This window comes from Pleomorphomonas sp. T1.2MG-36, assembly GCF_950100655.1.
In the GTDB taxonomy this organism is placed as follows: Bacteria; Pseudomonadota; Alphaproteobacteria; order Rhizobiales; family Pleomorphomonadaceae; genus Pleomorphomonas.
The window spans coordinates 1-56,553 of sequence record NZ_CATNLY010000045.1 but is presented as its reverse complement, the minus strand read 5'-3'; the positions used below and the strand labels follow the sequence as shown (position 1 = coordinate 56,553).

54 protein-coding genes and 1 tRNA gene (1 of these 55 only partly in view) are annotated in these 56,553 nt (G+C 64.8%); 30 read left to right on the top strand and 25 right to left on the bottom strand.

All coding sequences use genetic code 11. The features are described from left to right. The 6 genes from QQZ18_RS17855 to holA form a co-directional block, all read left to right on the top strand. A protein-coding gene (locus tag QQZ18_RS17855; RefSeq protein ID WP_446728676.1) for a DNA translocase FtsK 4TM domain-containing protein crosses the window boundary here: on the top strand, window positions 1–709 show its 3' end. Its footprint begins 2,129 nt before the window's first position; only the last 709 of its 2,838 coding nucleotides appear in the window; its start codon lies beyond the left edge, outside the window; the stop codon is at window positions 707–709. Window positions 710–789: 80 nt separating this feature from the next. Then, complete coding sequence (locus QQZ18_RS17850) at window positions 790–1,299, top strand: DUF523 domain-containing protein (RefSeq protein WP_284542306.1); 510 nt, start codon at window positions 790–792, stop codon at window positions 1,297–1,299. A 57-nt stretch (window positions 1,300–1,356) separates the two neighbouring features. Next, window positions 1,357–2,199 carry an NmrA family NAD(P)-binding protein gene (locus tag QQZ18_RS17845; RefSeq protein ID WP_284542305.1) on the top strand — a complete coding sequence of 281 codons (843 nt, stop codon included), beginning with the start codon at window positions 1,357–1,359 and terminating at the stop codon, window positions 2,197–2,199. A gap of 181 nt (window positions 2,200–2,380) precedes the next feature. Beyond that, entirely contained in the window at window positions 2,381–4,999 is a 2,619-nt protein-coding gene (leuS, locus tag QQZ18_RS17840) for a leucine--tRNA ligase (RefSeq protein ID WP_284542304.1), read from the top strand. Next, complete coding sequence (lptE, locus tag QQZ18_RS17835; RefSeq protein ID WP_284542303.1) at window positions 4,986–5,519, top strand: LPS assembly lipoprotein LptE; 534 nt, start codon at window positions 4,986–4,988, stop codon at window positions 5,517–5,519. Before leuS ends, lptE begins: the two co-directional genes overlap by 14 nt. A gap of 4 nt (window positions 5,520–5,523) precedes the next feature. Further along, window positions 5,524–6,570, top strand: coding sequence for a DNA polymerase III subunit delta (gene holA, locus QQZ18_RS17830; protein ID WP_284542302.1), 1,047 nt, complete (start codon window positions 5,524–5,526; stop codon window positions 6,568–6,570). Window positions 6,571–6,670: 100 nt separating this feature from the next. Here the strand turns inward: holA and QQZ18_RS17825 are convergent, their stop codons facing one another. The 15 genes from QQZ18_RS17825 to rplU all read right to left on the bottom strand — a co-directional run bounded on the left by QQZ18_RS17825 (window position 6,671) and on the right by rplU (window position 19,529). Further along, window positions 6,671–7,243: an RNA pyrophosphohydrolase gene (locus QQZ18_RS17825; protein WP_284542301.1), complete on the bottom strand. Its 573-nt coding sequence runs from the start codon at window positions 7,241–7,243 to the stop codon at window positions 6,671–6,673. Further along, window positions 7,240–7,746 (bottom strand): RNA pyrophosphohydrolase, encoded by a 507-nt coding sequence (locus QQZ18_RS17820; RefSeq protein ID WP_284542300.1) that lies wholly within the window; start codon window positions 7,744–7,746, stop codon window positions 7,240–7,242. The genes QQZ18_RS17825 and QQZ18_RS17820 overlap by 4 nt, the downstream gene beginning before the upstream one ends. 7 nt (window positions 7,747–7,753) lie before the next feature. Next, on the bottom strand, window positions 7,754–8,875 hold the full coding sequence (locus QQZ18_RS17815; RefSeq protein ID WP_284542299.1) for a divergent polysaccharide deacetylase family protein: 1,122 nt from the start codon (window positions 8,873–8,875) through the stop codon (window positions 7,754–7,756). Between the two features lie 139 nt (window positions 8,876–9,014). Next, window positions 9,015–10,346, bottom strand: a complete 1,332-nt coding sequence (locus tag QQZ18_RS17810; RefSeq protein ID WP_284542298.1) for a S41 family peptidase — start codon at window positions 10,344–10,346, stop codon at window positions 9,015–9,017. Further along, window positions 10,343–11,692: a murein hydrolase activator EnvC family protein gene (locus QQZ18_RS17805; protein WP_284542297.1), complete on the bottom strand. Its 1,350-nt coding sequence runs from the start codon at window positions 11,690–11,692 to the stop codon at window positions 10,343–10,345. The genes QQZ18_RS17810 and QQZ18_RS17805 overlap by 4 nt, the downstream gene beginning before the upstream one ends. A gap of 101 nt (window positions 11,693–11,793) precedes the next feature. After that, entirely contained in the window at window positions 11,794–12,276 is a 483-nt protein-coding gene (gene rlmH / locus QQZ18_RS17800; RefSeq protein ID WP_284542296.1) for a 23S rRNA (pseudouridine(1915)-N(3))-methyltransferase RlmH, read from the bottom strand. Between the two features lie 163 nt (window positions 12,277–12,439). Beyond that, window positions 12,440–12,859: a ribosome silencing factor gene (gene rsfS, locus QQZ18_RS17795; RefSeq protein ID WP_284542295.1), complete on the bottom strand. Its 420-nt coding sequence runs from the start codon at window positions 12,857–12,859 to the stop codon at window positions 12,440–12,442. A 117-nt stretch (window positions 12,860–12,976) separates the two neighbouring features. Continuing rightward, complete coding sequence (locus QQZ18_RS17790; RefSeq protein WP_284542294.1) at window positions 12,977–13,582, bottom strand: nicotinate-nucleotide adenylyltransferase; 606 nt, start codon at window positions 13,580–13,582, stop codon at window positions 12,977–12,979. Then, the gene (locus QQZ18_RS17785; protein WP_284542293.1) at window positions 13,579–14,856 is read right to left on the bottom strand and encodes a glutamate-5-semialdehyde dehydrogenase; all 1,278 of its coding nucleotides are present in this window, start codon (window positions 14,854–14,856) and stop codon (window positions 13,579–13,581) included. Before QQZ18_RS17785 ends, QQZ18_RS17790 begins: the two co-directional genes overlap by 4 nt. Window positions 14,857–14,858: 2 nt before the next feature. Further along, a complete protein-coding gene (proB, locus tag QQZ18_RS17780; RefSeq protein ID WP_284542292.1) occupies window positions 14,859–16,004 on the bottom strand; it encodes a glutamate 5-kinase in 1,146 nt (381 codons plus the stop codon). Beyond that, window positions 15,994–17,079, bottom strand: coding sequence for a GTPase ObgE (gene obgE, locus QQZ18_RS17775; protein WP_284542291.1), 1,086 nt, complete (start codon window positions 17,077–17,079; stop codon window positions 15,994–15,996). Before obgE ends, proB begins: the two co-directional genes overlap by 11 nt. A 166-nt stretch (window positions 17,080–17,245) precedes the next feature. Beyond that, the gene (locus tag QQZ18_RS17770; RefSeq protein WP_284542290.1) at window positions 17,246–17,848 is read right to left on the bottom strand and encodes a GNAT family N-acetyltransferase; all 603 of its coding nucleotides are present in this window, start codon (window positions 17,846–17,848) and stop codon (window positions 17,246–17,248) included. A gap of 151 nt (window positions 17,849–17,999) precedes the next feature. Next, the gene (locus QQZ18_RS17765) at window positions 18,000–18,698 is read right to left on the bottom strand and encodes a GNAT family N-acetyltransferase (RefSeq protein WP_284542289.1); all 699 of its coding nucleotides are present in this window, start codon (window positions 18,696–18,698) and stop codon (window positions 18,000–18,002) included. Window positions 18,699–18,827: 129 nt separating this feature from the next. Then, window positions 18,828–19,097 (bottom strand): 50S ribosomal protein L27, encoded by a 270-nt coding sequence (rpmA, locus tag QQZ18_RS17760; RefSeq protein WP_284542288.1) that lies wholly within the window; start codon window positions 19,095–19,097, stop codon window positions 18,828–18,830. Between the two features lie 111 nt (window positions 19,098–19,208). Beyond that, window positions 19,209–19,529 carry a 50S ribosomal protein L21 gene (gene rplU, locus QQZ18_RS17755; protein ID WP_244617172.1) on the bottom strand — a complete coding sequence of 107 codons (321 nt, stop codon included), beginning with the start codon at window positions 19,527–19,529 and terminating at the stop codon, window positions 19,209–19,211. Window positions 19,530–19,836: 307 nt separating this feature from the next. Between rplU and QQZ18_RS17750 the strand changes: the two genes are divergently transcribed. Further along, window positions 19,837–19,926 (top strand) — tRNA-Ser (locus tag QQZ18_RS17750). A 118-nt stretch (window positions 19,927–20,044) separates the two neighbouring features. Continuing rightward, window positions 20,045–21,016, top strand: a complete 972-nt coding sequence (locus QQZ18_RS17745) for a LysR family transcriptional regulator (RefSeq protein ID WP_284542287.1) — start codon at window positions 20,045–20,047, stop codon at window positions 21,014–21,016. A 7-nt stretch (window positions 21,017–21,023) separates the two neighbouring features. Here QQZ18_RS17745 and QQZ18_RS17740 read toward each other — a convergent pair whose 3' ends face one another. Continuing rightward, window positions 21,024–21,512: a nucleoside deaminase gene (locus tag QQZ18_RS17740; protein WP_284542286.1), complete on the bottom strand. Its 489-nt coding sequence runs from the start codon at window positions 21,510–21,512 to the stop codon at window positions 21,024–21,026. A gap of 191 nt (window positions 21,513–21,703) precedes the next feature. On the opposite strand from QQZ18_RS17740, the gene QQZ18_RS17735 reads away from it, so the two are divergent. From QQZ18_RS17735 to QQZ18_RS17720, 4 genes are all read left to right on the top strand, one after another. Beyond that, entirely contained in the window at window positions 21,704–22,786 is a 1,083-nt protein-coding gene (locus QQZ18_RS17735; RefSeq protein WP_284542285.1) for an ABC transporter substrate-binding protein, read from the top strand. 115 nt (window positions 22,787–22,901) lie between these two features. Beyond that, on the top strand, window positions 22,902–23,978 hold the full coding sequence (locus tag QQZ18_RS17730) for an ABC transporter ATP-binding protein (RefSeq protein ID WP_284542284.1): 1,077 nt from the start codon (window positions 22,902–22,904) through the stop codon (window positions 23,976–23,978). Beyond that, window positions 23,975–24,835 (top strand): ABC transporter permease, encoded by an 861-nt coding sequence (locus tag QQZ18_RS17725; protein ID WP_284542283.1) that lies wholly within the window; start codon window positions 23,975–23,977, stop codon window positions 24,833–24,835. Before QQZ18_RS17730 ends, QQZ18_RS17725 begins: the two co-directional genes overlap by 4 nt. After that, the gene (locus QQZ18_RS17720; protein ID WP_284542282.1) at window positions 24,832–25,620 is read left to right on the top strand and encodes an ABC transporter permease; all 789 of its coding nucleotides are present in this window, start codon (window positions 24,832–24,834) and stop codon (window positions 25,618–25,620) included. The genes QQZ18_RS17725 and QQZ18_RS17720 overlap by 4 nt, the downstream gene beginning before the upstream one ends. 4 nt (window positions 25,621–25,624) lie before the next feature. On the opposite strand, the gene QQZ18_RS17715 is transcribed toward QQZ18_RS17720, so the two are convergent. The 5 genes from QQZ18_RS17715 to QQZ18_RS17695 all read right to left on the bottom strand — a co-directional run bounded on the left by QQZ18_RS17715 (window position 25,625) and on the right by QQZ18_RS17695 (window position 31,388). Further along, window positions 25,625–26,434, bottom strand: coding sequence for a creatininase family protein (locus tag QQZ18_RS17715; protein WP_284542281.1), 810 nt, complete (start codon window positions 26,432–26,434; stop codon window positions 25,625–25,627). Window positions 26,435–26,442: 8 nt separating this feature from the next. Further along, window positions 26,443–27,960, bottom strand: coding sequence for a class I adenylate-forming enzyme family protein (locus QQZ18_RS17710; RefSeq protein WP_284542280.1), 1,518 nt, complete (start codon window positions 27,958–27,960; stop codon window positions 26,443–26,445). Between the two features lie 140 nt (window positions 27,961–28,100). Further along, entirely contained in the window at window positions 28,101–28,970 is an 870-nt protein-coding gene (locus QQZ18_RS17705) for a YjjW family glycine radical enzyme activase (RefSeq protein ID WP_284542279.1), read from the bottom strand. Beyond that, window positions 28,963–30,501 carry a YjjI family glycine radical enzyme gene (locus QQZ18_RS17700; protein ID WP_284542278.1) on the bottom strand — a complete coding sequence of 513 codons (1,539 nt, stop codon included), beginning with the start codon at window positions 30,499–30,501 and terminating at the stop codon, window positions 28,963–28,965. The genes QQZ18_RS17705 and QQZ18_RS17700 overlap by 8 nt, the downstream gene beginning before the upstream one ends. Window positions 30,502–30,644: 143 nt before the next feature. Continuing rightward, window positions 30,645–31,388, bottom strand: a complete 744-nt coding sequence (locus QQZ18_RS17695; RefSeq protein ID WP_446728683.1) for a potassium channel family protein — start codon at window positions 31,386–31,388, stop codon at window positions 30,645–30,647. Window positions 31,389–32,219: 831 nt separating this feature from the next. Between QQZ18_RS17695 and pdxA the strand changes: the two genes are divergently transcribed. From pdxA to QQZ18_RS17675, 4 genes are read left to right on the top strand one after another with little or no spacing between them, the layout of a single operon-like run. Then, complete coding sequence (gene pdxA, locus QQZ18_RS17690; protein ID WP_284542276.1) at window positions 32,220–33,266, top strand: 4-hydroxythreonine-4-phosphate dehydrogenase PdxA; 1,047 nt, start codon at window positions 32,220–32,222, stop codon at window positions 33,264–33,266. Window positions 33,267–33,274: 8 nt separating this feature from the next. Continuing rightward, complete coding sequence (locus tag QQZ18_RS17685; RefSeq protein WP_284542574.1) at window positions 33,275–34,405, top strand: iron-containing alcohol dehydrogenase; 1,131 nt, start codon at window positions 33,275–33,277, stop codon at window positions 34,403–34,405. A gap of 26 nt (window positions 34,406–34,431) precedes the next feature. Next, window positions 34,432–35,322: a dihydrodipicolinate synthase family protein gene (locus QQZ18_RS17680; protein WP_284542275.1), complete on the top strand. Its 891-nt coding sequence runs from the start codon at window positions 34,432–34,434 to the stop codon at window positions 35,320–35,322. Window positions 35,323–35,352: 30 nt separating this feature from the next. Beyond that, window positions 35,353–36,339, top strand: coding sequence for a hydroxyacid dehydrogenase (locus tag QQZ18_RS17675; protein WP_284542274.1), 987 nt, complete (start codon window positions 35,353–35,355; stop codon window positions 36,337–36,339). A 45-nt stretch (window positions 36,340–36,384) separates the two neighbouring features. On the opposite strand, the gene QQZ18_RS17670 is transcribed toward QQZ18_RS17675, so the two are convergent. Next, complete coding sequence (locus QQZ18_RS17670; RefSeq protein WP_284542273.1) at window positions 36,385–38,274, bottom strand: sigma 54-interacting transcriptional regulator; 1,890 nt, start codon at window positions 38,272–38,274, stop codon at window positions 36,385–36,387. Window positions 38,275–38,514: 240 nt separating this feature from the next. Between QQZ18_RS17670 and QQZ18_RS17665 the strand changes: the two genes are divergently transcribed. The 10 genes from QQZ18_RS17665 to QQZ18_RS17620 all read left to right on the top strand — a co-directional run bounded on the left by QQZ18_RS17665 (window position 38,515) and on the right by QQZ18_RS17620 (window position 48,841). Then, window positions 38,515–40,122, top strand: a complete 1,608-nt coding sequence (locus tag QQZ18_RS17665; protein WP_284542272.1) for an ABC transporter substrate-binding protein — start codon at window positions 38,515–38,517, stop codon at window positions 40,120–40,122. 198 nt (window positions 40,123–40,320) lie between these two features. Beyond that, the gene (locus QQZ18_RS17660; RefSeq protein WP_284542271.1) at window positions 40,321–41,277 is read left to right on the top strand and encodes an ABC transporter permease; all 957 of its coding nucleotides are present in this window, start codon (window positions 40,321–40,323) and stop codon (window positions 41,275–41,277) included. Next, window positions 41,274–42,230: an ABC transporter permease gene (locus tag QQZ18_RS17655; RefSeq protein ID WP_446728675.1), complete on the top strand. Its 957-nt coding sequence runs from the start codon at window positions 41,274–41,276 to the stop codon at window positions 42,228–42,230. Before QQZ18_RS17660 ends, QQZ18_RS17655 begins: the two co-directional genes overlap by 4 nt. A 32-nt stretch (window positions 42,231–42,262) precedes the next feature. After that, window positions 42,263–43,264, top strand: coding sequence for an ABC transporter ATP-binding protein (locus QQZ18_RS17650; protein ID WP_284542270.1), 1,002 nt, complete (start codon window positions 42,263–42,265; stop codon window positions 43,262–43,264). After that, window positions 43,261–44,271, top strand: a complete 1,011-nt coding sequence (locus tag QQZ18_RS17645) for an ABC transporter ATP-binding protein (RefSeq protein WP_284542269.1) — start codon at window positions 43,261–43,263, stop codon at window positions 44,269–44,271. Before QQZ18_RS17650 ends, QQZ18_RS17645 begins: the two co-directional genes overlap by 4 nt. 209 nt (window positions 44,272–44,480) lie before the next feature. After that, entirely contained in the window at window positions 44,481–45,515 is a 1,035-nt protein-coding gene (locus QQZ18_RS17640) for a sialidase family protein (protein ID WP_284542268.1), read from the top strand. Between the two features lie 44 nt (window positions 45,516–45,559). Then, window positions 45,560–46,816, top strand: a complete 1,257-nt coding sequence (locus QQZ18_RS17635) for a four-carbon acid sugar kinase family protein (RefSeq protein ID WP_342398930.1) — start codon at window positions 45,560–45,562, stop codon at window positions 46,814–46,816. Between the two features lie 83 nt (window positions 46,817–46,899). Beyond that, window positions 46,900–47,631, top strand: coding sequence for a FadR/GntR family transcriptional regulator (locus QQZ18_RS17630; protein WP_284542266.1), 732 nt, complete (start codon window positions 46,900–46,902; stop codon window positions 47,629–47,631). A gap of 140 nt (window positions 47,632–47,771) precedes the next feature. Further along, complete coding sequence (locus QQZ18_RS17625; protein ID WP_284542265.1) at window positions 47,772–48,542, top strand: 2-keto-4-pentenoate hydratase; 771 nt, start codon at window positions 47,772–47,774, stop codon at window positions 48,540–48,542. Window positions 48,543–48,697: 155 nt separating this feature from the next. After that, window positions 48,698–48,841 (top strand): hypothetical protein, encoded by a 144-nt coding sequence (locus QQZ18_RS17620; RefSeq protein WP_284542264.1) that lies wholly within the window; start codon window positions 48,698–48,700, stop codon window positions 48,839–48,841. Window positions 48,842–49,299: 458 nt separating this feature from the next. On the opposite strand, the gene QQZ18_RS17615 is transcribed toward QQZ18_RS17620, so the two are convergent. Then, complete coding sequence (locus tag QQZ18_RS17615; protein ID WP_284542263.1) at window positions 49,300–50,265, bottom strand: MurR/RpiR family transcriptional regulator; 966 nt, start codon at window positions 50,263–50,265, stop codon at window positions 49,300–49,302. 115 nt (window positions 50,266–50,380) lie between these two features. On the opposite strand from QQZ18_RS17615, the gene menC reads away from it, so the two are divergent. The 4 genes from menC (at window position 50,381) to QQZ18_RS17595 (ending at window position 55,218) form a co-directional block, all read left to right on the top strand. Next, a complete protein-coding gene (menC, locus tag QQZ18_RS17610; RefSeq protein WP_284542262.1) occupies window positions 50,381–51,499 on the top strand; it encodes an o-succinylbenzoate synthase in 1,119 nt (372 codons plus the stop codon). Beyond that, window positions 51,496–52,245, top strand: coding sequence for a GNAT family N-acetyltransferase (locus QQZ18_RS17605; protein ID WP_284542261.1), 750 nt, complete (start codon window positions 51,496–51,498; stop codon window positions 52,243–52,245). Before menC ends, QQZ18_RS17605 begins: the two co-directional genes overlap by 4 nt. 126 nt (window positions 52,246–52,371) lie before the next feature. After that, window positions 52,372–53,778 (top strand): phosphomannomutase, encoded by a 1,407-nt coding sequence (locus QQZ18_RS17600; protein ID WP_284542259.1) that lies wholly within the window; start codon window positions 52,372–52,374, stop codon window positions 53,776–53,778. 9 nt (window positions 53,779–53,787) lie between these two features. Then, a complete protein-coding gene (locus QQZ18_RS17595; RefSeq protein WP_284542571.1) occupies window positions 53,788–55,218 on the top strand; it encodes a mannose-1-phosphate guanylyltransferase/mannose-6-phosphate isomerase in 1,431 nt (476 codons plus the stop codon). A 71-nt stretch (window positions 55,219–55,289) separates the two neighbouring features. Here the strand turns inward: QQZ18_RS17595 and QQZ18_RS17590 are convergent, their stop codons facing one another. Together QQZ18_RS17590 and QQZ18_RS17585 are read right to left on the bottom strand one after the other, a co-directional pair. Continuing rightward, complete coding sequence (locus QQZ18_RS17590; protein WP_284542258.1) at window positions 55,290–56,297, bottom strand: NAD-dependent epimerase/dehydratase family protein; 1,008 nt, start codon at window positions 56,295–56,297, stop codon at window positions 55,290–55,292. Then, a partial coding sequence (locus QQZ18_RS17585) for a UDP-glucose/GDP-mannose dehydrogenase family protein (RefSeq protein WP_284542257.1) occupies window positions 56,297–56,553 on the bottom strand: 257 nt, incomplete at its 5' end. The genes QQZ18_RS17590 and QQZ18_RS17585, both read right to left, overlap by 1 nt.

The following is a 56,553-nucleotide window of genomic DNA, read 5'->3' as shown; positions in this document are numbered from 1 at the left end:
CTTTGACAAGGAGACCGGCGAACCCATCTTCGAAACCGAGGAGATGGAACTCAAGCCGCTGCCGTTCATCGTCGTCATCATCGACGAGATGGCCGATCTGATGATGGTGGCCGGCAAGGAAATCGAGGGCGCGGTACAGCGTCTCGCCCAAATGGCCCGCGCCGCCGGCATTCACGTCATCATGGCGACGCAACGTCCGTCGGTCGACGTGATCACCGGTACGATCAAGGCCAACTTCCCGACCCGTATCTCTTTCCAGGTCACCTCGAAGATCGACAGCCGTACCATCCTCGGCGAGCAGGGAGCCGAACAGCTCCTCGGCCAGGGCGACATGCTCTACATGCAGGGTGGCGGCCGCATCCAGCGCGTCCACGGTCCGTTTGTTTCCGACGGCGAGGTGGAGGCGATTGTCGCTCACCTCAAGACGCAGGGAACGCCCGATTACCTCGAAGCGATCACAGCCGACGACGAGGAAGAGAGCGGCGGCGGCGAATCGGCTCCGGTCGATGAAAATGCCGACCTTTACGAACAGGCTGTGGCGCTGGTGCTGCGCGACAAGCGCGCGACCACAAGCTACATCCAGCGCCGGCTCGGCATCGGCTACAACCGCGCCGCCTCTCTCATCGAGCGGATGGAGAAGGAAGGGCTGGTCGGTCCTCCCAACCACGCGGGCAAGCGCGAGATCCTGATGCGCACCAGCGAAGATTGACGGATGTCCTCACAAACGAGACAACAGGGCGTTTCCCTCAGGCGAGGGGAGCGCCCTTTGTCATGTTAGCGGTGGCTCCGATGGATCGTATCCTGATCTCCGCCTGTCTGCTCGGTCGGCCTGTCCGCTATGACGGATCCGGAAAGCGGCTTGCCGATTCGCGTATCGATCGCTGGCAGGCTGAAGGGCGACTGGTGCCGGTCTGTCCCGAGTTGTTGGGCGAGCTTACCGTGCCGCGACCCGCCGCCGAGATTGTCGGTGGGTCCGGCGAAGATGTGCTGGCCGGGACGGCGCGCGTGCTGGCAGCCACCGGCGAGGATGTGACGGCCGCTTTCCTTGCCGGTGCGGAGGCGGCGCTCGATCTCGCCCGGAAGACCGGCTGTGGCCGCGCGCTCCTCATCGATCGCAGTCCCTCCTGCGGCAGCCTCAGCATCTACGACGGGACTTTTTCGGGGCGCCGGATCGTTGGAAGCGGCGTCGTTGCCGCGCTTCTCGCCGCCCATGGCATCGACGTTTACGCCGACCACGAGATCGATCGCCTTGCCGAAGCGATGGCGAACTCTCCCTTACGGGAACCCTATGCGGGGTAGGGCGTTGTCTCTTGCGCCGGCCCTGCGGCCGCAACGGACTTCCCGACGGAGACCCCCATGGCAGACAGCATTCTCGTTCTCGGTGCCACCGGTACCATCGGTCAGCTGGTCGTTTCCGAGCTGGTGACGAAGGGCGAAACCGTGAAAGCGGCCGCTTTGGACGGACAGACGCATCCGGACGCCTCGGTTCTTCGGTTCGACTACCGTGATCCTGCCAGCATCGCGCCGCTTTTCGAGGGAGTTGACCGCGTTTTCGTGCTGATGCCATCGGCCCCGCTCGATGTCATCGCCGCCCTGATGCCGGTCATGCGGCATGTGGTCGATCGCAAGGTGAAGGCGGTGTTGTTGTCGACCATCGCCGCCGATACCTCCGAGGACAACCCCTATCGGCGCCTTGAGCTTGTGCTGGAAAACTCCGGTTTGCCCTTCGTCATTCTTCGCGCCAACTGGTTCGCCGACAACTTCCGCACGGTCTGGAAGGATGCCATTCGAACCGGCGAGCTGGAATTGCCAACCGACGAGGGGCTTATCAGCTTCGTCGATGGTCGCGACGTCGCCGCGGCGGCGGCCGCAGCGCTGACCAGTTCCGACTTCGACGGCCAGACCCTCGTGCTCACCGGACCGGCCGCGCTGCCGTTATCGCGTGCCACCGAGGTGATGAGCCACGTCATGGGGCGTCCGGTAGTCTTCAGGACCATCGCGGCTGCCGATTACGAGGCGCGTCTGGCTGCCGAAGGGCTGCCGGAGAAACTGATTTCCGAGCGTATCGCCGAGTTTGAGACCATCCGTGGCGGCAAGGCATCGATCGTCAGTCCGGCCGTCGAGAAGATGACCGGCCGGCCCCCGCGCTTCTTCGAAACCTTCGTCAAGGACCATGCGACGGATTTCGTCGGCACCTGATCCTTGATTCGATTCCGTCGATCTCGCCGCGGTCGGACGGAAAACACCGGCCTCGGTGCTCCAGAGCATTGACCCTAGGGACCGTTTCTGATGATGGTCATGCCGTGAGTTTTCGCGCGGCCGCGCGCCCTTGGCGCTGCCGACCCCGCGACAGGCGTGGATCAGAGCAGAAGACGAGACGATGGCGACCGAGCGATACAATGCGCGCGAAGCGGAAACGCGCTGGCAGAGGGCCTGGAACGAGGCCAAGGTATTCGAGACGAAGAACGACGATCCGCGTCCGAAGTATTATGTCCTCGAGATGTTTCCGTATCCGTCCGGCCGCATCCACATGGGGCACGTGCGCAACTATACCATGGGCGACGTCGTAGCCCGGTACAAGCGCGCCAAGGGCTTCAATGTGCTGCATCCCATGGGCTGGGACGCCTTCGGCATGCCGGCCGAGAACGCGGCGATGAAGGGGCACGTTCACCCCAAGACGTGGACCTACGAGAATATCGCCACCATGCGCAGCCAGCTGAAGAGCATGGGGCTGTCGCTGGATTGGAGTCGCGAGTTCGCTACCTGCGACGAGGACTACTACACGCAGCAGCAGAGATTGTTCCTGGACTTCATGAAGGCCGGCCTTGTCGACCGCAAGAAGTCCAAGGTCAATTGGGACCCGGTCGACATGACCGTGCTCGCCAACGAGCAGGTGATCGACGGCCGTGGCTGGCGCTCTGGCGCGCCGGTTGAGCAGCGCGAGCTGACGCAGTGGTTCCTGAAGATTTCGGACTACTCCGAAGAGTTGCTCTCCGCCCTCGATACGCTCGACCGCTGGCCGGAGAAGGTCCGGACCATGCAGAAGAACTGGATCGGCCGGTCGGAAGGCCTGCGCGTCCGGTTCGAGGTCGACGGAGCGGCGGTGGCCGGCGAACCGACGATCGAGGTGTTCACGACGCGTCCGGATACGCTGTTCGGCATGAGCTTCCTGGCGCTTTCCGCCGATCACCCGGTGGCAAGGGCGCTGGCCGAAAAGGATCCGGTGGTCGCCGCCTTCTGCGAAGAGTGCCGGCGTATCGGCACCTCGGCGGCAGCGCTCGAGACGGCCGAGAAGAAGGGCATGGAGACCGGTCTTTCGGTGAAGCATCCCTTCAACGGCAAGAGCTATCCGGTCTACATCGCCAATTTCGTGCTGATGGATTATGGCACCGGCGCCATCTTCGGCTGCCCGGCGCACGACCAGCGCGACCTCGATTTCGCCCGCAAGTATGCTCTCACCGTCACGCCGGTGGTGCTGCCCGAGGGAGCCGACCCCGCCGCCTTCGCGGTGGGCGATGTCGCCTATACCGACGACGGCAAGCTCTATAACTCCGCGTTCCTCGACGGCATGGAAGTCGAGGCGGCAAAGGATCTCGTGGCGAGCAAGCTCGAAACGACGACGCTTCATGGCGCGCCGTCGGCCAAGCGGCAGGTGAACTATCGCCTGCGCGACTGGGGTATTTCGCGCCAGCGCTACTGGGGATGCCCTATCCCCGTCATTCACTGCGAGGCGTGTGGCGTGGTTCCGGTTCCGGCCAAGGACCTGCCGGTCCGGTTGCCCGAGGACGTCGAGTTCGATCGTCCTGGCAACCCGCTCGACCGGCACCCGACGTTCACGAAGTGCGTCTGTCCAGAGTGTGGCAAGCCGGCACGGCGCGAGACCGACACCATGGACACCTTCGTCGATTCGTCCTGGTACTACAGCCGCTTCACCGAGCCGCACGCCCAGACGCCGACCGTGCCGGAAGTGGTCAATGCCTGGCTGCCGGTCGACCAGTACATTGGCGGCATCGAGCACGCCATCCTGCATCTCCTCTATTCGCGCTTCTTCACCCGCGCGATGAAGAAGTGCGGCCATGTCGGTTTCGACGAACCGTTCCGGGGCCTGTTCACCCAAGGCATGGTGGTGCATGAGACCTACAAGTCAGCGGATGGTGAGTGGCTGTCGCCGGCCGATGTCGAAATCGTCGAGGAAACCGGTGCTCGCAAGGCGCGATTGATCTCCTCGGGTGCGCCGGTCAAGATCGGCCCGATCGAGAAGATGTCGAAATCGAAGAAGAACACCGTCGATCCGACCGACATCATCGACAGTTTCGGTGCCGACACCGCTCGCTGGTTCATGCTGTCGGACAGCCCGCCGGAGCGTGATGTCGAGTGGACCGAGGCGGGCGCCCAGGGTACTGCGCGGTTCCTGCAGCGCGTTTGGCGTATCGTCTCCGAAGCGTCGGAACTGGTGCCCACCGCCGGTCGCGCCGAGGGCGGCGACAAGCTGGCGCTTTCGCTACGCAAGGCGGCGCATAAGGCTTTGGCCGCCGTCGAGGAGAGCATCGAAGGCCTGCGCTTCAACGTGGCGCTCGCCAAGATCTACGAGCTGGTCAATACGCTCGGTGGCGCACTCGCCAATGAGAAGGCGCTGCTGGCTGCCGATGGCACCGCCGCTGCCGCCTTGAGCGAGGCGACCGGCCTGTTGGTCCGCATGATGGCGCCGATGACGCCGCATCTCGCCGAGGAAAGCTGGGCAGCTCTCGGTCACGACGGTTTGGTGGCCCATGCCGACTGGCCTGTTGTCGACCGGTCGTTGCTGGTCGAGGACGAAGTGACGATGCCCGTTCAGGTCAACGGCAAGAAGCGCGCCGACGTGACCGTGGCGCGTGCCGCTTCGTCGGCCGAGGTGGAAGCCGAGGTATTGAAGCTCGAAGCCGTGATCAAGGCGCTCGACGGCAAGAGCCCGAAGAAGGTCATCGTCGTCGCCCAGAGGATCGTCAATGTGGTCGTCTGATATGCTCCGCCGCGGCGCCCTGTTGCTCATGGCCGCCGGCTTTCTCGCCGCCTGTCAGGTTCGGCCGGTCTACGCGCCGGCCGGTTCTGTGGCGGCGGGCGGCAACCCGGCCATAGTCAGCGAGCTCGCTTCGATCGCCATCAAGGGACAGACCGACCGTGTGCCGCAGGCGCTGATCAATGAGCTGATCTTCCAGCTGCGCGGCGGCGGTGCCCTGGTCGAGCCGAAGTATCGTCTGGATCTCATCCTGACGACGCGCGTTACTGACCTCGCCATCCGTGCCCGCGAGGGTATTCCGGCCGCCAGGCTGGTATCGCTCACCGTCACCTATACGTTGACCGAAATTGCCACGCGCCGGGTGATCACCTCGGACAACGTCTATACCACGTCGTCTTTCGACGTCGGTTCGCAACGCTATGCCAACGTCCGGGCCCAGCAGGATGCAGAGGACCGGGCGGCGCGTGCGGCGGCGGCCGACATTCGGCTGCGTCTTGCCTCGGCGCTGATCGGCAAGGATTAAGGCGATGGTGGCGGCGCGCGCCCAGGAGGCCGATCGCCTCGTTGCGCGGCCGCCGCAGGACATAACCTTCTATCTGGTCTACGGGCCGGATACCGGGCTCGTTTCCGAACGGGCGAGGGCTATTGCGTCGGCCTTTTCCGATCCCAGCGACCCTTTCGCGTTGGTGCGCATCGAGGCGTCCGAACTGACGGCCAACCCGACACGGCTCGCCGACGAAGCCTATGCAGTGTCGATGTTCTCGAGCCGACGCGCGATTCTCGTCCGCGATGGTGGCGGTCGCGCCGATCTTGCCGGCCGTTTCCGGGCATTGTTCAAGGAGCCGCCGATCGACACGGCAATCGTCGTCGAGGCGGGGGATCTCAAGAAATCAAGTCCGCTGAGAGTGCTGTTCGAGCAGGAGAGCCGGGCCTACGCCATACCGTGCTTTGCCGACGACGAGCGGTCGATCGGTGCGTTGGTCGACGAGGAAGTCAGAACGGCTGGCCTTTCCATAGCTTCCGAAGCGCGCGCTCTGTTGGTGTCGCTTCTGGGGGGCGATCGCCTGATGACGCGCGGCGAGATCCAGAAGCTCTGCCTGCACGCCCATGGCAGCGGAACCATCACGCTTGCCGACGTCGAAACGCTGATCGGCGACAGTTCCACCTTTGCCGTCGACGAAGTGATCGATGCAGCTGCTGGAGGCATGCTGCCGGCACTGGTCGAGGGACTGGCCAAGGCACGGGCCGAAGGCGTCGATGCCGGCCAGATCGCCGGTGCGGCGCTTCGGCATTTCATGTTGCTGGACGAGTTGCGTGCCGCCGTCGATGGTGGCGTTGCCCCTGGAGATGCGGTGAATGGTGCCCGGCCGCCGGTTTTCTTCAAGCGCAAGGGCAAGGTGGAGGCAGCGCTTGGGCTGTGGTCACCGGCACGGCTCGCGCGGGCAATCATCGTTCTGGGTGAAGCGGCGCGCGATGCTCGCCTCAACCCGTCGCTTTCCGCCGATATCGTCGGCGAGACGCTTCTGACGCTCGCTCGCGCCGCCGATCAAGCGGCTGGCAGACGCCGTCGTTAGAGCGCCGTTCGGTTTGACCGAATCAGACAGATCGGCGCTCCAAGTCCCGCTTGCGCAGTATCGATTCCCGTCTCACTCCGGTCGGACGACGCCCCTGGCTTCAAGCCGGGCCTATATGCCCGAAGGCTTTCAAGACCCGAGCATATTGTTGCCTCCGATGCAGTGGGGACACTGCCGGCAGTTCGGTCAGTGGTCGCCAGCGCCACTCCAGGAACTCGGGAGGCTCCTCGGTATGGGCGGCGGCGACCGTGATCTCGTCTTCCGAACCGGCGAGGCGGAAGGCCACCCAGCGCTGCCGTTGACCCCGGAAAGGGTACAGCTTGTGAATTCGGGCGCCGCGAGCCGGAAAATCGTAGCTCCACCAATCGTCCGTGACGGCGATCAGCTCGACGCTGGCAACGCCGGTCTCCTCCCAAAGCTCGCGCCGTGCCGCCGCTACGATGTCCTCGCCGGGGTCGATGCCGCCCTGGGGCAAAGCCCAATCGGCTCCTTCGAAGAAGACTTCCGGGTCCGGCCAGCCGAAGGGATTGGAATAGGCCCGGCCGGAGAAGACAAGCCCTTCCGCATTGAACAGGCAGATGCCGACGTTCGGGCGGTAGGGAAGATCAGGCAGGAGAGGTTCGCGCTCGGCTGGATCCGGCGGAGCGAGGGCGGCCGGAAGACGGGCGGTCAAGCGGGCACCGCCAAACCAGCGAAGGCGGTGGCGATCTGTTCGTAGATCGGGCGCTTGAAGGCAACGACGAGACTCGGGACCTCCGACAGCGGCTTCCAGGCCCAACGGGAGAATTCCGCCGGATGGGCACCGCCGCCCGGGCTCAGGATGTCGATTTCGTCATCCTGGCCGAGAAAGCGGAAGGCAAACCATTTTTGCGTCTGGCCGCGCCATTTCTTCTGGAAACGGCCGGTGGCGAGATCGTCGGGCACGTCGTAGCGATACCAGTCCGGCGCTTCGCCCAGGAGCTCGACCGTTCGTACCGAGGTCTCCTCCCAAAGCTCGCGCCGTGCGGCTTCGAGCGGCGTTTCGCCATCGTCGATACCGCCTTGGGGCATTTGCCAGGGGGCCGCATCCAGCGTGTCTTCGAGGTCGGCACGATGGCCAACGAAGACGAGACCGGCGCGGTTGATCAGCACGGCCCCGGCGCAGGGGCGGTAGGGCAGGTCGGCTCGGGAGGTCATGAGGGGCTCAATTCTGCTGCGGAATGGCGGTGATCGGCACAAGCGTGATGCCGCGCCCATCGAGGCCGGTCGTCCAGCTGGCGAGCGCCTTCAGCGTCGCCGGCCGGGCGCTGGCGACGCCGACGGCAAGGCCACGTGTCCGGGCGATCTGTTCGAGCTGGGCGAGGCGGCCGGTAATTTCGGCAGGCGCCGGCACGGCGTCGATGACGAGATCGGCCTTGGCGAAAGCAGTCTTGAACTTGCCGGCAGACTGTTCGGCAATGCTACGCGGCGAGCTGCCATCGTCCAGATAGAGAAGGCCACGCAACGCGATTTCCTGCATCACCGGATCGAGCGCGGCGGCTTCGGACGTAAACCGGGCACCCATGTAGTTGACGACGCCGACATAGGTGGTGAAACGCCCCATCACCCGATGAAGGTTCTCGATGTTCTGGCGATCATCCTTGCCGACGAGCAGAGTGTTCTCGCCCGGGTCATTGTCCGGATAGTCGAAGGGTTCCAGAGGCACCTGCAGCAGCAGCTCGTGGCCGTCCTGCCGTGCCTTGGCGGTCCAACGATCGAGGCTGGCACCATAGGGGGCGAAACCGAGCGTGACCTCGGCCGGCAGCGAGGACAGCGCCTCCTGGGTTCCTGTCTGGCTGAGGCCGAGGTCGCCGACCACGATCGCGATCTTCGGTGAGGCGCCGACGAAGCCGGGCACCGGGCGGGCGTAGACGTCGACTGGCCGCCGACCGTCGGCGGCAACGCGCGGCAGCGGGCCGAAGGGCGATGCTTCGACAAGGGCGGTGTCGGCTTCGACGGGCAAGGCCACGGCTTTTTCGGTGCCCGAAGGTCCTTCCACGGTCACGCCTGCCTCCGGCTTGGTTTCGCTCGGTGGCGGCAGGAGTTCGCCAGTGCCGGACTTCACGCCGACCGTGGCGATGTCGGCACGCGCGTAGCCGGTTTCCGACGTCTCGATCTTGGCGCGGGCATAGGGTTCGCCGCCGAGCGGGTCGTTCACGACCATCAGCCAGACGGCAAGACCGGCAAAGAGGCAAGCCGTGACGACGGCGGCGATGGCGCCCACCGGCACGCGAAACTTCCGGCTGCCGGAGCCACCGAAGCCGAGAGGATTGGTGAGGTCGTTCATGGCGCGCGAGATCCGGCTACAGGCGACCGTCCTGATTCGGTCCCTCGAAGCTTAGTTCAATCCTCGGCGGCGCGGTATGCCGCCGAAACGCAACGGGCCGGAGAAGATCTCCGGCCCGTCGTTATCGCTGGTCTTCGGCTCAGTTGGCGACGGGATCGTCGCCCTTGGGCGGGAAGGCGGCGTTGGCCTGCAGCCCGCGCAGCAGATCGAGCGCCAGGTTGAGCTGCTTGTCGTCCTTGGGGTCGGCCGGCACATAGGCCTGGCTGCCGGACGCCTCGGTGCCTTCGGTCTCGCTCTTGAGATGGCCCTTCAGAGAAGCCTCGCCCTTGGTCTCGGTCACTTGGTTCTTGAGGTCCTCGGGCAGGTCCTGCAGGACCTCGATGTCGGGATGGATGCCCTTGGCCTGGATCGAGTTGCCCGACGGCGTGTAGTAGCGCGCGGTGGTCAGGCGGATGGCGCCGTTCGAGCCGAGCGGAATGATCGTCTGCACCGAGCCCTTGCCGAAGGACCGCGTGCCGAGGATGGTCGCCCGGCGGTGATCCTGCAGCGCGCCGGCCACGATCTCGGATGCCGAGGCCGAGCCGCCGTTGATGAGCACGATCACCGGCTTGTTGCCGACCAGTTCGCCAGCCTTGGCGGCGTAGCGACGGGTGTCGCTATCCTGACGACCGCGCGTCGAGACGATCTCGCCCTTGTCGAGGAAGGCGTCGGAGACGGCGATCGCCTGGTCGAGCAGGCCACCTGGGTCGTTGCGCAGATCGAGCACGTAGCCCTTGAGCTTGTCGTCGGGGACGGCGGCCACGATCTTGTCGATCGACGTCTTGAGGCCGTCGAAGGTCTGAGCGGTGAACTGGGAGACACGGATGTAGCCGACATCGTCCTTCACTTCGTAGCGCACGGACTGCATCTTGATGACGTCGCGAACGATCTTGACGTCGAAGGGCTTGTCGGTGCCGCGCGCCACGGTGAGGGTGATCGACGAGTTGATCGGTCCCCGCATCTTGTCGACGGCGTCGTTGAGGGTGAGACCCTTCACGTCGGTGCCGTCGATGGCGGTGATCAGGTCGCCTGCGCGGATCCCTGCCTTGGCGGCGGGTGTGTCGTCGATCGGTGTGACCACCTTGACCACACCGTCTTCCATGGTGACCTCGATGCCGAGTCCGCCGAACTCGCCCTTGGTCTGGACCTGCATGTCCTGATAGCTCTTGGCATTCATGTAGCTCGAATGCGGGTCGAGCGAAGTCAGCATGCCGTTGATGGCCGCCTCGATCAGCGCCGGTTCATCGGGCTCCTCGACATAGTCCGAACGGATGCGCTCGAACACGTCGCCGAACAGGTTGAGCTGGCGATAGGTGTCGACGCCGGCGGCCACGGCCGACCCGAAGCCGGGCAGACGGTGCTCGAGGGTCAGTGTGGTGATGCCGGCGCCGAGAACGGCGCCCGCTGCGAGTAGCGACAGTTTTTTGATCATCCGCTGACCTTCCGATCCTGCGACGCGACCCACCAGGGAGAGGGGTCGATCGAAGTTCCACCTTTGCGAAATTCGACGTAAAGCACGGGCTGCGTAACGCTGGCATCCAATACGGCGGCGCTGGCCAACCGCTGGTTTCCCATGACACCGACGGGCTCGCCCGTCAAAACAAATTGATCCAGCTGGACGTCGATCCGCTCCATGCCGGCAAGCACGACATGATAGTCGTCGCCGGCATCGAGGATCAAGAGCTGTCCGTAGGACCGGAACGGCCCGGCATAAACGACACGACCGTCCGCTGGCGACACCACGCGTGCTCCCGCGCGGGTGGCTATGGCTTGGCCCTGAGAGAGGCCGCCAAGTCCGTTGTCATCCCCGTAGGACTGCAGATTGACGCCGCGCACCGGCGGTATCAGCCGCCCCTTGGCGTCGGCGAAGGCGATGGCCGGACCGAGACGGCTGCCCGGGGCGGGCGCGGTGGCGGCGGGCGACTCCGGACGGGCCGCGGGAAGAGCCTTCTTCATGCCCGCAATCAGGTCCTCGAGACTGCGGGCATTTTTCGCCAGTTCCTCGGCCTTCGCCTTTTCGGCGGCGAGGTCGGCCGCGCGCGCTTCGCTATCGGCCTTCTTCTTGTCGATGAGCAGCGTCAGGCGCTGGCGCTCCTCGGCGATCGCGGCGGCATCGGCGCGAAGACGATCGCGCTCGGCCGCGGCGCGAGTCCGTTCGGCGACGAGGGCATCGAGGTCGGATTGCAGCGCCTCGGCCTCGATGCGGATTTCGGGTAGCACGGCGCCGAGCACCACCGCCGAGCGGACGGCCTTCAACGCGTCCTCGGGGCTGACAACGAGCGCCGGCGGCGGCTGGCGGCCAATTCTCTGAGCGGTGGAGAGCACGGCGATCAGGACGTCGCGGCGGGCGGCGAGAGAGACACGGATGCGCGCTTCGTTGTCGGCTCCCCGGGCGAGACGCTCCTCGCTGTCGGTAATCGATTGTTCGAGCGCCTGAACGCGGGCCGCCGACGTGACGAGTTGATCGCTGAGGGCCTGCTGATCACGTGACAGACCGGCGATTTCCGCCGCTATCTCCGCCTGCTTTTCCGCCGACAGCTCCATGGCGCCGCGCAGCTTGGCCAGCTCCTGATCCTTCAACGCCCGCTCGGCTTCCATTTGCTCAGTACCGGCAGTGTTGCCCGAGAGTGCCGCGGGCGTCGTCATGACGGTCGCCGGCGCAAAGGCGGTCGCCTCCGCCGGCAAGCTGTCCTGAGAAACGGCGTGACCGGGCAGCACCGCCAGAATGGCGGCGATAACGAGGCGGCAGACTCCGGGGCGTCGCGTTTCGAGCGGCATGGACGAGAGGGGCTGTCCGGTGGCGGTGCGGTCGAGCGGCCGACCCTATCGGCCTTTCCGTTAACGCTTCGTCAACCAAAGAGAGACGAAGCGTCGGCGGGTCAGGAGCGATGATAGGGATGGCCGCTCAAAATGGTGACGGCACGATAAACCTGCTCTGCGGCGAGAATGCGGACGATTTGATGCGGCCAGGTCAGCCGCCCAAAGGAAATGCGGTGGCCGGCGCGTGACAGGAGCTCCTGTCCATGACCATCCGGTCCGCCGATCATCAGGACGGCGTTCGGCGTGCCGCGGTCGCGCGCCTCGCCCAGCATCTCGGCGAAGCGCTCGGAGGTCGGCGAATCGCCCCGCTCGTCGAGGGCGATCAACAGGGCACCCGGCGGCAGGTCGGCGAGCAGGTCGCGCGCCTCCTCCTCCTTGCGCTGCGTCGCCTCGCGCGCCCGGCTCTCGATGATCTCGCGCGCAGTGACGGAGGAGAAGCCGATGGACCTGCCGGCCTTGTCGGCTCGATCGAGGTAGCGGTCGGCAAGCTCGCGCTCGGGACCGGCCTTCAGTTTTCCAACGGCGTGAATGGCGATGCGCATGGGTTTCTTCTTGTTTGGGCGCACGCCCTGTCGGCGGGGCCAGCGGCCCCGCGTGCCGGGGTCATTGAGAGGCGTCCGGTGGCGCGAAAAGCACGGTGCTTCCGGACCATCGATGCAGCCAAAATGCCGGCCGCCCGGGAAGCCTGGGCTTCCGGGCCGCTGGTCAACGACGGCTGGTCGTCGGCGCCGGATCGGGCGCCCACATCTTCTCGAGATGATAGAACTCGCGCACTTCCGGGCGGAAGACGTGAACGATGATCGATCCCGCGTCAATCAGCACCCAGTCGCAAGCCGGCTGGCCTTCGACGGCGGCGGTGCCGAAGCCTGCGTCCTTCAGGTCTTTCACCAGATGATCGGCGATGGCCCCGACGTGTCGACTGGAGCGCCCCGTGCAAATCACCATGTGATCGGCGATCGGGGTCTTGGCGGCAACGTCGATGTCGACGACCTCCTCCGCCTTGGCATCGTCAAGGCTGGCGAGAATCGTGTCGAGCAGGGATCGCGGGGAAGGGGCGGCATCGCCCGAGAACGCGGCGACGTCGGCAAACGGATTGGCGCTGAAGGCGCCCTCGGTGAAGGACATGCTCAGGGGTGCACCTCGTGAAGCGATCCGCGATCTCCGGCCCCATGCCGGCAATGGCGAATGAGTAAAAGGATGAACCTTGACGGTGACGTTTTCAAGATCGACCGGAACCAATGGCTAGGTCCGGCCGGCGGAGCGACGAAGATCGCTCGATGACAGGGGTATCTTGACGCCGGCGATAAACACCCAGGCGGGGGGCTCGAGATCCGGCAGCAAGGCGCCGTCGCGTTCGGCGACGCGGGCGCGGGCGAAGGTACGAGCGGCCGGCGACGCGAGGGCCGCGAACGTGGCGCCCGGCCGATCCACCACGGCGATGGGTACCGTTCGGGCGATCTCGCGCCAGCCACCCCAGCGATGGAAGGTCGCCCAGTTGTCGGCGCCGATCACCAGCACAAATCGGACGGTCGGTCTCAGCGTCCTCAGTCTGCGAACGAGGTCGATGGTGTAGCGGGTACCGAGTCGTGACTCGAGATCGGTGACGACGGCACGTGGGTGGCCTGCGACCTCCCGCACTGCGGCCAGCCTGCGCTTGACGTCCGGCAGGCCATCCGCCGACTTCAGCGGGTTACCGGGGGTGACAAGCCACCAGATGCGGTCGAGCCGAAGCCGCTGAAGCGCCAGGCGCGCCACATGGGCATGGCCTCGATGCGGCGGATTGAACGAGCCGCCGTAGAGACCGATGCGCATGCCAGGCAGCGTGGCGGGGAGGCGGGGTGTCGTCACGGCCGCGTCTGGCCGCTACCGCGCACACGGTACTTGAAGGAGGTGAGTTGCTCCACGCCGACCGGCCCGCGCGCGTGCATCTTGCCGGTGGCGATGCCGATTTCGGCGCCCATGCCGAACTCGCCGCCATCGGCGAACTGCGTCGAGGCGTTGTGCAGCACGATGGCCGAATCGACCCCGGCGAGGAAATGGGCCGCCGTGGCTTCGTCGGCTGTGATGATGCTATCGGTATGGTGGGAGCCGTAGGTCTCGATGTGCTCGATGGCGGCATCGACGCCGTCGACAAGCGCCACCGAGATGATCGGCGCCAGATACTCGGTGGACCAGTCGGCCTCGGTCGCCGGCACCGCTGCCGGGAAGCGCGAGCGAACCTCCTCGGTAGCCCGGATCTCGCAGCCACGCTCGGCGAGCGCTTTCAGGATCGGCAGGAGATGGCTGTCCGCCACCGCCCTGTCGACCAGCAGCGTCTCGGCCGAACCGCAGACGCCGACGCGCCGGAGCTTGGCGTTGACGGTGACCGTGACGGCCATGTCGAGATCGGCGGCCTTGTCGACGTAGATGTGGCAGATACCCTCAAGGTGTGCGAACACCGGTACCCGCGCCTCGGTCTGGACACGGGCGACGAGGCTCTTGCCGCCGCGCGGCACGATCACGTCGATCGAACCCTCAAGGCCGGTCAGCATCTCGCCCACGGCGGCGCGGTCCTTGATCGGCACCAGTTGGATGGCGTCCTCGGGCAAGCCCGCGGCGCGAAGACCGGCGGCGAGCGCGACGAGGATCGCCTGGGATGAGCCGAGCGAATCGGACCCGCAGCGCAGGATGGCGGCGTTGCCGGCCATCAGACACAGCGCTCCGGCGTCGGCGGTCACGTTGGGCCGGCTCTCGAAGATGATGCCGATGACGCCGAGCGGCGTTGCCACGCGCTCGATGGCGAGGCCGTTCGGCCGTGTCCAGGACGCGAGCACGTGGCCGACCGGGTCGGGCAGGGCGGCGATCTCCTCAAGCGCCTTGGCGATGGCCTCGACGCGCGCGCTGTCGAGCGTGCCGCGATCGAGGAAGGAGGCGACGACGCCGTTTGCCTTCATGGCCGCGACGTCGGCGGCGTTCGCCTTGAGAATGTCGGCTTCGCGAGCGCGCACTTCGGCCGCCATGGCGACAAGCGCGGCGGCCTTCTGTTCGGTGGAGGCGCGAGCGAGGCGGCGCGCGGCGGCGCGGGCACGCCGGCCGATATCGGCCATCAGGTCGTGAACGGAAACGTCGGTCAGTGCGGTCATGGTCAGTCTCCGATGTCGCCCTTCAGAACGAGGTCGTCGCGATGGATCATTTCGGTCCGGCCCGGCGCGCCGAGGATGTCTTCGATCACCGTCGAGTTCTGGCCCCGGATGCGGCGAGCATCGACGGCGTCATAGGCGACGAGGCCGCGGGCCAGTTCGACGCCGGCCTCGTCGACCACGATGACCGTATCGCCGCGGTGAAAGTCACCGTCGACGCGAGTGACACCGGGAGGCAACAGGCTGCGTCCCTGCTTCAGCGCCCGGACGGCGCCGGCGTCGATGGTCAGAACCCCCGGGGCCTCGATATGGCCGGCGATCCAGGCCTTGCGCGCCGTCACCGGCGTGGCCTCGGCGCGGAAGAGAGAATGCGGCCCGCCGTCGTCGATGCGCGACAATGGAGCGGCAACCTTGCCCGAGGCGATGATCATCGCCGCGCCGGCGACCGTGGCGATCTTGCCGGCATCGATCTTGGTCTTCATGCCGCCGCGCGACAGCTCGGAGGCTGCGCCACCGGCCATCGCCTCGATCTCGGGCGTGATGCGATCGATGACCGGGATCAGCGTGGCGTTCGGGTCGGACTGCGGCGGGGCGGTGTAGAGACCGTCGATGTCGGAGAGCAGCACGAGAAGGTCGGCGCCCATCATGGCGGCGACGCGGGCAGCCAGCCGATCGTTGTCGCCGTAGCGGATTTCGGTGGTGGCCACGGTGTCGTTTTCGTTGATCACCGGTACGGCACCCAGCTTCAGCAGCTTGCCGATGGTGGCGCGGCCGTTGAGATAGCGGCGCCGTTCCTCGGTGTCTCCGAGCGTCAGCAGGATCTGGCCGGCCGTTATGCCGTGGTCGCCGAGCACCTCGGCCCAGGCCCTGGCCAATGCGATCTGGCCCACGGCGGCGGCGGCTTGGCTGTCCTCGAGCTTCAGCTTGCCCTTCGGCAGCTTTAAAACGCCGCGACCCATGGCAATGGCGCCGGAGGATACCAGAAGCACGCCGGCACCGCTGGCGCGCAGTCGGGCGACGTCGGCGGCGACGCTCTCCATCCAGCCGCGCTTCAACGTGCCGGTGCGTCCCTCGACCAGCAGCGCCGAGCCGATCTTGATCACCACGCGGCGGAAGCCGGCCAGCGGCCCGGTGAAGGCTTCAATAGTCATCGTCGTCTCTGTCATCGTCGCGGTCGCGGTAGATGGGCTGCCAGATGCGGGTGGCGGTCGCGGCCCGCGACTCCTCGTTTTCGGCGCGGCTTGCCTCCACCGCCGAGGCCATGGCCCGAAGCACCGCTTCGACACCGGTGCCGGTGACGGCGGACAGCAGGATGGGAGTGGTCTTGGCAGCGCGCTTCAGTTTCTTGACCTTGGCGGCCAGCTCGTCTTCCGGCAGCAGCTCGCACTTGGATAGTGCGACGATCTCGGGCTTCTCTCCCAGAGCCTCGTCATAGGCTTCGAGCTCGGCCCGGACCGTGCGCCAGGCATCGACCACATCCTCCTGGCTGGCGTCGACGAGATGCAGCAACACGCCGCAACGCTCTACGTGGCCGAGGAAACGGTCGCCGAGGCCGACGCCTTCATGAGCGCCCTCGATCAGGCCGGGGATGTCGGCCAGCACGAACTCTCGGGCGTCGATGCGGACGACGCCGAGGCCCGGATGCAGGGTGGTGAAAGGATAGTCGGCGATCTTCGGCTTGGCTGCGGTGGTGCGGGCAAGGAAGGTCGACTTGCCGGCGTTGGGCAAGCCGACGAGCCCGGCGTCGGCGATCAGCTTCAGGCGCAACCACAGCCACTTTTCTTCTCCGGGCAGACCGGGATTGGCGCGGCGTGGTGCCTGATTGGTGGAGGTCTTGAAATAGGCGTTGCCGAAGCCGCCGTTGCCGCCCTTGGCGAGCAACACGCGCTGGCCAATTTCGACCATGTCGGCGAGAAGCGTCTCACCGTCCTCCTCGATGATCTGGGTTCCGACCGGCACCTTCAGCACGGTGTCGGGACCCTTGGCGCCATGGCGATCGCGCCCCATGCCGTGGCCGCCGGTCTTGGCCTTGAAATGCTGCTGGTAGCGATAGTCGATCAGCGTGTTGAGGCCGCCGACGCATTCGGCCCAGACGTCGCCGCCGCGGCCGCCATCGCCGCCATCCGGCCCGCCGAACTCGATGAACTTCTCCCGCCGGAACGACACGGCGCCGGCACCACCGTCACCGGACCGGACGTAGACCTTGGCTTGATCGAGGAATTTCATTGGGGCTTTCCTGGAATGGCGGCAAGGCCGCGCCGTCAGCGATCGTCAGCCCGAGACTTGGGCCGGTGGTCGCACCGCCCGCCGTTGTCGCGCGGGTCGCTGCTTGCCCTTTAGAGCATCGCGCGGCGAAAATGAACGGATTTTTGGGACTACGCGGGATGGAAGGTCACGGTCGCCACGGTCGGGCGGCGTGGCGCGCCCGCGTGAGGCGCGTGTCGATGTGATCGAGCAGGCGCTCCTCGACCAGCGATGGGCGGCGGCTCATGCCGATAACCTCGAAGCCCTGGCGGACCTGAATGGCAAGCGAGGCGACATTGCCTTCGAAGGCCCCGGCGACGATGGAGTCGATGTCGAGCTGGGCATAGGCCCAGGAGAGCGTGGCGTCGACCGCTTCGGTCATCAGTCCGTTCCCCCAGAAAGGCCGGCCGAGCCAGAAACCGATTTCCGGCCGGGTGTCGAGGCTGTGCAACGCCACGATACCGCGCACGATCGCGCGATCGTCGCCGCGCAACACGATGCCGAGCGTCGTCGCCGTGCCGAGGCTGGAGGTGGCGCAGCACTGGCTGATGAAGCCGGCGGCGTCCTCCACGGTGAAGGGATGCGGTACGCGTACCAACCAGCGCGCCACCTCGACGTCGTCGAGATATACGGCAACTGCCTCGGCGTCGGCTGGCTCGAGCGGCCGAAGCACGAGACGACCGGTCTCGATGCACGGCGAGAGAATCGCGCGCGGCCGCCAAGAACCGAAGGCACCGGAAAGCAACTTCATTCCGTACTCACTCTCCAGTGGTCCGATCCCGACATCTGCGTCGACGATCCAGGCCTTCGCATGAACGCGGGAACGCAAACCACCAGTACGCTTTGTTCCCGGCAGAGGAGTTTGTCGGCCGACCGGCAGCGCAAGGTCTGCCGATCTTCGATCAGATTCTCTCCACCGGAGCCCTGAGCTCGGTGCGCCGCTCTCCCCACTCGGCTCGTTCGGCCTCGCGGTTGTGAACGCGCAGGGGCTCCCAGGCCCTGATACTCTCCCAGGTGCTGCGATCAATGCGGAAACGGTCGATGGCCACGGCGGCGCCGCTGCCGGCCACTGAGGCCAACTCCTGCGCTACCATCTGGAACCCGCATTTTTCGATCACCCGTCGCCCGGCCTGGTTGGTAACCCGGCAGGCAAACAATAATCTCTCATGCCGTTGGTGAAGAAAGGCATAATCGATCGCGGCATGGCAGGCCTCGGTCGCATAACCCTGGCCCCAATGACGCTCGCCGAGCCAGCAACCGAGCCATCCGGGGCCGAGGCGTCCGCGCATGTCGAGCGTGAGAACACCGATGGGGGTTGGTGCTGCGTCGAAGCCCTTGCGGCAGATGAGGTGACGCTGACCACGCGGGTCGACCGGCTCGGCGAGCCAGGCGCGCGCGTGCTCGATGCGGTAGGGATGGGGCATGCCAACGAGATTGCGGGCTACGGTCGCCGAATTGGCCAACTGGGCGATCGTCTCGGCATCGTCTTCGGCCGGGGGTCTCAGAATGAGCCGCCGGGTTTCGATGGCAGGCCTCACCGCCGCCATCAGGGGCCAGCCGCAGGGACTGTCAGGCTCTTCGGTTTCGCTCAGCTCCGACATGGGGCTCTCCTCGCGCTCCAAATGAAATCAGGGGAAGTGGTGTCCCACTTCCCCTGTCACATCTCGCGCCAGAAGCGCGGTCCGTCCGGGTCCGTGGGACGCCGGCGGGCCGCTTCAGCTCCATCCGGCTTACTCTGCTGCTGCCGCCGTCGGCACGACCGAGACGTAAACTCGGCCGTTGCTCTTGGTGGCGAAGGAGACGTTTCCTTCCGTAATGGCAAAGATCGTGTGATCCACGCCCATGCCGACGTTGGCGCCCGGATGCCACTGGGTGCCGCGCTGGCGAATGATGATGTTGCCGGGGATGACGGCCTCGCCGCCGAACTTCTTCACGCCGAGGCGTCGACCGGCCGTATCGCGACCGTTGCGGGACGAACCGCCTGCCTTTTTGTGAGCCATTTCAGTCTCCTGTCTGTCGTATCGTCCGCTGGCGGAGCGTTCGGCGCTCGACACCTTGATGGACGGTTAGCTGGTCAGGTTCCGGCAGTAGCGTGCCGGAACGGAATTTTCTCAGGCGGCGTTGATCGCGGTGATCTTCACCGTGGTCAGAAGCTGCCGATGGCCGCGCTTGCGCTTGGAGTTCTGCCGACGGCGCTTCTTGAACGAGATCACCTTGGGGCCACGGGTCTGCTCGACCACTTCGGCAACGACGGTGGCGCCAGCAACGGTGGGGGCGCCAACGGTGACACCGGCGTCGGAACCGACGGCCAGCACTTCCTCGAAGGTGACGGCCGCGCCGTCCTCAAGCTCGATCTTCTCGATGTCGAATACGTCGTCGACGGCAACTTTGTACTGCTTGCCGCCGGTCTTGATCACTGCGAACATGGTCATGCCAGTCCTTCTTCAGATGGTTCTTGGCCGCGCCGCACCGTCCCGGGCGCGCGACTGTTTGGCAAAACAAAAAACCCGGACAATCGACCGGGCCCCATTAAGCCGCGTTTTCCCTACACGGAAAGCCTACGGTGGTCAACGCCGAAAGGGGCGGTTCTTGGCGGTCGATGGCGACGGGGTGTCGGCTTGGACTTTCTTACGGATCAAAAAACCGTTCCCATCGGCTTCTGCCCCTCTTGCCAGAGGCTTTGCCCGCGGTTATGGTCCGCGCCGCTTTCGACCGGGATCAACGTCCCAAAAGCACCGCGGAGAGGTGGCAGAGTGGTCGATTGCACCGCACTCGAAATGCGGCATACTCGCAAGGGTATCGGGGGTTCAAATCCCTCCCTCTCCGCCATTTTTTCCACATTGCGCCTTTAGGTCCGTCGGTTGATCCGACGGTCGATGCTTGGCTTGGCACGCTTGGTGCTTTGCATGGACGTTGTTGCTTCCCTCTTCCGAGGATCGATCCGCCCATGGAGCCCGTCAACGGCGCCTTCGACGTCCGCCTGATGCGGACCCTTCTTCTGCTCGTCACCGAATGCAGCGTGTCGCGTACGGCCGAGATTCTCGGCCAGACCCAGCCGACCGTCAGTCTGGCATTGAAGCGCCTGCGAGAGCTGATCGGCGACCCCATACTGGTGCGTTCCGGCGGTACCCTCGTCCCCACCGAGCGGGGCCAGGAGCTCAGGGCCACGCTGCAGCGCCTGCTCGCCGATATCGACGCTCTTCTGGCCCCGCCGCCCAGTTTCGACCCCGAAAGAACCGAACGTCGATTTCGCATCGCCGCCGCCAACTGTCTGGATGCGGAGTTCCTGCCGCGCATCTTCGCCCGGCTCGCCGAAGAGGCACCGAGAGCCTCGATCGATATCGCGACGCTGCCGGGACACGACGACCTGATGAGCCACCTGTCCGACGGTTCGCTCGATCTGGTGGTCGGCAACTGGCCACGGCCGCCGGAACAACTGCGCATGGCGCCGCTGCTGACCACGTCGATCAAATGTGTGGTCGCTGCGGGCCACGGGCTGGCCGGCACCATCGGATCGCTCGACATGGATCGCTATCTCGCGGAGCGTCATCTGTCGCCTTCGGCCGACGTGATGAAGCATTACAGCCCCATCGACGGTCGCCTGATGGAGCTCGGCCTCAGTCGCCATATCGCCGCTTCGGTTCCTGAGTATGCCATCGTTCCCCACATGCTGGCCGGGTCCGACCTCGTCTTCACGACGGGAGCGCCTTTCGCCGAACAAATGGCGCAAAGGGGCGATTTTGCCGTCATCGACGCGCCGGCCGAGTTCGGCCGCATGGATTTCTACCTGCTTTGGCACGACTGCAAGCACCACTCGCCGGCTCACATCTGGTTCAGGCACCTGGTGAAGGCGTCGGTCTCCGATCTCAGAAGTTCGAGGGACGCGGTGCCGCAAATGATGCGCGTTGCCGCCGAGTGATGTCGCTTCAACGGCTTGCCCAAAAGGACCGATGGAGCTCCGCAGCCTCGTCTTCCAGCATGGGGCCGATCACCTCGACGGTGCGCCGGCCGCTTTCCAGCACCACCCTGCAAGGCAGGTCGAGCGTCGGGTTCTCCGGATGGTTGCCTGTAATCTGTCCCAGGGTGCTTTCCGAAAGACCATAAACGATGCGGCCGATGCCTGCCCAATAGGCAGATCCTGCACACATGGCGCAAGGTTCGGCAGACGAGTAGAGCGTGGCGTCGACAAGCTCGGCCGGTGGGAAGCGGCAAGAGGCGCGCGTTGCCAGCACGCGTTCGGCATGGCCGGTCATGTCGTGATCGGGCAGGTACGCATTGCCCTGCTCCATGAGAACCGTTCCGTCACCGCCGACGAGAATGGCTCCGAACGGGTGGCTGCCGGCTTCGGCCGCCGCGGCTGCGATGGCGAAGGTATGGCGGAGGTAGGATTCGTGGTCGAGGTCTGGAAGCGGCATGGCGGTCCGGAAAAAGCATGGCACCGCTGGCCATCTTAGCGGAGATTTCGCGGCCGCAAAGACGCCCGTCCTTGGCGTCGGCCTATAGTGTCTATTGTGCCCGTCATATGGACGCTGCCCATGAGACCAATGCAAACTTCCTCAAAACAAGGGGAACAGGACCGCCTGATCGCAAGCGAAGAGGGGTACACATGCAGCGCTTCATTCTCAATCGTCGCCAGATGCTCGGAGGGCTCGCCGCCGGAGCCGGACTTTCGCTTCTCGGCCCCATGGGCCGGGCTTCCGCAGCCGTTTCGGAAATCGTCTGGGCGACCTGGGATTCCAATGGCCATCCCGAATATGTCGCCGCTTTCGAAAAGGCGACGGGCACCAAGGTCAAGTTGTCGTTCCTGTCGAGCGAGGATGCGCAGTTCGCGGCGCTGAAGACCGGTTCGGCTTCGGACTGGGATGTCGTCAATCCCTCGCTGAACCAGGCCCGCCGCTACATCAAGGCCGGCGAACTGCTGCCGCTCGACCTCACGAAGGTGCCCAACCTCGCGCACATGTACGACGTGTTCAAGGCGACCGACAAGGTGAAGGGCGAGGATGGCCAGACCTACGCCATTCCCTATCTCTGGGGCCTCAATCCGATCGTCTACCGGTCGGACATCCACACCGAGGAGCCGACCTACTCGACGCTGTTCGACCCGAAGTTCAAGGGCCAGCTCGCCATGCGCGACTATGCCCTCGAATCGATCGCCATCGCCGCGCTGCATATCGGCATCCCCCGCGAACGCGCCTTCCTGCTCACCAGCGACGAGCTCGTCGAGGTGAAGAAGGCGCTGATCGCCCAGAAGCCGCTGCTCAGGACCTACTGGCAGACCATCGGCGATCTGACCAACCTGATCGCCACTGGCGAGGTGACGGCGGCCTTCTCCTGGCGCGTGCCCTATGACGCGCTGAAGGACAAGATGAAGGTGGCGATGGCCAAGCCAAAGGCCGGCATCATGGGCTGGTGCGACTGTTTCGCCATTCCGGCCAGCCTGCCGGAGGAAAAGATCGAGACCGCCTACAAGTTCGCCGACTACCTGCTCGGCGCCGATTATGCGTCCACCATCGCCGAGATCGGCAACTATGCCACCACCTCGTCGATCATCCGCGACAAGCTGACCCCGGAGAAGCAGGAAGCCATCTTCATCGACGATCTATCGGTCATGCAGCACTTCATGTGGCCGGAAGCCCCCGAGAACTACTCGGAGTGGCTGAAGGTTTGGAACGAGGTCAAGGCGGCCTGATCCATCGCCCGCCCAGTCGCCCTAGGACCGGGCGGTGCGGGATTTGCTTGTCGTACGAGGTCGGGCGAGATCGTCCGACCTCGGGGATCGGGGCACGATATTGGTGAAGAGCAGGATGGAAAAGCGGACGGAGCCGGCCTTGTCGCCGCTGCTTCTGGCAATGCGCGGCGTCGTCAAGACATTCGGCCGTTCGACCGCGGTGGATGGAATCGACCTGGATGTTCCGGAGCGGGCGTTTCTGACGCTGCTCGGACCGTCAGGATGCGGCAAGACGACCGTTCTCAGGATGATCGCGGGGTTCGAGACGCCGGACTCCGGCGACATGCGCCTCGACAACACGCCGCTTGTCGACGTGCCCCCCGAGCGGCGGCCCGTCAACACGGTGTTCCAGTCCTATGCCCTTTTCCCCCATCTCACCGTCAACGAGAACGTCGCCTTCTCGTTGAAGCTCAGGGGCGGCGTTCCCGACATGGCGGCTCGCGTGCGGCGGGCGCTCGATGCGGTTCACATGGCTGACTTCGGCGACCGCTATCCGCACCAGCTTTCCGGCGGCCAGCAGCAGCGTGTCGCCGTGGCGCGTGCGATCATCGCCGAGCCGCGCCTCCTGCTTCTGGACGAACCGCTATCGGCTCTCGATCGGAAGATGCGCGGTCATCTCCAGATCGAGTTGAAGGCGCTGCAACGGCGCCTCGGCATCGCCTTCGTCTATGTGACGCACGACCAGGAAGAAGCCTTCGCGCTGTCCGACGTCGTGGTGGTGATGAACAAGGGACGCATTGCCCAGAAGGCCGACCCTCAGACCATCTACAGCCGTCCGGCCGACAGCTTCGTTGCCGACTTCATCGGCAATTCGACGCTGGTGAAGGGGCAGGTCCGGGAGCGCCACGGTGACATGGCGACGATTGAAACTCCGCTCGGTAACGTGACCGCACCGGTTGCCGATGGTCTTGCCGCCGGGGATCCTGCCGTTCTGGTCATCCGGCCCGAACTCCTTTCGGTCCATGGCGAGGGCACGACGACGCTCATCGGTACGGTCGGCAATTGCGTGTTTCAGGGCGAACGCAGCATGATCGAGGCGGACGTCGCCGGTGTGGCTCTGCGTTTCGCGGCCGAGGCTCCCTATTCCATCGGCTCGAGCGTTCCTCTCTGGCTCGATGCCGGTCGCAGTTTCATCACGAGAGTTGCCACATGACCTTCCGCCAGCGCCATCTCGCGCTGCCGGTGGCGGTGGCGATCGTTGCCGGATGTCTGGCGCCGCTCGCCGTCCTCGTCGCCTTCAGCTTCTATGAGGTGGAAGACTTCGACCTGATTCCGGCCTTTTCGTTCAGGGCGTGGGGCGAACTCGCCACATCGACGACCGATTGGTTCCTGATCGGCAAGGCGGTGCTGTCGGGTGTCACGACCACGGTGTTCACGGCTCTTCTCGGCTATCCGGTGGCGCTGGTGCTGACGCGCCTTGCCACCTCGGCAAAAGGGCTTGCCATCATTGTGCTGCTGACGCCGCTCTACACCGGCGAGATCGTCCGCATCTACGCGTGGCGGATCGTGCTCGGGGGAGAGGGGCTGGTCAACACGGTACTGCAGGGGCTTGGTCTGATCGACGAACCGCTGAAGTTTCTGCTGTTCTCGCCGTTCACCATCGGTCTCGTCCTGACCTACAACAACCTGCCCTTCATGGTGCTCGCCATCTGGGTGTCGGCCGAGATGGTCGACCGTCGGCTGATCGAAGCGGCGCGCGATCTCGGCGCCCGGCCCGTCGATGCCTTCTTCCGTGTCATCTTTCCGTTGACGACGCCCGGGCTTGCCGCCGGAAGCCTCACCGTCTTCGCGCTGTCGGCCGGCGAAATGCTGACGCCGAGCCTTCTGGGCGGCACCTCGGGGTCGACCGCCATGGCGCTCGTCGACAATCTGTTCGGTACGGCGTTCGACTGGCCGCTTGCCTCGGCGCTCGCCCTGGCTCTTTTGGCCACCTTGTTCCTGGTCGCATCTGCCATGGCCGGGTTGTTGCTGCGCCTCAAGGGCGCTCGCGCCGTGATCGGGAGGACATGATGGGACGGATCGGCCTTTCCGTACTGATCGCCGCGGTCGGGTTTCTCTATCTGCCGCTCGTCGTGCTCACGGTGTTCTCCTTCAACGATTCGGCGCTGATGGCCTTCCCGCTGTCCGGCTTCACGCTCGAATGGTACCGCGAGCTGGCGCAGAACGACAACTTTCTCAAGGGCTTCGTCACGTCCTTCCTGATCGCCCAGCCGGTCGGCATCCTGGCCATGCTGTTCGGACTGATGGCATCGCTCGCCTTGACGGCACCCGGATTCCGCTGGCGGGGCCTGTTCGCCATTCTGCTGCTGGTGCCGTTTCTGGTCCCCAAAAGCGTGCTGTCGATCGCCCAGGCGATGATCATGAGCCGCGTCGGTTTTGAACGAGGTGCCACGGCGCTGATCCTGGCGCAGTCGCTGGTAGCGCTACCGTTTGCCACGGCGCTGATCTCGGCGGTGATGGTGCGCTTCGATCGGCGGCTGATCGAAGCGGCGCGCGATCTTGGCGCCTCGCCCTGGCAGGCCTTCCTGCGCGTGCTGCTGCCGCAGATCCGACCGGCCCTGTCGGGCGCCTATTCGGTCGGCGTCATCCTATCGCTGGCCGACCTGACCATCGCAATGTTTCTTGCCGGCCGAACCCAGCCGCTGTCGCTGATGGTCGCCTCGGAGTTCCGGCGCGAGCTCAGGCCCGACCTCAACGCCATGCAAGTGGTGGTTCTGGCGCTGACGGCGGCACTGGTCGGCGTCAGCGAGCTCTACCGCCGCCGCCGGCTGCGCAAGCTCGCGGCGGAGGCCTGATTTCTCAGCGGGAAAAGGCGGTTTTCGCGGTCAGCCGGTCGAGGTCGAAGGCTGCGACATCGGCCAACAGCGAGACGAAGGCCGAACCGGCGCGATCGACGATGATCCGCCCCTTTTCGGCGCTCGCCGCCTTGGCATTGCCGGCAACGCCCTTGGGGTGGAGATCCTGGGCCTGCCATCCGAAGCCGACGGCGCCCTCGGCCGTCAAGAGACTGCCCGACGCCTCGATCTCGACGGTCAGCGGCACGAAATCCTCCGCCTTGTCCATGGCGACGAGATCGCCGTGCAGATGCAGCATGGCGCTGGTCTCCAGATCGCCACCATGGATGCCATGCGTCGACTCGGCGGCCGGAATGATGTCGTCGATCGCCGTGATGCGGAACCACGAGCAGGCGACCGCCAGCATGCCGAGCTTCACCCGGATGTCCCGGCAGACGATGTCGATCAGGGCGATCTGGCCGCCATGTGCATTGAAGAAAACCAGCTTGCGCACGCCGGCCCGATGAACGCTTTCGGCGATCTCGAACCAGATGCGCGCCAGCGTTTCGCCCGAGATGGCGATCGTGCCGGGAAAGGCCAGATGTTCGTCGGATTTGCCATAGGGCAGGGGCGGCAAGACCAGCACGTCCGCTTCGGCCGTCAGTTTGGCAAGCGCATCCGACAGCACGCCGGCGTTGATCGCCGCGTCGACGCGGACCGGCAAGTGCGGCCCGTGCTGCTCGACGGCGCCGACGGGCAGCACGACGACGGTTTTCGAGAGGTCGCGATTGGCGAACTCGGCGGTCGAAAGGTTCCACCAGGAGAAGGAGGTCATGGGAGAGCTCACGCGGCGGTTTCGGCGGCGAGCGTCGCCTTGGCGATCTTGCCGGTCGGTGTCATGGGCAGGCTTGCCGCCTTGCGGATGACGAGTGGCGCCAGGTCATAAGGAAGGAGAGGCGCAATCGCTGCTTTGAGGGCGACCGGATCGACCGTCTGGCCGGGGCGCTCGGTGACGAAGGCTATCGGCGTCGTCCCACCGTTCGGGTTGGGAATGCCGACCAGGGCGGCCAGCAAGACGCCGGGCTGGGTGGCGAGCGCTTCTTCAACGTCGCGCGGGAACCAGTCGACGCCATCGACCGTGACCAGTTCGGCGAGGCGGCCGCGCATGGTCACGTAGCCATCGGCATCGATGCTGCCGAGATCGCCGGAGTGCAGCCATCCACCCCGTGTCGTTTCGGCTGTCTTCTCCGGCCGACCCCAATAGCCTGCCATGAAGCCGCCCCTCAGGCAGATTTCGCCGACGGTGCCGATCGGGGCGCGTGTGCCGGACGTGGTGAGGATCGCCACTTCCTTGTCCGGTGTACCCGGCCCGATGCGGACCAGCTTGCCATCATCGGGTTCGAGCTCGGGAAAGCCGAGCGCGAAGAAGCCGCCGATCTCGCTCTGGCCGAAGCTTTCCACCAAGGGCAGTTTCAACACGTCGCGGAAGGCCTTCCGCAAGGTGGGGGGCACCGGCCCGCCGCCCGAAAGGCCAAAGCGCAGTGGCGACGGCAAACGGCCGCGCGCCTGCGACTCCTCGAGAAGTTCGGTCAGGACGACCGGGTTGCCCACGAATACGGTGGCGCCGGTCCGTTCCAGCGCTTCCCAGCCGGTGGCCTGCGTCCACTTGCCCATGACGTTGGTGGTGGCGCCCACGGCCATCGGCGGCAGCAGGTTGGCCACCAGTTGGTAGGAACTGGATAGCGCCGTCGGGCCAAAGGAGCGATCGGTTGCCCGCATGCGCAGGCGTTCGCCGATGCAGCGGGCGGCGGTGACCGTCGGCTCATGGGCGAGACAGGCGCCCTTGGGCTTACCCGTCGTGCCGGAGGTGTAGGACAGGTGAGCGATCGCCGAGTCGTCCTCGGGGTCGACCGGCGGCGCGAAGCGGGCTGCCATGAGCTCGGGCAGCGCATGGGCGCCGTCTTGAGGTCCATCCATGCAGATGAGATGCGACACGCATCCCACCATTGCCGCGGCGGCCTTCACCGGACCTTCCATGTCGTGGGTATAGACGATGGCCTTGGGTCGGTGGTCGTCGACGTAATAGGCGAGGTCGTCGGCATACTTGACGTTGACCAGTGCCGAGATGGCTCCCAGCCGCCAGGTCCCCAACATGGCGAGGAGATAGTCCATGCCGTTGTGGGCGAAGATCAGGACGCGGTCGCCGGGTGCTATGCCGAGGTGCGCCAAGGCTCCCGCCATCCTCTCTACGCCGTCCACCGCTTCCGAAGCTGTGAGCGCCACGTTGCGATCGACCCAACGGAGCGCGACGGTGTCCGGTGCCCGCTCGGCCACGCGGTAGAGCAGATGGTGCATCAACATGGTCTGGCGGCTCCCTTGGCAACGCGTCATGTGCGTCGACCATGGGCAAGCCGGCAGGCGAAGGAAATTCGCCGCCCGACATAGAGTTCATTGGGAGCCGCCAATTGACGCAAGCCAAATGGGGCACGGTCCGCTTGTGCTCAGGGCAGCCAGACCGATGGCACGGCCACTTCGGCGATGCCGCCGGCTCTGAGGGTATCGGCAGCGGCCTCGACGCCGTCGCGCGGCATGGCCTGCCAGGTCGCTGCTGGCCCGCGCACGCCGTGATGCTGGAAGGCGTTGAGGCGGAGACGGGTGTTCGGTCCGAGCTCGCTTGCCAGGGCGGCAAGTGCCGCGATTTCCTCGGGGCGGTCGGTTTCGCCGGGAATCAGCAGAAAGCGTAGTTCATAGAGCTTGCCGGCCTTGGCGAGCAGCTTGGCCGAGGCGAGCGACAGGTCGTTGTCGACGCCGGTGAGGCGCCGGTGACGGACGGGATCGAAGGCCTTGATATCAAGCATGACGCCGTCGGTCAGCGGCAGCAACCGTTGCCAACCTTCAGCCGGCAGATGGCCATTGCTGTCGACGAACAGCGTCAGATGGGCCAGGTCCGACGCCGCCCGGATGGCCGTGAACAACTCGATCAGGAAATCGAGATGCAGCGTCGCCTCGCCGCCCGAGACGGTGAGCCCGTTGAGAAAGGGCGCATTGCGCCGGAGGAGATCGAGCACGTCTTCCACCGTCATGCGCCGCACCATGGGATTTGCGCGGGTGGGGCAGGCGGAAAGGCAGCTGTCGCAGGATATGCAGGGGCCCGGATCGTGGACGACCTTGCGGCCGGACTTCTTCAAGGCGCCGGACGGACACACGGCCACGCAGGCGCCGCAGTCGCTGCAGACGCCGATGGTGTGCGGGTTGTGGCAGGTGACACAACGATAGTTGCAGCCCTGCAGGAACAGCACGAAGCGGTTTCCCGGCCCGTCGACCACCGACCAGGTCAGGAACTTGCTGACGGCGGCGACGCCGTCAGACACCCGAACCCGCCATCAGCTCAAGCCCGACGACGCGCGGCTTGCGATCGAGAATATGCACGGTCTCGGCCGCTTCGGCACCGAGCGCCGTGGTGTTGACGCGCGATCCCCTAGCCGCGTTGTAGAGCTTGACGTCGGACAGGCGGATCATGAAGCCGGTGACGCGGACCAGATCGTTGCCGGTCACGTTGGCGGTGAACTCCCGGAAGCCGAGTTGCAGGGCTCCCTTGGCCAGCTGGAACACCGCTTCCGGATTGGCCCGCACCGTTTCGTCGAGGGTGAGGATTTCCGACACGCCCGAAATGTAGTGGCGGTGGTGCGGCAGGAGCGCCTGCACATGGCTCACCGGATCCGGCTCGCTGCCGTAAGGGATCCGCACGCCGGGTGTGGTGCCGGCATCGCTCGAAAGGCCCGCCTGGGCGTGCAGCATGGCGACGCCGCGCCAGACGTGCTCCATCGGCTCGCGGTCGACAAGTTCGGCAAGCCGCGCCGAAATGCGATGACCGAGCGCGTTGGCTTCGGCGTCATGTCCGTATCGGCCGGTGCGGCCGGCGATATCCTGCAAGTGGTTGACCGCCTCGGCCATGGCAAAGATGCCGAACATCGCCGTGAAGCGGTCCCTGTCGATCCAGCCTTCCTCGACCAGGAAGTTGCCGTCGAAGAAGCCCGACTGCCGGAACAGATAGTCGACACGGGCGCGCATCAGGCGGGCGTTGAGGTTGACGTAGCGCGGCAGCTGGACATCGAGGAAATCGGCCTCGCTGGCGCTCGCCTCGGCGACCTTCTTGAGATTGACGCGGGCAAGCGATGCAGCGCCGCCACGGAGCGGCAGGGCGTTGTAGCAGCTGACGATGGCGTAGCCCGGCTCGTCGAACACTTCCCTGTGGATCGGGTGGTTGGCGATGTGGGGCTTGGAGCAGGCGATGATGTTGTCGGTGCAAAGGCGCAGGATGTCCTCGCCGCTCACCTCGGGGTCGTAGAGGAAGGTGAGGTTGGGCGCCACCTGCTTCAGCTCGGCGTCGACTCTCAGAATGGCGCGGGCGACGCGGTTGTCGGTCGGCCCGATGTCGGCGTGCAGGAAGGCGTCGGGCAATACGCGGTCGATATAGCGCCAGAAGAGCTTGATCTTGCGATAGAGCTCGTCATCCGAGACGCCGTCGCAGAAGGGCAGCAGCAGGGCATCGAGGTGACCGATGAACACCGGCATGCCGGTGACCGAGGGAACGTGGTGGTAGGCGATCTGCAGCGTGTTGATCGCCTCGTCGAGGGTCTCCGGCTTGGGCAACTCCAGATGGGCGGACCCGTTCTTCAGCACCACCTCATAGTCAGGCAGCACGTAGCGCGGTTTGTAGGGGGCGTGTCCCTCGTACATGTCGCAGATGATGCGGGCATCGAGCGCGGCGCGGGTCTCGGAATCGAGCAGCACGTAGGGCAGCATGTTCTCGGCCTCGACCGCGAGCGCATGTTCCTTCTGCTTGAAGCTCAGGGTCGGGTTCTGCGCGATCCGGCGCAGCTGGCTCAGCGTTTCGGTCATGGCGTTTCCTCGTTGTCGGACGCAGGCATGATACGCCGCTCGGCGCGGCGCGACCATGATTTGGCGCATCAAGCGAGATAAACGAAAGCTTGTCCAGCCGGAGGGTTACCGATTGGCGACTGCGTCGGGCCAGCTTTATCACTTCACCCGCCCCCTTCGTCCGGGATCGCCAGAAGATGGCCACAGGCCTTGCAGTGGACGGCGTCCGGCTCGTGCCGCATGAGCGCGCATTTCGGGCAACGGAAGGTGACCTTGTAAGGGCGAAACAGAGCCTGCGCGAGGCGCACGAACAGGGAAATGCCGACGATCATGGTGACGATGGACGTCAGCTTGCCCGCGGCCCCCGGCAAGGTGACGTCGCCGAAGCCGGTCGTCGTGATGGTTGCCACGGTGAAGTAGAGCGCATCGACCCAGCCTTCAATGCCCGAGCTCGGTCGGGCGAAGGCCGTGTAGATGAAGCCGGTGATGATGAAGAGGCAGGTGACGAGGTTGATGGCGGCGCGGCCGACATCTTCCCATTCCTGGTAGCCGTGACGGCGCAACGACCGCCAGAACAATCCCTTTTGTGACAGCGTCCACAGGCGCAGGATCCGCAGAAAGCCGAGGTTGGCGAGCCAGAGGGGTGCCAGCAAGGTGGCGAGCACGATGAAATCCACCCAGACGGATGGGCGCCGCAGCCACTGCCGAATGCTGACGGCCGCCGCCGCCCGCGCGGTGAGGTCGGCGGCGAGCAGGAGAGCGACGGCATAGTCGAACCACAGGAAGGCTTTGAGATCCTGCAGGACGGGGCTCATGATGAAAAAGCCGATGATGATGAGGTCGACCGTCGCGAAGGCCCACTGGAACCGCACCGCCTGCGGATCCGTGCCGACATAAAGACGGCGCAGGCGTTGCCGCCATGCCGCGCGGTCGGGTGTCTCCTCGGGATCCTCGTCGTAGCGCTGCCGGAATCGAAGGAGCTCTTCGACGCGGGGAGCCTCCTTCGGGGGTGTCTCCGGGGTGCCGGAGACGGTGGCCGGTGGCTCGGTCGTCACGATGGATCAGATCCCTTCCCTGGCCGACGCCTTCGAGGCGCGGATGCGATGCCGCCAATGGCGGATTTCACCATGCCCCGGGCATTCCGGCAATCGGACGAACAACCATCGGTGTGGAGGCGGGTTCCTCTCTCCCGCGTGGGCCCGAGCACGGACCGAACGCCAAACTTGTTCGTCCCAACTTGTTCTAAACTTGTAAACATGAGGGGGATCCGTCGTTCCAGGATCGGTTGCGCGAGCAAGGGAATTCAGGGGGTATTGCGATATTGCATTGATTATCAACCATAAAGCTCTTGGCGTGGGTCGCTTTGGAAAGTGCGTAGCGGTTCCGTCTGGTTCCACGTTCTCTGATCGCTGGCGCGTATATGACAAATTTACGGCGTTGTATGCGGTAGCGTTCCGGCCAAAAACACCGGAAACGTCTGGTTCTCCGGCCTCGAAAAGTCATCGGGAGCGCGGAAAAACACGAATAACATGACAACATATTGACAACTGATCAAATGGCGCGTCTTCTGATCCCAGGGAGAGAGGGTCATGCGGGGCGATCCGACCGGGTGGACGGCGCCGCGAAAGGACCTTGGCCTGAGGTGCCGCGATCTGTTTCGGCCCTGGCCGGGGGAGGGGCTCCTGCTTTCCATTGCGGCACCGGCAGCGCGCGCTTTCCGGACAAGAGAGGAACCACCGTTGATCCCACATCTGGCAATCACCATGGGCGACCCGGCCGGCGTCGGCCCCGAGATCATCGCCAAGGCCTGCAAGGTTCTGAAGCCGCAGCTCGACGCGGATGAGCTGCGTCTTCTGGTCATCGGCTCCAACGACGCGCTCAACCGGGCCTGCCGGACCTTTGCGCCGGAGCTCGACATTCCCTCGGTAGAGGCGGATGGCGACTGGCCGGGGCTCGCCGCGCTGCAGGCCTGCCCAGAGGGGGAGCCGATCCTGCCCGGCGTGCTGTCGACGGACGGTGGGCGCTTCGCCTATCACGCGGTGGAGCAGGCGGTCCGGTTGGCAAAGGCGGGCCGCATACACGGCATCGTCACGGCGCCGCTCAACAAAGAGGCGCTCAACAAGGCCGGTTTCCATTTCGCGGGCCACACCGACCTTCTTGCCCATCTGACGGGCGCCAAGGGATCGGTAATGATGCTCGCCCACGGCAACATGCGGGTGAGCCATGTCACCACCCACATTGCCCTTGAAGACGTGCCGAAGAAGCTGACGCCGGAACGGCTTCGCTACGTCATCGACCTCACGGCCGAAACGCTTGAGGGGCTCGGCCTGCCGCGCCGCCGCATCGCCGTCGCCGCGCTCAATCCGCACGCCGGAGAGGGTGGCCTGTTCGGCCGCCAGGATATCGAGGTCAGCGAACCGGTGATCGCCCAGTGCGTGGCCGAGGGACTCGATGTCGTCGGGCCGGTGCCGGGCGATACCGTGTTCGTCAAGCTGCATGCCGGCCAGTTCGATGCGGTGATCGCCATGTATCACGACCAGGGCCATATCCCCGTCAAGCTGCTCGGCTTCAACGTCGATCCGAAGACCGGCAAATGGGACTCCTTGTCCGGCGTCAACATCACGCTTGGCCTGCCGATCATCCGCACCTCGGTCGACCACGGCACGGCGTTCGACATCGCTGGCAAGGGCATTGCCAACGAGTTGAGCTTGCTCGAGGCGGTGGACTATGCGCTTCGGTTGGCGGCAACGCGCGTCACCGGGCTCAAGGGAGCCGCCAAGCCATGATCGCTCCGTTGAACGCGCTGGGGACGCCGATCGATCTCATCCAGCCGCCTCGCCTGATCTTCGGTCGGGGCACCGCGGCTGAGGCCGGACGTTGGCTGGCTTCCCATGGCATCCGCCGACCGATGGTCGTGACCGACACCTTCAATGCCGCCCGCGTCGGCGGCCTGGATCTGCCGGGTGAGCCGTTGGTATGGGGAGAACTCGCCGGCGAGCCGACCACCGACGATCTCGCCCGCGTCGTCGCAACCGCCGAGCAAGCCGGTGTCGATGCCGTCATTGGCTTCGGCGGCGGCAGCTCCATGGATCTTGCCAAGCTGGTCGCCGTTCTGACGGGTAGCGGGCAAAGCTTTTCCGAAGTCGTCGGAGCCGAGAAGGTGGCCGGCAAGAAGCTGCCGATCGTCCAGGTGCCGACGACGGCTGGAACCGGCAGCGAGGTCGGAACGCGCGCGTTGGTCACCGACGTGGCGGCTCTGGCCAAGTGCGCGGTTCAAAGCCGGTACATGCTGGCCGACCTTGCCGTCGTCGACCCCGATCTTGCGCTCGGCATGCCCCGTTCGATCACCGTGGCGACGGGCGTCGACGCGCTCGCCCACTGCGTCGAGGCCTTCACCAACAGGAAGGCGCATCCGGTCATCGACCTCTATGCGTTCGAGGGTATCCGGCTCGCCGGGCGCTGGCTGGCGAAAGCGGCCGACGACGGTCACGATCCGGATGCGCGCGCCGGCATGGCGCTCGCTTCGCTCTATGGCGGCTATTGCCTCGGACCGGTCAACACCGCCGGCGGCCATGCCGTTTCCTATCCGTTGGGCGCTCGCTATCATGTGGCGCATGGCGCTGCCAACGCGCTGATCTTCCCGCACGTTCTGGCCTTCAACGCACCGGCGACGCCGGAGCGGACGGCGGCGATTCTCGAAGCTCTGGGGCTGCCCGTCTCGACCGAGCCGGCCAAGGTGTTCGCCGCCGCCAATGACTGGTGCGTGCGGCTCGGCTGCGAGATGCGAATGTCGACCTTTGGCGTTCCGGCCGACGATCTGCCGGCCATGGCCGGGGAGGCGCATGCCATCCGGCGGCTCCTCGACAACAATCCGCGCGACCTTGCCGAAACCGACATTCTCTCGATCTATCGCGCCGCCTTCTGACGCGTCCAACGGAAGTGGAAAGCCTCATGAGCAATACCAAGGGCCCCTTCGTCGCCATCGTCACGCCGTTTGACAGCCGGGAGGAGGTCAACGTCGCAGCCCTCGTCCGGCAGGTCGAGCGTCAGGCGGCAGCCGGTAACGGCGTCTTCTGTGCCGGCACCAATGGCGAGTTCTACACCCTGTCCTTCGACGAGAAGGTGCTGGTGGCAAGGACGTCGGTGGAGGCCGCCGCCGGTCGCGTGCCGGTGCTCGCCCATGTCGGCGAGATCTCGACGCATCAGACGATCGTCCTCGGCAAGGCGGTGGAGAAGCTGGGGGTTGCCGCCGTTTCGGTGGTGGCGCCGTCGTTCATCGCCTGCTCGCAGGATGAACTCGTCGGTCACTACTCGCGGGTTGCCGATGCCCTAACGGTGCCGGTCTATCTCTACAACATACCGGCGCGCACCGGGAACAAGATCGAGCCGGAGACGGCGGCGCGGCTCGCCGAGCACCCGAACATCGTCGGCATCAAGGACAGTGCCGGTTCCGTGGAAAGTCTCGACGGCTTCCTGGCGGTCGCCCGGTCGCGCAAGGACTTCGACGTGCTGGTGGGGCCGGACCATCTCATTCTGCACGGTCTCCGCAACGGCGCCGCCGGCTGCATTTCCGGTCTCGGCAACATCGCGCCGCTGACGCTGAACGCCATCTGGAAAGCCCATGTCGCCGGCGATGCCGCCAGTGCCGACGCGGCCCAGGCCCATTATGGCGAGCTCCGCAAGGCGCTCTACGCCCACGGCTTCCCGCCGACCATGGTCAAGCGGGCCCTCTATCTCGCCATGCCGGAGGTTGGTAGGAGTCGCAGCCCGGCGGTGGTGACCGACGAGGTCAACGACAAGGTGGCGGCCGTCTCGAAAGCCTTCGCCGAGGCCGTCGCCTGAGGCGAAGGAAGCTCCTGTCGGATACGAGTCATGTCCTTCACCGTCCTCAGTCTCGGCGGCCCGGTCGCGCCGGAAGGTGAGGATGTTCTCCGCGCCGCCGGCATCGTTTTGTTGTCGACCGGTCCTTATCCCGGCAAGGCGGAGCTTCTTGCCCTCCTTGCCGAAATTCAGCCCGATGCGCTGGTTGTGCGGTTGGTCGAGCGGGTTGACGCCGAAGTGCTGATGGCGTCACCAGCTTTGAAAGTGGTTGCCAAGCACGGTTCCGGTGTCAACGACATCGATGTTGCCGCTGCTGCCGCGCTCGGCATTCCCGTTCTGGCCTCGGTTGGCGCCAACGCGCATTCGGTGGCCGAGCATGCGTTGACGCTCATGCTGGCGCTCGCGAAGGATCTCAAGTCGCAGGATGATTTCATGCGACGGGGAGGCTGGGGGAGGAAAGCCTACCGTGGCTACGAACTGCGGGCGCGCACCCTGGGTATCGTTGGGTTTGGCGCCATCGGCAGCGCCTTTGCCGGGCTGGTGGTCCCCCTTGGCGTCAAGACGATCGCCTACGATCCCTATGTGCCAGACGCCGTCTTCGGGGTGCAGGCGGAGCGGGTCCCCGATCTCGACACGCTTCTGTCGCGAGCCGATGTGGTCAGCCTGCATTGCCCGCTCACCGAGGAAACGCGCGGCATGATCGGCGCACGCGCGTTGACGCTGATGAAGCGCGATGCCGTTCTGATCAACACGGCTCGCGGCGAAATCGTCGATGAACGAGCCCTCGTCAAGGCGCTCAACGGCGGCGACATTGGCGCCGCGGGCCTCGACGTCTTCGCGTCCGAACCGCCCGCCAAGGCCAACCCGATCTGGAAGTGTCCCAACGTGATCGTCAGTCCGCACGTCGGCGGTGCTACCGAGGAGGCGTGGCGCGAAATCTCCCTGATGACATGCCGCAACCTCATGGCTTTCCTTGAGGGACGTAGGATCGATGCGCGCTTCTTTGCTCGCCCGGATCGTTTTCCAGGCGAACAATAGCTTTCGCTTCACGGTCGACAGTCCCCCTAAACGCCAACCGACGTTCTACGCCGGCGTTTTGTCGGGAACCTTCTCCAGCCAGCGTTTGACGGTGTTTCGGTCGATGCCGAGCCGCTGGGCGGTGCGAGTGACGTTGCCGTTTTCAACCCGGAAGACTTTGGCCACCTTGGCGGCAATGAAGTCTTCGAGCGTTGCCTCGGCGTCGTCCTCGTCGTCAGCGCCGGCCATTCCAATGGTGGCGAACTCGCTGATCAGCGGCATGTCGAACGGCGAAAGCGTGTGCAGCGTCGCATACTTCTCGGCGAGGTTCTCGAGCTCTCGAACGTTGCCCGGCCAGGCATAGCGGCGCAGCATCGCCAGGATCTTTTCGGGCACCGTCGGCACGGGAATGCCCCGCCGCTCGCACTTCTTGGCGAGGAATCGCGCGAACAGCTGTTCCGGGTCGTTCTCGCGCTCCCTGAGCGGTGGAATTTTCAGGTCCAGCGTGTTGAGACGGTAGAAAAGGTCGGCGCGCAGGCGCCCCTCATGGATTTCCTCAAGCGGCTTCCTGTTGGTCGTGGCGATGATGCGGACCTTGATCGGAATGATCTTGTTGCCGCCAACGCGCATGATCTCCTGCGTCTGCAGGGCTCGCAGCAGCTTGGACTGCAAAAAGAAGTCCATCTCCGTCAGTTCGTCGAGGAACAGCGTTCCCTCGTGGGCAAGTTCGAACAGGCCGATTTTGCCGGAGCGGGACGCGCCGGTGAAGGCGCCCGGCGCGTAGCCGAACAGCTCGCTCTCGAGCAGGGCGCCCGGTAGCGCGGCGCAGTTCACCGCCACGAAGGGGCCTTTGGCGAGCGGACCGGCATTGTGGATGGACTGCGCGAACAGCTCCTTGCCGGTGCCGGTCTCGCCGACGATCATGATGTTGCTGTCGGTCTGGCTGTACTGTTTCGCCACGGCCACCAGCTGGCGCATCTTCTCGCTGGCAAAGAAGATGTCGTCGAAGGTGTACTTGGCGTAGAAGCCGCTGTCGGCGAGCTTCCTGCGGATGACGTTGCCGGTATCCTGGATCTTCTGGACCGGCTGGAACAGGATGACCGACGCGCCGCCGGTGGCATTGTCGGCCGAGACGGTGATGTGGTCGAGCGCCAGCTTTTCGTCGCGGTAGTTGACGAGCATGTTGCGGGCGGTCTGGTTCTTGCGAAAGGCCCTGTTGAGCTCGGCGTTGTCGAAATAGTCCGACAGCAGGGCGCCGATAAGCTCATCGCGCGGCTGGGACAGGATATCGCAGCCCTGGCGGTTGATTTCCTCGATGACGCCTTCCCGGTTGATCAGGATCGCGCCTTCCCGCGAGCAATTGAGAACGGTGGCCAGCTTTTCCTCGGCGAGGATGTAGCGGCAGAGATTGTTGTAGACCAGCATGGCGCGCTCGAAAGCATCGAGCAGCGTCTCCAGGCTGGATTCGATCAGGTAAGCGTCGAGACCGCGTGCCTGGGCCCAGTGGTAGGCTATGGCGTCGCCGATGACGACGTCGGGGCCCCACTTGCCGATCCGGTCCATCTGCGTCTGAAAGGACGCTTTCTCCCTCAGTTCGAAGGAGCGGTAGGTGCGTCCGAGCACGTCGCAAACCGGTGCCACCAGGTTGATCAGTGGTTCGAAGCCGGCGACGGCGATCCTCGTCGTCTCCGACGTCTCCTTGTAGACGTAGGCGAGGGTGCGCTGCACCGAAGCTTCGACCTCGATTACCTCGACGCCGAGTTCCTGACGGATGAGGCGCGCGGTGCCGCCGCGACTTATGAAGATCTTGGCGCCTTCGGCCATGGCTTGGCGGGCCGCCCTGACTCCCTGCTGCAGATCTCCGAGATAGACCTTCGCCGGATAGCCCGATGCTTCAACGATACTCTGGGCAGCGATGCTGATGCGCTCGTGCGGCGCAATGAATGCGATGACCATGGTTTCCTCCCCGTCGGCGAGCATGAGGGCCTCTTCGGGGAAAGGCAAGAGGAGCATGTTGCATATCGCACCAGCCGCATCGGCGTCTTTCAGCAATGTTTCAGGCTATTTGGCTTCATTTTGGTGAAAAGCATATAATATTCAAGGTATTAAGGTGCTTGGCACGCCGTTTGCGAATACCATAGCCAAGGCGCGGAGGAGCGCCGAGGAGCGGATGGTGACTTTGGAGAGGAGACATTCATGAAACAGGGATTCCGAAAATATCTCATGATCGGCCTTGCTGCGACGGCCTTGTCGACCGCCGTGCCCGCCTGGGCCGATCAGGTCCTGAACATCGCCCATCCTGTCCTTGAGCAGAGCTGGTCGCCGCTACAGGGTGGCGGACATGTCGCCCGCTGGCAGTCGCTCTCGTGGGCTGCGCCGATGTACTTCGACAAGGATGGCAAGCTGACGCCCTACGTTCTGGAGAGCGCCACCCATGATGCGAGCTTCAAGACATGGACGCTGACGATTAGCCCGAAAGCGGTCTTCTCCGACGGCTCCAACATCACCGCACAAGATGTGGTTGGCACCTGGAACCTCTGTGCTCGTCCCGCCACCAAGCATGCCCGTGTCAACCTGTTCCTGGGCGACGTCGAAGGTTTCAACGATGTGGTCCTCGGCAAGGCCAAGGACATGACCGGCCTCGTCGCCAAGGACGACAAGACGGTTACCGTGACGCTGGCCGGGCCTGATCCGATCTTCGACCAGAAGATTGCTACGGCCCTTATTCCGCCGGTGAAGATTTCGCAGGCCGTCGACGAAAACGGCAACCAGAAGGCCGACTGGTGGCGGCCGGAGAATGGCGTCGTCGTCTCCGGTCCGTTCATGCCCGAGAGCATGGACCTCGATCAGGGCATCGTTACCTTGGTCCCCAATCCGCACTTCTTCGGTCCCAAGCCCAAGCTCGAGAAGGTGGTCATTACCACCGTGTCCGACCCCATTACCGCCACGCTGATGCTGCAGCGCGGCGATATGGACGCCGCCACCGAGCTGATCACGCCCACCGTCATTCAGGACCTTGGCGCCGACTTCCTCGGTGGCCCGGCTCTTGCCAAGGGCCAGCAGTTCTGGTTTGACGCCTCGAAGCCGCCGATGGACGATATCAACGTCCGTAAAGCCCTGACCATGGCGGTCAATCCGCAGGAACTGGCGCTGGCCGCCTTCCCCGACGGGCCGTTCACGGTCGCCGACCAGATTCTCAACAAGGTGCCCGGCGTCGATCCGAACTACCCGAAATACACCTACGATCCGGAAGCGGCCAAGGCGGCGCTCGCGGCCTCCAAGTACAAGGGCTCCGACCGTTTGCCCAAGATCATGTTCGTCGGTATCTCCACGCCGACCCATGAGGCCGCAGCGCAGTATATAGCCGAGCAGTGGCGCAAGATCCTGGGCATCCAGGGCACGGAAATGAAACCGGCCATCGAGACCTATGCCGGCCCGGACCAGAAGAGCGTTCAGGTATTCCGCGATGACGTCGGCACGCGCGTGCCGGATGCCGTCTCCTATCTGATGGGATCCATCCACTCCGGTTCCGGCAATGCGCTCAACAAGATGGGCGGATACAAGAACCCTGAGGTCGACAAGCTTCTTGACGAGGCTGCCATCAAGGGTGTCGACGATCCGGACCGCATCGGCAACGCCCAGAAGGCGCAACGTCTGTTCCGCGATGATTGGATGTACATCCCGTATTACTATGACGTGATGTCGAAATGGGCGATGCCCTGGGTGCAGAACTTCGACAAGAACGATGACTGGCAGGTGATCGAACCCTGGAACGTCACGATCGACGAAGAGAAGCGCCCGTAAGAACCAATACCAAAAGCGGGGGTGGGCAAAGAGGCGATTTCTTCGCCCGCCCCTCTATGCCTAAAGCGTCCGCCGATTAGGTTGAACCAAGCCGACCCAAAAGCGGCTGCTCAAGAAAAGAAGCTGGAGCGTTCGCCTGGTCGCCCAGGCTTCCAGTTCAGTCGCTGAACGCTCCAGAGTTTGCCGGAGGAATACGCCATGGGGCGCTACATAATCAGTAGACTTGTCAGGTGGATACCATCTGTCTTCATCCTTCTCCTGCTCGTCTACGCACTGGTGTTCTTTGGTGCGGGCGACCCTATCAAGCTCATCTTCCTGCAGGCGCCCGGTGACGTTGCCTATGATCCGGCACGTGTCGATGCAATCCGCGAAGCGGCTGGCCTCAACCGTCCATTCCTCATGCAATTTTGGGACTATGTCCTGAATGTCGCTCAGGGAAATTTCGGCAACTCGCTGGTGTCGGGCCGGTCGGTCAACGCGATGATCTCCGCGGCGGTGCCGGTAACGCTCAAGATCGGTCTCACGGCGATCATCCTCGTATCGCTGCTCGGTATCCTTCTCGGCGTGATCGCTGCCCTCAACCAGAACAAGTGGCTCGACAACCTCATCGTCGGCTTTGCGCTGGTCATCTGGGGCATCCCGGTATTTGTCGCCGGCCCCCTCATCACCGTCTTCCTCGTCCTGGTCCTCGATTTCGACGTCCCCTATGGCTGGGGCGGTCTGTTCAGCGCCAAGGTGATCGTGCCGTTGCTGGTGATCGGTCTCAATCCCATGGCGCTGATCATCCGCCAGGCGCGTGCCGGCGTGCTCGAGGTCTTGAGCGAGGACTACGTGCGCACCGCCCGAGCCAAAGGCATTCCCAACTATCAGGTGGTGATGCGCCACATCATGCGGCCGGTGTTGACCCCGGTGGTCAGCCAGATCGGTCTGTTGGTGATTGCCACGCTGAACAACTCGATCCTCATCGAGAAGGTCTTCGGCCTGCCGGGCCTAGGCCGGATGACCGAGACGGCGATCAAGTCGTCGGACTACCCGGTCATCATGGCCATCGTGCTGATCTTCTCCATCGTGGTCATGGCCTCGAACCTTCTCGTGGACATCTCCTACCCCTTGCTCGATCCCCGCGCCGCCGCGAAGAAGACGGAGGATGAATGATGACTGACCAAGCCCTCCTTTTGCCCGAGGAAGAAAAGCAATTCAGCCTGGCCAAGGACGCCTTCATCCGTCTGGTTGCCAACCGTCTGGCCGTCGTCGGCATGGTGCTGGTCGTCTTTCTGTTCTTCATCGCCATCTTCGGCCCGTATCTCACGCCCTATGATTTCCTGAGCCAGGACCTCCTGGCGCGCAACAAGCCGCCGTCATGGGCACACTGGTTCGGCACCGATGATCTCGGCCGCGATGTCCTGAGCCGCGTGATCTATGGCTCGAGGACCGCCGTCATCGTCGGCTTCTCGACGGTGTCGTTCAGCCTGGTGATCGGCCTGTTCCTGGGGGCTCTGGGCGGGTATTTCGGCGGCAAGGTCGACGCCTTCATCGTCTGGTTGATCGACATCACCATGTCGATCCCCTCGCTGCTGCTGGTCATCGTGATCAACGTGTCGCTGAAGCCGCCGCTGGTCAACTGGATGGACGCTCAGTTCGTGGCCACCGGCAACCAGTTCTACCGCAACACCATCTGGGTCGACTTCGTGCTGGTGTTCGGCTCGCTGGCGCTGATCAAGTGGCCCAAGGCGGCCCGCATCATCCGCGGCCAGATCCTGTCGATCCGCAACAAGAACTATGTGGTGGCGGCCGAGGCGCTCGGCGTGCCGACGGCCAGGATCGTCCGCCGCTACGTCATCCCCAACGCGATCGGACCGATCATCGTCTACATCAGCGCGGCGCTGGGCGAGGCCATGGTGCTGGAGTCGTCCTTCAGCTTCCTCGGCGTCGGCGTGCGTCCGCCCATTCCGAGCTGGGGCAACATGATCAGCGACGGCCTGCGCACCTGGCAGATGTACCCGCACGTGCTTGCCGCGCCGGCGGCGGTGCTGGCCATCGTCACCATTGCGTTCAGCTTCCTCGGCGACGGTCTCAACGACGCCCTCAATCCGCGGCAGTGGAAATGAGCCTGCAACAACAAGAAGAAAGGGAGGGCGTCGTGACCAAGCTTCTGGAAGTCAAAAATCTGCACACGCGCTTCAAGGTTCGGAACGGCTATCTCCACGCGGTCAACGGCATCTCGTTCAGTCTCGACAAGGGCGAGATGCTGGGCGTGGTCGGCGAGTCGGGTTGCGGCAAGAGCGTGTCGATGATGAGCCTGATCCGCCTGCTGCCACCGGCGGCGCAGATCACCGATGGCGAAGTGCTGATCGATGGCGAGGATATCACCCACGCCAGCGTGAGCCGGGTCAATGCCATTCGCGGATCCAAGGTCGGCATGATCTTCCAAGATCCGATGACTTCGCTCAACCCGTTCATGAAAATCGGCGATCAGATCATCGAAGGCATCGTCTATCACAAGAAGATAACGAAGGCCGATGCGCTGCAGCAGGCCGCCAAATACCTGAAGATGGTTGGTATCTCCAACGCCGAGCATCGGCTGACCGAATATCCGCACCAGTTGTCGGGCGGCATGCGACAGCGCGTGATGATCGCCATGGCGCTGCTCAACGAGCCGTCGCTGGTCATCGCCGACGAACCGACCACCGCGCTCGACGTCACCATTCAGGCGCAGATCGTCGAACTGGTGAAAGGGCTGCGTGAAAAGCTCAATATGTCGATCATCTGGATCACCCATGACCTCAGCCTGCTGGCCGGCATGGTCGATCGGATCATGGTCATGTATGGCGGCTACGTCGTGGAAGAGGCGGTGCTCGACGATATCTACAAGTCGCCGCTGCACCCCTACACGATCGGTCTCCTGAAATCGATCCCCAGCCTCAAGACCCAGTCCGGCAGCCGCCTGCCGTCGATCCCAGGGGCGCCGCCGAACCTCTTCTCGCCGCCCACCGGCTGTCCGTTCGCGCCCCGGTGTCTTCACAAGATCGACCGTTGTCAGACCGAAGTGCCGACGCTGGCTGCCGTGCCAGGTGCGACGGGCGACCGGCCGCATCGCGTCGCCTGCTGGGTCGACATGCGCGGCAGGGGAGTGGAACAATGAATACGCGCGCACAACAAAAGCCACTCGTCGTCGTCGAGAACCTGGTCAAGCATTTCCCGGTGAAAATCGGCGCTTTCGGAGGTCAGTCGGCGGTGGTCCATGCCATCGACGGCGTCAGCTTCGAGATCTATCAAGGCGAAACCCTTGGCCTGGTGGGTGAGTCAGGGTGCGGCAAGTCGACCACCGGCTTCGCGCTCTTGCAGTTGCACAAAGCGACCTCCGGCAGCGTCAAGTTCGACGGGGTCGATCTTTCCCGGCTGCCGGCCGACGAGCTTCGGGCGATGCGCAAACGGGCTCAGATCGTCTTCCAGGATCCCTACTCGACGCTCAACCCGCGCATGACCATTGGCGAGGCGCTGGCCGAGCCGATGCGCGTGCACAAGATATGCCCCGAGAAGGACATCCATCACCGCGTTGCCCAACTCATCCGTGACGTCGGGCTGAATCCGAATGTCGCGAACCGCTATCCGCACGAGTTCTCCGGCGGGCAGAGGCAGCGCATCTGCATCGCTCGGGCGCTGGCCAGCGATCCCGAGTTCATCGTCTGCGACGAGCCCATCTCGGCACTCGACGTGTCGATCCAGGCGCAGATCATCAACCTGCTGATGGACATCCAGGAAAAATACAATCTGACCTATCTGTTCATCGCCCATGACCTCGCGGTGGTGCGCCATATCTCCGACCGGGTTGCGGTGATGTACCTCGGCAAGATCATGGAGATTGCCAACAAGGACGAGCTGTTCGGGCGGCCGCTGCATCCCTACACCAAGGCGCTGCTGTCGGCGGTTCCGGAAGCTGACCCAGATCTGGAGCGGACGCGCAAGCGCATCATCCTGCAGGGCGACGTGTCGAACGCCATCGACCCTCCCTCTGGCTGTCGGTTCCATCCGCGGTGTGCCTACGCAACCGAGATTTGCTCCCAATCGATCCCCGAACTTCGTGACCAGGGAGGCGGGCATCGGGTCGCCTGCCTTCGCCTGGACGAGATCAAGAAAGAGACCGCCTAGCCCGATCAGCAAGCATGTCGGAACGAACGCATCGCCCCGATCGCCGCGCCAGAGGCGGTCGGGAAAGAGAAGACTTGTCTCGGAAAAGGACGCCCCGCGATGCGCCCGACGATCGACGGTGAGAAGACCGCCACGCTACGGGCGGCGAGCAAGAGAACGGGAATGCGCCGATGAAAGTGCTGCAAGAGCGGAAAATTCCGACGCCCTGCGTGAGCAATCATGCCTCCAATCTCATGGAACTTGGGAACGGCGATCTCCTCTGCGCCTGGTTCGGCGGTTCCATGGAGGGGTCTTCCGATATCAGCATCTACATGGCACGGTACGATCACGGTCGCGACGCGTGGCTCGATCCCGTCAGGATGTCCGATGACGCAACGCGCTCGGAGCAGAACCCGGCACTGTTCCGGCATCCGTCCGGTGAGCTTTGGCTCCTGTATACCGCCCAGGAAAAAGCCGACCAAGGCACGGCTGTCGTTCGCCTGCGTCGTTCGGCCGACGAAGGTCGCACCTGGAGCGAGACGGTCGATCTCATCGGCCGGCCGGGCACGTTCATTCGTCATGCGCCGGTCGTCAACCCGGCCGGTCTTCTGCTCCTGCCGATCTGGCGTAGCGACATGCGCAACGCCTTCGGCGACGATTCCAGCTTCGTCCAGGTGTCCGCCGACGGCGGTCGCAGTTGGGATGTCATGGCCGTGCCCGACAGCCGGGGCTGCGTCCACATGGACATTCTCGAGAACTGCCGGGTGGCGTTCTTCCGGCGTCGCCAGTCCGATTTCATCTTTCGTTGCGTGTCGGAGGACGGCGGGCTCAGCTGGTCGGCGCCGCACCCGACGACGCTGCCCAACAACAACTCCTCGATACAGGCCCGCGAACTCAGCGATGGGCGGCTTGCCGTCGTCTACAACGAGATCGCCGCCGCCGGGCGCCCGAGTGAGAGCGCCGTTCCCCCCTGGATCAAGGACCGCGAGGCGTTCCTTTCGGCCTGCGGCACGATCGAGAACGGCGCCATCTGGGGGGTGCCGCGCAACCCGCTCGTTCTCTCCACCTCCACCGATCTCGGGCTGACCTGGCGCAAGGACCTGGTGCTGGAGGCCGATGCGACCCTCCGTTCGGCGCACGATGAGCGAGGCGCTTTCGTGGGCGACTATTCCTATCCCTCCATCATCCAGACGAGCGATGGACTGGTGCAGGTCACCTACTCGTATCTTCGCGACTACATCAAGCACGAGACGCTTGCTGCCTAGTTGTCTTGGCTCGAACTCTAGCCAATTCCGAGCGGGAGCTCGTCATGATGCAAATTGAAAAGATCGCGATCATTGCAGACGATTATACCGGGGCTGGCGACGCAGGCATCCACTTCGCCCGTTTCGGTCGTAAGGTCGAGTTGTTGCTGCATGCGGACGCGATTGACCGGAAGTGTCTCGAAAATACCGACATCGCCCTTACCACCGAGACGCGATTTCTCGATCCCGCAGAGGCAGGGATGGCGGTCCTCGACATGGTCCGGCGGTGTCGGACCGCTGGATATGATCGCGTCTTCAAGAAGATAGACTCGACCATGCGCGGCAATCCCGGCAGCGAGGTCGAGGCCGTGCTGGCAGGAACTCGCCTTGCCGCAGCGCTGATCTGCACCGCGATGCCAAAAACCGGAAGGACTTGCGTCGATGGCGTCATCTATCTCGGTGGCGTACCGCTGCATCTGAGCGACATCGGGCGCGATCCCTTCCATCCGCTTTCGAGCTCCAACGTTGCCGATCTGCTCCGCCTTCAGACCGACCTGCCGATCGGGTTCATTGGCCTCAAGGAGATCGAGGCCGGCGAGGCGGCGCTCCGGAGGACGATCGTTGCCATGCTGGATCGCGGCGTCCGGCTGATCGTTGCCGATGCCGTCGAGGATGGCCATCTTGCGGCTCTGGCGCAGCAGCTCACCTCGGGCGATCTGCTGCCGGTCGGGGCGGGGGGCTTTGCCGAGGCGGTTGCGCGCCTCAGCGCCCCGGCTGGGATGGAAAGTGGCGGCGCGCGCAAGGTTGTGCTCCATCGGCCGATCGTTTCCGTGGTCGGCAGCCTGACGGAGGTATCGCGCCGCCAAGCCGCCCACGCCGACAGGAGCGGCCTGTTCCGGACCATCGACATCCGCTCGGATGCGCCACAGGCCGATATTCGCAGCGCCTGCGAGGCGCGGCTCAATGGGGGCGATCGGCGCCAGCCGAACATCCTTCTCCGCGTGGTGAATGGCGAGCGCTCGGGGAAGATCTCTCGCGAGGATGGCGAGCGAGTCGCCGAAAAGCTCGGTTATGCCGCGGCGAGCATTTGCGACATCGTACCGTGCCGAACAATCGTCTCGACCGGCGGTAGCACCTCGATGGCCGTTGCCGAAGCCCTCGGTATCGAGTCGGTCGACCTGATCGACGAGATCCTGCCCGGCATCGTCGTGGGCGCCTGCAACAGGCCAAATGGCGACATAGAGTGGTTCATTTCCAAGGCCGGCGGTTTTGGAGACGACAGCCTTCTGACCGAGATCGACGCCCGATGCGTCGGCGTGTGAACGGCTGCGGCTGCTTGCACAAGTTTACAAATTGGGATTAGTTGTTACTGGCCCTTTCGCCGTCCCATCCGAGGCCAGAGACCGTGACGAACCAGAACGCCAGGCGCCGGACGACGCTGTCGGACAGCGTCTATCATTCCCTGTTCGCCCGGATCTCCAATGGCGACTATCAGGTGAACCAGAAGCTGCCGCCGGAGGCGGTCCTGTCCCAGGAGTTCGGGGTGTCTCGACCCGTTCTGCGCGCGGCCCTCGAACGGTTGCGCGAGGAGGGGCTGATCCATTCGCGACAAGGGGCCGGCAGCTATGTGCGCGCGCCTGCGTCGGCCCCAGTCGGCTTTTCGCCCGTCGAGACGTTGGCCGACATTCAGCGTTGCTATGAGTTCCGGTTGACGATCGAAACGCAGGCGGCGGCGCTTGCCGCCCATCGACGCGACGAGACGGCACTTGCGGGCATTGCTCAGGCGCTCGATCTGATGCGGGCGGCAACGGGATCCCACCAGCATCGCGAGGATGCCGACTTCGCGTTCCACCTCGCCATCGCACAAGCTTCCAACAACCAGTATTTCGAGGCGACCTTCCGGGCGCTGCGGGAACACATCAACGTCGGCATGCGCCTGCACGGCGTGTCGCTGATGACCGGCGGCGGGCTCGAGGAAACGCTGGCGGAGCATAACGGCCTGTTTGACGCCATATCGACCGGCGATGGAGGGGCGGCCTGCGAGCTGATGCGAGCCCATCTCGAACACTCGCGCGACCGCCTGTTCGGCGGCGGCCTGCTCGACCTTCGCATGTCGCGCCATTCGGCGGCGGGATGAGGATCGGACCGTGCCCCGGTGCGCCTTCGAAGCGATGTTCGTCCGGGCGGGTTGACGGGGCACTGCACACGACATGGCGCGGCAGATGCCCGTCTGTCGGAGAGATACGGCCCATACGGCCGAAGCTGGGAGTTTTTGGAGTGTCTGAGAAGTTGAAGTCCGCCACTGGTCTCGCCGACCTTCTGATCGACGCGCGTCTCAAAGGTGAGAAGCTCGCTGCCGATGCGCTCGGGAGCCTTGTGCCCGCCGACGCCGCGGCGGCCGATGCGACGCAGCTCGCGGTCGCTGCGAAGCTTGGCTCGATCGGTGGCTACAAGGTGCTTCAGGTCGGCAACGATCCTGGCGGTTGGGGCGCCATCCTTGCCGATCGCATCTTCGAGGCGCCTGCGGAGGTGACTTATTCCACGTCCCCGCTGAAGGTCGAAGCCGAGATTGCCTTTGCCTTCGGACGCGACCTGCCGGGCAGGCCGGACGGTACCGCCTATTCGGCCGACGAGGTGGCGGAAGCGGTGGCGGGTGCCTTCGTCGCCTTCGAGATCCTGGAGAGCCGGCTTGCTGCCGAACCTCGTCCGTCGCCGCTCCTTTCCCGCGCCGATTTCATGGGCAACTGGGGCTTGGTCCGCAGTCCGCTCGTTGCCGACTGGCGTCACCTTGTCCGCGCCGATGTGGCCGTGCGGCTTGAGGTCGGCGGTCGCGTCGCCGTGGATCAACGAGGCGGACATCCTTCCGGCGACCCTGCCCATCCGCTGACTTGGCTCGCCAACGCGCTTGCCGCCGACGGGCATGCCCTCAAAGCGGGAGACGTGGTGACGACCGGCGCCTTTGGCGGTGGCCACGCCATCGAGCCGGGCGAGACCGCCGTGGCGACCATCGAAGGTTTCAAGCCCATTCGGTTCACGCTCAGGGGATGAACGTCGCAACGCTTCAGAAAGGTAAAGGAGAACCTAACGCCGCCTTTAGATTTTCTTTGGTCGGCCTTCAGCGAATACGACTTTCGTATATGCGGGCGAGCTCCTATATCAAGGGTGCCGAACGAAGGTGTTCGGCGCAATGAAAGGAAACCGAGATGTTCACCCAGGCTCCCCTCAACAGGACGTTCCGCGAGTCCCGCGCCGTCGAGCGGGACACCACCTATGTGCGCGGTTTCGGTTCCGAGTTCCGTGAGCGTCAGTACGTTCGGGCCGGCAGCAGCCGGATCGCCGGTCTCTGACCGGTACGGACGATAGTTCACCGCTCCTGTCGAGCGCCCGGTCCCTAGGGATTTCGGGCGCTTTGCTTTTTTGGCGCGCGGCACCTTCCTTGGTCGAGAGAGGCGGCCCCTTGCCGAGGCGCGGGGCCGCCGTCGGGCGGCTGGTCGAATCGGCTCGTCACGGGTGGGCTTCGACGTCAAGGCATCACTCTCCGACTAGGACAGGATCACCGGCGTGCCGGGGGAGTGGCGAACGAGCGAAAGCGAGTCTCCTTGCACACGTCGAAGGCGAGATTGCCGCCGATATCCGTACGACGGTGCATGCATCGTTGCTGAGGGAGAAGGATCTTGCTCGTCTCGACGGCGAGCTTGCTTCCTTCGGTCTCGGCCCGTCGCGGCGACAGCCGTTTCGGGTCGAAGGGGGCCGTGACGGGGAGCTGCTTGCCGGTTGGCCTGCTGAGCGGCGCTCGGGAGACGGTCTACTTGCGACTGGTGTCTGCCTTGCGGCGAGGACGGTTCGCCGTCGGGCGCCGTGCAACGCGATCCGTGCCCTGTCCGCCGGCTGCGGTGTGCCCGACGAAGTCGCCGTAAAGGGCGGACACCGCGCTGAGTCGCGCTTCCACCTCAGGGCCCAGCTCGGCGAACACCGCATTGACCATCAGGCCGATCAGGCTCGCCATGGCCGACGTCGCGTCCCAGAACTGATCGAAGTCGGTACGGACGACGAAAGTTTCGTCGGCAGCCTCACGGCTCCAGGTGCAGTAGGGATCAGTGATCAGCGTCACGTGCGTTCCGGCCGCGCGGGCGGCGATGCCGAGATGGCGGGCGAGGCGGGAATAGCGGCGGCCGTCGATGATGACCAGGGCCGCCTCCGAGGGGGTGTCGAGCAGGAGGTCTGCGAAGGTGCCGTCGGCGGCATCCATCAGGTGCACTCCCGGCCTGAGATAGGAGAGGCCGTGGGCGAGATAGGCGGCATGACCGCGCTCGGTCTGAAAGCCGACGACGAACACCTGCTCGGCGCGGGCGAGCCGCGCCGCCACCGCTCGGAAAGCGTGGGTTGCCGCCAGCTCATGATTGGCGACGATCGCCGCGATTTCCTTTTCAAGGGCGCGACTCTCTCCGGCCCGACTGCGTTCGGCGAAATCGCGCAACCGTTCGCCGATCAGGAAAGCCCTGTCGCCGAGATCGCCCCTGAGCGACGCCTTGAGATCCTTGAAGTGGCGAAAGCCGATGGCGCGACAGTAACGACCAACCGAGGCTTCGGAAACGCCAATGCGGCGCGCGACCGAGCCGGCGGTCTCGAAAGGCAGGCTGGCAACATCGCTCAGGAAGAAGCCGGCGATGGCGGCCTCCGTTCGCGTGGCGGCGGCAAGGCTTTCCTCGATGCGTCGGCGCAGGTCGGCACCCAACTCCGCCGGTTCCTTTACGCTGCGCCGCTCCTTCACGCCCAACTCCCTTTCGCCATCATCGATGACGCTGACAGGGAAATTGCGGACTGTCAATCTTGCAAAGAAACTTGCAGCGGCCTAGGGTCCACGGGCATTTTTCGGAGGTCCCGCCATGACCCGTTCCCTCCCGCCGATCGAGCGCGCCGAGTTGAGACTCGTCCGGTTGCCGCTGATCAATCCCTTCACCATCTCGACCGGTACCATGACGGAGCGCGTCTTTCCGCTGGTGACGCTGTCCGCCGCCGGGCTTGAGGGCTATGCCGAAGGCGTGATGGATCCTCTGCCGGATTTTCTCGAGGAGACGATTGCCGGCGCCATGGATCTGATCGGTGAAACCATCCTGCCGTCGATGGTGGGGCGATCGTTTGAAAGTCCGGCGGCCGTGGAGAAACTGCTCTCTCCCTGGCGCGGCAACCGCATGGCGCTCGCCACGGTCGAGATGGCCTTCTGGGACCTGTGGGCCAAGTGGCTCGACCTTCCCCTCAAGACGCTGATTGGCGGCTCGGGCGAGGCGGTCGACGTGGGGGTGTCGCTCGGCATCGGTCCGATAGATGGCACCCTGACGCGCGTCGAAAGCCACGTGGCACAGGGGTACAAGCGCATCAAGCTGAAGATCATGCCGGGCCACGACATCGAACTCCTCGAAGCGGTGCGGAGGGCCTTTCCCAACATCCGGCTGTCGGTCGACGCCAACAGCGCCTATCGTCTTTCCGATTGGGCCGTTCTCGGCCGGCTCGACGATTTCCGGCTCGAGTATGTCGAGCAACCGCTCGCCCACGACGACATCGCCGATCACGCGACGCTGCAAAGCCGCCTCAGGACGCCCATCTGCCTTGACGAGAGCATCCGGAGCGTCGGCCATGCCCGTCGGGCCCTCCAGGCCGATGCGACCCGCGTCATCAACATCAAGGTCGGCCGCGTCGGCGGCATTGCCGAGGCGATCCGTATCCACGACATCGCCGCGGCTTTCGATGTTCCCGTCTGGTGCGGCGGCATGCTGGAATCGGGCGTCGGGCGCGCGCACAACATCCATCTCTCCACGCTGCCCAACTTCAGGAAGCCGGGCGACACGTCGTCGGCGAGCCGGTACTTCCATCGCGACATCATCGTCGAAAAGCTCGAGACTCTGGACGGCCGCATGCCGGTGCCGGACGGGGCGGGGATCGGCGTTCATCTCGACCGCGACGCCCTTGACGATGCCACCCGGTCGGTTCGGAGCTTTCCGGCATGAGTGCGGGTGACATGCGGCCGGTCATGCGCGATCTCGTCGGCATGGCCGAGTTTCACGCCGCCGAGGACCTGCAGCGCGACGTTTGGGGACCGGACGACAAGATAGACCCCGGCGATCTGATGATGGTGATCCAGGCCGAAGGGGGGCTTGCCGCTGGCGCTTTCGTCGGGGATCGTCTGATCGGCTACGTCTTTGCGTTTCCGACGGCGACGCCCGGCGTGCAGCACTCGCATCGCCTTGCCGTGCGTGCCGAGGCGCGTGGCCTGGGGCTCGGTCTTAAACTGAAGCTCTACCAGGCCGATTGGTGCCTTCGGCGCGGCATTCGGCACGTGCGGTGGACCTACGATCCCCTGCGTCTTCCCAATGCCGCCCTCAATATCGCCCGTCTCGGCGCGACGGCCGCCATCTATCATCGCGACTACTATGGCGCGATGGGAGGCATCAACGCCGGTACGGCGTCCGATCGTCTCCTTGCCGACTGGCGTCTCGATGGAGAGCGTTACGCTCGCTGCCGGGCCGGAACGGCCATGCTGACGGCTGCCGAGGCCGCCGTCGCTCACCGGATCGCTCTGCCTGCGGATTTCGGCGGCTTGCTCAAGACCGATCCCGGTGCGGCCGCGGCCGAACGCCTTCGGGTGCGGCAAGAAATCGAGGCGGCTTTCTCCTCCGGCCTCGTCATCGTCGGTGTCGATGCAAGGGAACCGGCCTATCTCCTGACACGTTCCCCCACCGACGAAGCGGCGTGACAGGCGGCGAGCGAACGTTGCCTCCAGCGATCCGCTAGACTACATAGATATTGTGCGAGGTTTTTCTTTCTTTCGATAGATTCCAACAGCTTCACTCGATTGTCGTCCTCCAGATTGTGAGATGCCATGTCCGTCAGTTTCGGAACGTCGGGCCTCCGAGGTCCCGCCATCGATTTCACCGGCTCCACGACCGCCGCCTATGTCCATGCCTTTTTGGACGTCATTTGCTCCGGCGTGTCGTCGCGGACGGTTTATCTTGGCGCCGATCTCAGGGCTTCGAGCCCGGAAATCGCCGGATTTGCCGCAGCGGCCATTTCCGCCGCCGGCTGGACCCCCGTCTATGCCGGCAACGTGCCGACCCCGGCGCTGGCCGCTTACGCTCTTGCTCGCCAGGCACCGGCGGTGATGGTCACCGGCAGCCACATTCCCGAAGACTATAACGGTATCAAGTTCTATCGCCCCGACGGCGAGTTCCTGAAAGAGGACGAGGCGCCGGTACGCAGTCGCGCCGAGGCCCTGCTGGGCGAAGGCCTTTCGGCGGGCACGGGCGGTCTGCCGCCGGTCGATCCGGATATCGCCGATGCTTATGTCTCACGCTACATCGACGGGTTTGCCGGCCAGCCGCTCAAGGGATTGCGGATCGGCCTCGATCTTCATTCCGCCGTCGGCCGCGACCTGACGGCCCGCATCATCGAAGGCCTCGGTGGCGAGGTGTTTCCGTATCGTCGCTCCGAGCACTTCATCGCCGTCGATACCGAGGCGCTGGATCCGACCGATCTCGCCCGCGCCAAGGACCAGATCGCCACGCATCGACTTGATGCCGTGGTTTCCACCGACGGCGATGGCGACCGGCCTCTCGTCATCGACGAGACCGGCCGTCAGGTGAACGGCGACGTGCTCGGGATTCTCACCGCCCGCCGGCTTGGTGCGAAGACGGTGGTGACGCCAATCTCCTCGACATCGGCCATCGAGATGACCGGCTGGTTCGAGACGGTGGTTCGTACCCGCATCGGCTCGCCCTATGTTGTGGCCGGCATGGCTGCGGCGACGGCAGCGCCGGTCGTCGGATTCGAAGCCAATGGCGGGTTCCTGACGGAAAGCGATATTGCGCTGTCCGGCGGTTCGCTGTCTCGCTTGCCGACGCGCGATGCCATTCTGCCGATGATCGCCGCCCTTGTCGCCGCTGCCGAAGCAAAGAGGCCCTTGTCGGCGCTGGTGGCCGACTTGCCGCCTCGCGTCATGAAGGCCGACCGGCTCAAGAAGATCGCGCCGGTCGATGGGGCGAAGCTCATTTCCGCCCTCGACACCTCACGTGAGGCACGCGTCGCGCTTGATCCCCGCCTCGCCGCGCCGGTCGCGGTGGATCATACCGACGGTCTCCGCTTTGTCCTTCAGAACGGGGATATCGTCCATTTCCGCCAGTCGGGGAACGCGCCGGAGCTTCGTTGCTACGTCGAGACCGACAGCGTCGAGGCGACAGATGCTCTGCTCGGCGACATGCTGGCCGCCCTCAACCGTCATTTCGCAGCCTGAGAGGCCATGATGTCGCAAGGATCCCCCAAGGTCGTTCCCGTCATCCTGGCCGGCGGCTCCGGTACCCGCCTGTGGCCGGCATCGCGCGATGCGTTTCCGAAGCAGTTTCAGCCCCTGACCGGCGATCTCTCGACCTATCAGGAAACGCTGAGGCGCGTCGCCGATCCCGCGCTGTTCGATGATCCGGTGGTGATCACTTCGGACGCGTTCCGCTTCTTTGCCCGTCGACAGGCGGCCGACGTCGGCGTCAACGTCACGGTGGTGCTGGAACCGGCGCGCCGCGATAGCGCCGCCGCCGTTGCGGCCGCTGCCGCCTATGTCGAGAAGACACGCCCGGGCAGCGCGGTGCTGGCGCTCGCCGCCGACCATGTGGTGCTCGACGACGACGTGTTTCGCGACGCTGTCCGGCTGGGTCTCAAGGCGGCGGAGGCCGGCAAGATCGTGGTGTTCGGCCTCGTTCCGACCGAAGCGAAGACCGCCTACGGCTATATTCGTCCGGGCAAGGCGCTCGATGACAACGACGACCTCTGCCTCGTCGACGCCTTCGTCGAAAAGCCGAACGCCGAGACGGCGCTCGACTATCTCCGGCAGGGCTACCTTTGGAACTCGGGCAACTTCCTGTTCAAGGCGAGCCAGATGCTGGCCGAGTTCGGCAAGTACGCGCCGGACATCGGCGCTGCCGCATCTGAAGCCGTGGACAAGGCGTCCGAGGACATCGGATTCGTCCGGCTCGATCCCGACGCGTTTTCGGCCGCGCGCAAGACGTCGATCGACTATGCGGTGATCGAGAAGACCAGCGAGATCGCCGTGGTCAAGGGGCGCTTCCGCTGGTCGGATGTCGGCGCCTGGGATGCCATCTGGCAGGTGAGCGACCATGACGGCGAGGGCAACGCGGTCCATGGCGACGGCGTGATCCTCGCCTCGCGCGACTGTCTCGTTCATAGCCAGGGTATCCTGACGACGGTGGTCGGTGCCGAGGGGTTGCTCGTCGTGGCCACGCCCGATGCGGTGATGGTGGCGCCGCGCGAACAGGCGCAGGCCGTCAAGGGACTTGTCGACGCGTTGAAGGAAGGCGGGCGCAACGAGGCAACGCTGCATCGTCGCGACTACCGCCCCTGGGGCTATATCGAAGCCTTGGTGGCGGGGCCCCGTTTCTCGGTGAAGCACATCGTGGTCGATCCGGGTGGGGTGCTGTCGTTGCAGCGCCATCAGCACCGGGCCGAGCACTGGGTGGTTGTCAACGGCACCGCGACGATCGAGATCGAAGGCGAAGCGCCGCGCCTGCTCACCATCAACCAGTCGGCTTACGTTCCGCTCGGTGCCAAGCACCGCCTGTCCAATCGGGGCAAGATCCCACTGGAGCTGATCGAGGTGCAGTCCGGCGCCTATCTCGGCGAAGACGACATCGAACGCATCGAGGATGTCTACCGAAGAAACTGAGACGGTTGATCGGTGGTCAGGCGTATTTCAAACCACGGGCAAGCGGCGTCAGGTCGCTTGCCCGTTGTCTTTCAGCCCTTCCAGGTTCTGTACCACTCGACGAAGTTCTTCACGCCTGTCGGGACGTCGGTCTGCGGCACGTAGCCGGTCAGCTCCTTGAGGAGGTCGGGCGCTGCGTAGGTCTGAGGGACGTCGCCCTTCTGCATGGGCAGGAGGTTGCGGATGGCCGGCTTGCCGAGCGCCTGTTCGATCGCCGCGATGAAGTCGAGAAGACCGACCGGCTGGCCGCCGCCGATGTTGACGATGCGGAAGGGCCCCTGTTTCGACAGCGTGTCGATGATGCCGTCGGCCGTGACACGGTTGTCCTCGCTCGGTGCGACCGGCACCAGGCGAACGATCGCCTCGACGAGGTCTTCGACGTAAGTGAAGTCGCGCCGCATCTTGCCTTCGCCGTAGACGTCGATCGCCTCGCCCTTCTCGATGGCGTCGACGAACTTGAACAGCGCCATGTCCGGCCGGCCCCAGGGACCGTAGACGGTGAAGAAGCGGAAGGCGGTGGTCGGGATCTTCCACAGGTGGGCATAGGAGTGCGCCATCGCCTCCATCGCCTTCTTGGTGGCGGCGTAAAGCGTCAGTGGCTCGTCGGTCTTGTCGGCTTCGGCGAAGGGCACCTTGTCGTTGGCGCCATAGACCGACGACGTCGAGGCCAGCATCAGGTGCTTGACCTCGCATTGCTTGGCGAGTTCCAGCACGTTCCAGCTGCCGGTGAGGTTGGCGTCGACATAGGCCTTTGGGTTCTCGAGGCTGTAGCGGACGCCGGCCTGGGCGGCGAGATGGACGATCACCTCGGGTTCGGCGAGCTCGGCTGCCTGTTGGAGTGCCGCTGCATCCTCGAGCTGACCGATCACCGCCCGGAAGCCGTTCGACCGCTCGAGGCGGGCATGCCGTGCCTCCTTGAGGCGGACGTCGTAATACTGGGTCATGCCGTCGAAGCCGGTGACGAAGTGACCGGCGTCGAGCAATCGCTTGGCGAGATGGAAGCCGATAAAGCCGGCGGTGCCGGTGATCAGGAAGCGCATCACTCGGCCGCCTTGGCTGCGGCGTCGGAAAGCGCAGCGCCCCGTCCGACGCTCACATAGCTGAAGCCGTGCTTCTCGACTTCCTCGGGTCGGTAGATGTTCCTGAGATCGACCAGCACAGGCGCCTTCATCACCGCCTTGAGGCGGGGGAAGTCGAGCGCCCGGAACTCGTTCCACTCGGTGACGATGCAGAGCGCGTCGGCGCCCTTGGCCGCCTCGTAGGCGCTGCCGACATAGGCGATGCCCTCGATCAGCT

Bases quoted from the DNA above. Each gene is read 5' to 3' on its own strand.
- QQZ18_RS17850 (WP_284542306.1), top strand. From the start codon at position 790: ATGGATCGTATCCTGATCTCCGCCTGTCTGCTCGGTCGGCCTGTCCGC.
- QQZ18_RS17845 (WP_284542305.1), top strand. From the start codon at position 1,357: ATGGCAGACAGCATTCTCGTTCTCGGTGCCACCGGTACCATCGGTCAG.
- leuS (WP_284542304.1), top strand. From the start codon at position 2,381: ATGGCGACCGAGCGATACAATGCGCGCGAAGCGGAAACGCGCTGGCAG.
- lptE (WP_284542303.1), top strand. From the start codon at position 4,986: ATGTGGTCGTCTGATATGCTCCGCCGCGGCGCCCTGTTGCTCATGGCC.
- holA (WP_284542302.1), top strand. From the start codon at position 5,524: ATGGTGGCGGCGCGCGCCCAGGAGGCCGATCGCCTCGTTGCGCGGCCG.
- QQZ18_RS17820 (WP_284542300.1), bottom strand. From the start codon at position 7,746: ATGACCTCCCGAGCCGACCTGCCCTACCGCCCCTGCGCCGGGGCCGTG.
- QQZ18_RS17815 (WP_284542299.1), bottom strand. From the start codon at position 8,875: ATGAACGACCTCACCAATCCTCTCGGCTTCGGTGGCTCCGGCAGCCGG.
- QQZ18_RS17810 (WP_284542298.1), bottom strand. From the start codon at position 10,346: ATGATCAAAAAACTGTCGCTACTCGCAGCGGGCGCCGTTCTCGGCGCC.
- QQZ18_RS17805 (WP_284542297.1), bottom strand. From the start codon at position 11,692: ATGCCGCTCGAAACGCGACGCCCCGGAGTCTGCCGCCTCGTTATCGCC.
- rlmH (WP_284542296.1), bottom strand. From the start codon at position 12,276: ATGCGCATCGCCATTCACGCCGTTGGAAAACTGAAGGCCGGTCCCGAG.
- rsfS (WP_284542295.1), bottom strand. From the start codon at position 12,859: ATGTCCTTCACCGAGGGCGCCTTCAGCGCCAATCCGTTTGCCGACGTC.
- QQZ18_RS17785 (WP_284542293.1), bottom strand. From the start codon at position 14,856: ATGACCGCACTGACCGACGTTTCCGTTCACGACCTGATGGCCGATATC.
- proB (WP_284542292.1), bottom strand. From the start codon at position 16,004: ATGACTATTGAAGCCTTCACCGGGCCGCTGGCCGGCTTCCGCCGCGTG.
- obgE (WP_284542291.1), bottom strand. From the start codon at position 17,079: ATGAAATTCCTCGATCAAGCCAAGGTCTACGTCCGGTCCGGTGACGGT.
- QQZ18_RS17770 (WP_284542290.1), bottom strand. From the start codon at position 17,848: ATGAAGTTGCTTTCCGGTGCCTTCGGTTCTTGGCGGCCGCGCGCGATT.
- QQZ18_RS17765 (WP_284542289.1), bottom strand. From the start codon at position 18,698: ATGTCGGAGCTGAGCGAAACCGAAGAGCCTGACAGTCCCTGCGGCTGG.
- rpmA (WP_284542288.1), bottom strand. From the start codon at position 19,097: ATGGCTCACAAAAAGGCAGGCGGTTCGTCCCGCAACGGTCGCGATACG.
- rplU (WP_244617172.1), bottom strand. From the start codon at position 19,529: ATGACCATGTTCGCAGTGATCAAGACCGGCGGCAAGCAGTACAAAGTT.
- QQZ18_RS17745 (WP_284542287.1), top strand. From the start codon at position 20,045: ATGGAGCCCGTCAACGGCGCCTTCGACGTCCGCCTGATGCGGACCCTT.
- QQZ18_RS17740 (WP_284542286.1), bottom strand. From the start codon at position 21,512: ATGCCGCTTCCAGACCTCGACCACGAATCCTACCTCCGCCATACCTTC.
- QQZ18_RS17735 (WP_284542285.1), top strand. From the start codon at position 21,704: ATGCAGCGCTTCATTCTCAATCGTCGCCAGATGCTCGGAGGGCTCGCC.
- QQZ18_RS17730 (WP_284542284.1), top strand. From the start codon at position 22,902: ATGGAAAAGCGGACGGAGCCGGCCTTGTCGCCGCTGCTTCTGGCAATG.
- QQZ18_RS17725 (WP_284542283.1), top strand. From the start codon at position 23,975: ATGACCTTCCGCCAGCGCCATCTCGCGCTGCCGGTGGCGGTGGCGATC.
- QQZ18_RS17720 (WP_284542282.1), top strand. From the start codon at position 24,832: ATGATGGGACGGATCGGCCTTTCCGTACTGATCGCCGCGGTCGGGTTT.
- QQZ18_RS17715 (WP_284542281.1), bottom strand. From the start codon at position 26,434: ATGACCTCCTTCTCCTGGTGGAACCTTTCGACCGCCGAGTTCGCCAAT.
- QQZ18_RS17710 (WP_284542280.1), bottom strand. From the start codon at position 27,960: ATGTTGATGCACCATCTGCTCTACCGCGTGGCCGAGCGGGCACCGGAC.
- QQZ18_RS17700 (WP_284542278.1), bottom strand. From the start codon at position 30,501: ATGACCGAAACGCTGAGCCAGCTGCGCCGGATCGCGCAGAACCCGACC.
- QQZ18_RS17680 (WP_284542275.1), top strand. From the start codon at position 34,432: ATGAGCAATACCAAGGGCCCCTTCGTCGCCATCGTCACGCCGTTTGAC.
- QQZ18_RS17675 (WP_284542274.1), top strand. From the start codon at position 35,353: ATGTCCTTCACCGTCCTCAGTCTCGGCGGCCCGGTCGCGCCGGAAGGT.
- QQZ18_RS17670 (WP_284542273.1), bottom strand. From the start codon at position 38,274: ATGGTCATCGCATTCATTGCGCCGCACGAGCGCATCAGCATCGCTGCC.
- QQZ18_RS17665 (WP_284542272.1), top strand. From the start codon at position 38,515: ATGAAACAGGGATTCCGAAAATATCTCATGATCGGCCTTGCTGCGACG.
- QQZ18_RS17660 (WP_284542271.1), top strand. From the start codon at position 40,321: ATGGGGCGCTACATAATCAGTAGACTTGTCAGGTGGATACCATCTGTC.
- QQZ18_RS17655 (WP_446728675.1), top strand. From the start codon at position 41,274: ATGATGACTGACCAAGCCCTCCTTTTGCCCGAGGAAGAAAAGCAATTC.
- QQZ18_RS17645 (WP_284542269.1), top strand. From the start codon at position 43,261: ATGAATACGCGCGCACAACAAAAGCCACTCGTCGTCGTCGAGAACCTG.
- QQZ18_RS17635 (WP_342398930.1), top strand. From the start codon at position 45,560: ATGATGCAAATTGAAAAGATCGCGATCATTGCAGACGATTATACCGGG.
- QQZ18_RS17620 (WP_284542264.1), top strand. From the start codon at position 48,698: ATGTTCACCCAGGCTCCCCTCAACAGGACGTTCCGCGAGTCCCGCGCC.
- menC (WP_284542262.1), top strand. From the start codon at position 50,381: ATGACCCGTTCCCTCCCGCCGATCGAGCGCGCCGAGTTGAGACTCGTC.
- QQZ18_RS17605 (WP_284542261.1), top strand. From the start codon at position 51,496: ATGAGTGCGGGTGACATGCGGCCGGTCATGCGCGATCTCGTCGGCATG.
- QQZ18_RS17600 (WP_284542259.1), top strand. From the start codon at position 52,372: ATGTCCGTCAGTTTCGGAACGTCGGGCCTCCGAGGTCCCGCCATCGAT.
- QQZ18_RS17595 (WP_284542571.1), top strand. From the start codon at position 53,788: ATGTCGCAAGGATCCCCCAAGGTCGTTCCCGTCATCCTGGCCGGCGGC.
- QQZ18_RS17590 (WP_284542258.1), bottom strand. From the start codon at position 56,297: ATGCGCTTCCTGATCACCGGCACCGCCGGCTTTATCGGCTTCCATCTC.